General features: G+C 65.5%; 45 protein-coding genes and 4 pseudogenes (2 of these 49 only partly in view). 18 read left to right on the forward strand and 31 right to left on the reverse strand.

Translation table 11 applies throughout. The features are described from left to right. From ACWMMN_RS36730 to soxR, 6 genes are all read right to left on the reverse strand, one after another. Window positions 1-650: the 5' portion of a glycosyltransferase family 4 protein gene (locus ACWMMN_RS36730; RefSeq protein WP_256087553.1), read on the reverse strand. Its footprint begins 589 nt before the window's first position; 650 of the gene's 1239 nt are visible here — the first part of the coding sequence; the start codon lies at window positions 648-650; its stop codon lies off the left edge, out of view. Window positions 651-753: 103 nt separating this feature from the next. Then, window positions 754-2976, reverse strand: a complete 2223-nt coding sequence (locus ACWMMN_RS36735) for a GNVR domain-containing protein (RefSeq protein ID WP_486424253.1) — start codon at window positions 2974-2976, stop codon at window positions 754-756. Beyond that, window positions 2963-3433, reverse strand: coding sequence for an arsenate reductase/protein-tyrosine-phosphatase family protein (locus tag ACWMMN_RS36740; RefSeq protein ID WP_059242265.1), 471 nt, complete (start codon window positions 3431-3433; stop codon window positions 2963-2965). The genes ACWMMN_RS36735 and ACWMMN_RS36740 overlap by 14 nt, the downstream gene beginning before the upstream one ends. 1 nt (window position 3434) lies before the next feature. Next, window positions 3435-5063 (reverse strand): polysaccharide biosynthesis/export family protein, encoded by a 1629-nt coding sequence (locus ACWMMN_RS36745; protein ID WP_486424254.1) that lies wholly within the window; start codon window positions 5061-5063, stop codon window positions 3435-3437. 206 nt (window positions 5064-5269) lie between these two features. Further along, the gene (locus ACWMMN_RS36750; protein ID WP_059242267.1) at window positions 5270-6322 is read right to left on the reverse strand and encodes a sugar transferase; all 1053 of its coding nucleotides are present in this window, start codon (window positions 6320-6322) and stop codon (window positions 5270-5272) included. Window positions 6323-7115: 793 nt separating this feature from the next. Then, a complete protein-coding gene (soxR, locus tag ACWMMN_RS36755) occupies window positions 7116-7589 on the reverse strand; it encodes a redox-sensitive transcriptional activator SoxR (RefSeq protein WP_059242269.1) in 474 nt (157 codons plus the stop codon). Window positions 7590-7695: 106 nt separating this feature from the next. On the opposite strand from soxR, the gene ACWMMN_RS36760 reads away from it, so the two are divergent. Further along, window positions 7696-9135 carry an MFS transporter gene (locus ACWMMN_RS36760; protein WP_174993669.1) on the forward strand — a complete coding sequence of 480 codons (1440 nt, stop codon included), beginning with the start codon at window positions 7696-7698 and terminating at the stop codon, window positions 9133-9135. 69 nt (window positions 9136-9204) lie between these two features. Continuing rightward, window positions 9205-10578, forward strand: a complete 1374-nt coding sequence (locus tag ACWMMN_RS36765) for a DUF6687 family protein (protein WP_486424255.1) — start codon at window positions 9205-9207, stop codon at window positions 10576-10578. A gap of 183 nt (window positions 10579-10761) precedes the next feature. On the opposite strand, the gene ACWMMN_RS36770 is transcribed toward ACWMMN_RS36765, so the two are convergent. Then, complete coding sequence (locus ACWMMN_RS36770) at window positions 10762-11799, reverse strand: LysR family transcriptional regulator (protein WP_342706516.1); 1038 nt, start codon at window positions 11797-11799, stop codon at window positions 10762-10764. A gap of 83 nt (window positions 11800-11882) precedes the next feature. After that, window positions 11883-12626, reverse strand: a complete 744-nt coding sequence (locus ACWMMN_RS36775) for an SDR family oxidoreductase (protein ID WP_486424256.1) — start codon at window positions 12624-12626, stop codon at window positions 11883-11885. Window positions 12627-12820: 194 nt separating this feature from the next. Between ACWMMN_RS36775 and pdxR the strand changes: the two genes are divergently transcribed. The 3 genes from pdxR to ACWMMN_RS36790 all read left to right on the forward strand — a co-directional run bounded on the left by pdxR (window position 12821) and on the right by ACWMMN_RS36790 (window position 15372). Then, window positions 12821-14299: a MocR-like pyridoxine biosynthesis transcription factor PdxR gene (gene pdxR, locus ACWMMN_RS36780; protein WP_174993666.1), complete on the forward strand. Its 1479-nt coding sequence runs from the start codon at window positions 12821-12823 to the stop codon at window positions 14297-14299. Between the two features lie 178 nt (window positions 14300-14477). Next, entirely contained in the window at window positions 14478-14957 is a 480-nt protein-coding gene (locus ACWMMN_RS36785) for a carboxymuconolactone decarboxylase family protein (protein WP_174993665.1), read from the forward strand. A 4-nt stretch (window positions 14958-14961) separates the two neighbouring features. Continuing rightward, entirely contained in the window at window positions 14962-15372 is a 411-nt protein-coding gene (locus ACWMMN_RS36790; protein ID WP_486424257.1) for a cupin domain-containing protein, read from the forward strand. 88 nt (window positions 15373-15460) lie between these two features. On the opposite strand, the gene ACWMMN_RS36795 is transcribed toward ACWMMN_RS36790, so the two are convergent. From ACWMMN_RS36795 to ACWMMN_RS36805, 3 genes are all read right to left on the reverse strand, one after another. Continuing rightward, window positions 15461-17542, reverse strand: a complete 2082-nt coding sequence (locus ACWMMN_RS36795) for a bifunctional diguanylate cyclase/phosphodiesterase (protein ID WP_486424258.1) — start codon at window positions 17540-17542, stop codon at window positions 15461-15463. A 638-nt stretch (window positions 17543-18180) separates the two neighbouring features. Continuing rightward, window positions 18181-19278: an endo alpha-1,4 polygalactosaminidase gene (locus ACWMMN_RS36800; protein ID WP_256087556.1), complete on the reverse strand. Its 1098-nt coding sequence runs from the start codon at window positions 19276-19278 to the stop codon at window positions 18181-18183. Between the two features lie 132 nt (window positions 19279-19410). Then, window positions 19411-20502, reverse strand: a complete 1092-nt coding sequence (locus ACWMMN_RS36805; protein WP_174993685.1) for a glycoside hydrolase family 18 protein — start codon at window positions 20500-20502, stop codon at window positions 19411-19413. 991 nt (window positions 20503-21493) lie between these two features. Here ACWMMN_RS36805 and ACWMMN_RS36810 point away from each other — a divergent pair. Beyond that, window positions 21494-22897: a GGDEF domain-containing protein gene (locus tag ACWMMN_RS36810; protein WP_059242290.1), complete on the forward strand. Its 1404-nt coding sequence runs from the start codon at window positions 21494-21496 to the stop codon at window positions 22895-22897. 414 nt (window positions 22898-23311) lie between these two features. Here the strand turns inward: ACWMMN_RS36810 and ACWMMN_RS36815 are convergent, their stop codons facing one another. From ACWMMN_RS36815 to ACWMMN_RS36835, 5 genes are all read right to left on the reverse strand, one after another. After that, a complete protein-coding gene (locus tag ACWMMN_RS36815; protein WP_226196957.1) occupies window positions 23312-23965 on the reverse strand; it encodes a lytic polysaccharide monooxygenase in 654 nt (217 codons plus the stop codon). A 342-nt stretch (window positions 23966-24307) separates the two neighbouring features. Next, window positions 24308-25444: a Rieske 2Fe-2S domain-containing protein gene (locus tag ACWMMN_RS36820; protein WP_486424259.1), complete on the reverse strand. Its 1137-nt coding sequence runs from the start codon at window positions 25442-25444 to the stop codon at window positions 24308-24310. A 24-nt stretch (window positions 25445-25468) separates the two neighbouring features. Then, the gene (locus ACWMMN_RS36825; RefSeq protein ID WP_174993684.1) at window positions 25469-27169 is read right to left on the reverse strand and encodes an NAD(P)/FAD-dependent oxidoreductase; all 1701 of its coding nucleotides are present in this window, start codon (window positions 27167-27169) and stop codon (window positions 25469-25471) included. Window positions 27170-27227: 58 nt separating this feature from the next. Beyond that, window positions 27228-28313: a monodechloroaminopyrrolnitrin synthase PrnB family protein gene (locus tag ACWMMN_RS36830; protein WP_486424260.1), complete on the reverse strand. Its 1086-nt coding sequence runs from the start codon at window positions 28311-28313 to the stop codon at window positions 27228-27230. Next, window positions 28313-29929 (reverse strand): tryptophan halogenase family protein, encoded by a 1617-nt coding sequence (locus ACWMMN_RS36835; protein ID WP_486424261.1) that lies wholly within the window; start codon window positions 29927-29929, stop codon window positions 28313-28315. Before ACWMMN_RS36835 ends, ACWMMN_RS36830 begins: the two co-directional genes overlap by 1 nt. A 374-nt stretch (window positions 29930-30303) precedes the next feature. On the opposite strand from ACWMMN_RS36835, the gene ACWMMN_RS36840 reads away from it, so the two are divergent. Continuing rightward, window positions 30304-30702: a hypothetical protein gene (locus ACWMMN_RS36840; protein WP_486424262.1), complete on the forward strand. Its 399-nt coding sequence runs from the start codon at window positions 30304-30306 to the stop codon at window positions 30700-30702. A gap of 81 nt (window positions 30703-30783) precedes the next feature. Continuing rightward, window positions 30784-31386: a LysE family translocator gene (locus ACWMMN_RS36845; protein WP_486424263.1), complete on the forward strand. Its 603-nt coding sequence runs from the start codon at window positions 30784-30786 to the stop codon at window positions 31384-31386. On the opposite strand, the pseudogene ACWMMN_RS36850 reads toward ACWMMN_RS36845, so the two are convergent. Both ACWMMN_RS36850 and ACWMMN_RS36855 read right to left on the reverse strand, forming a co-directional pair. Then, a pseudogene (locus tag ACWMMN_RS36850) lies at window positions 31318-32202 on the reverse strand (oxidoreductase). The gene ACWMMN_RS36845 and the pseudogene ACWMMN_RS36850 sit on opposite strands and share 69 nt — an antisense overlap. Before the next feature lie 26 nt (window positions 32203-32228). Further along, window positions 32229-32951, reverse strand: coding sequence for an SDR family oxidoreductase (locus ACWMMN_RS36855; RefSeq protein ID WP_059242298.1), 723 nt, complete (start codon window positions 32949-32951; stop codon window positions 32229-32231). Window positions 32952-33050: 99 nt separating this feature from the next. Between ACWMMN_RS36855 and ACWMMN_RS36860 the strand changes: the two genes are divergently transcribed. From ACWMMN_RS36860 to ACWMMN_RS36870, 3 genes and pseudogenes are all read left to right on the forward strand, one after another. After that, a complete protein-coding gene (locus ACWMMN_RS36860; RefSeq protein WP_059242301.1) occupies window positions 33051-33953 on the forward strand; it encodes a LysR family transcriptional regulator in 903 nt (300 codons plus the stop codon). A 371-nt stretch (window positions 33954-34324) separates the two neighbouring features. Continuing rightward, window positions 34325-34519: a hypothetical protein gene (locus ACWMMN_RS36865; RefSeq protein ID WP_340626181.1), complete on the forward strand. Its 195-nt coding sequence runs from the start codon at window positions 34325-34327 to the stop codon at window positions 34517-34519. Window positions 34520-34648: 129 nt separating this feature from the next. After that, window positions 34649-34924: pseudogene (locus ACWMMN_RS36870) on the forward strand (Rieske 2Fe-2S domain-containing protein); the annotation flags it as partial. A 57-nt stretch (window positions 34925-34981) separates the two neighbouring features. Here ACWMMN_RS36870 and ACWMMN_RS36875 read toward each other — a convergent pair. From ACWMMN_RS36875 to ACWMMN_RS36890, 4 genes are all read right to left on the reverse strand, one after another. After that, window positions 34982-36469, reverse strand: coding sequence for an MFS transporter (locus tag ACWMMN_RS36875; protein WP_340626182.1), 1488 nt, complete (start codon window positions 36467-36469; stop codon window positions 34982-34984). An 83-nt stretch (window positions 36470-36552) separates the two neighbouring features. Continuing rightward, complete coding sequence (locus tag ACWMMN_RS36880; RefSeq protein ID WP_486424264.1) at window positions 36553-37572, reverse strand: cyclase family protein; 1020 nt, start codon at window positions 37570-37572, stop codon at window positions 36553-36555. 86 nt (window positions 37573-37658) lie between these two features. Further along, a complete protein-coding gene (locus ACWMMN_RS36885) occupies window positions 37659-38939 on the reverse strand; it encodes a CaiB/BaiF CoA transferase family protein (protein WP_256087565.1) in 1281 nt (426 codons plus the stop codon). Between the two features lie 70 nt (window positions 38940-39009). Further along, window positions 39010-39774 (reverse strand): IclR family transcriptional regulator, encoded by a 765-nt coding sequence (locus tag ACWMMN_RS36890; protein ID WP_059242310.1) that lies wholly within the window; start codon window positions 39772-39774, stop codon window positions 39010-39012. 231 nt (window positions 39775-40005) lie between these two features. Between ACWMMN_RS36890 and ACWMMN_RS36895 the strand changes: the two genes are divergently transcribed. From ACWMMN_RS36895 to ACWMMN_RS36905, 3 genes are all read left to right on the forward strand, one after another. Further along, the gene (locus ACWMMN_RS36895) at window positions 40006-40908 is read left to right on the forward strand and encodes an HpcH/HpaI aldolase/citrate lyase family protein (protein ID WP_486424265.1); all 903 of its coding nucleotides are present in this window, start codon (window positions 40006-40008) and stop codon (window positions 40906-40908) included. Window positions 40909-41098: 190 nt separating this feature from the next. Beyond that, window positions 41099-42181, forward strand: coding sequence for a porin (locus tag ACWMMN_RS36900; RefSeq protein ID WP_059242314.1), 1083 nt, complete (start codon window positions 41099-41101; stop codon window positions 42179-42181). A 44-nt stretch (window positions 42182-42225) separates the two neighbouring features. Continuing rightward, a complete protein-coding gene (locus ACWMMN_RS36905) occupies window positions 42226-43695 on the forward strand; it encodes an MmgE/PrpD family protein (protein WP_174993650.1) in 1470 nt (489 codons plus the stop codon). Between the two features lie 20 nt (window positions 43696-43715). Here ACWMMN_RS36905 and ACWMMN_RS36910 read toward each other — a convergent pair whose 3' ends face one another. The 9 genes and pseudogenes from ACWMMN_RS36910 to ACWMMN_RS36950 form a co-directional block, all read right to left on the reverse strand. After that, entirely contained in the window at window positions 43716-44645 is a 930-nt protein-coding gene (locus tag ACWMMN_RS36910; protein ID WP_059242531.1) for a LysR family transcriptional regulator, read from the reverse strand. Window positions 44646-44937: 292 nt separating this feature from the next. Continuing rightward, the gene (locus tag ACWMMN_RS36915; RefSeq protein ID WP_059242317.1) at window positions 44938-45957 is read right to left on the reverse strand and encodes a cyclase family protein; all 1020 of its coding nucleotides are present in this window, start codon (window positions 45955-45957) and stop codon (window positions 44938-44940) included. Next, window positions 45954-47435: an MmgE/PrpD family protein gene (locus tag ACWMMN_RS36920; protein ID WP_486424266.1), complete on the reverse strand. Its 1482-nt coding sequence runs from the start codon at window positions 47433-47435 to the stop codon at window positions 45954-45956. The genes ACWMMN_RS36915 and ACWMMN_RS36920 overlap by 4 nt, the downstream gene beginning before the upstream one ends. Next, window positions 47432-48304, reverse strand: a complete 873-nt coding sequence (locus tag ACWMMN_RS36925) for an HpcH/HpaI aldolase/citrate lyase family protein (RefSeq protein ID WP_256087568.1) — start codon at window positions 48302-48304, stop codon at window positions 47432-47434. Before ACWMMN_RS36925 ends, ACWMMN_RS36920 begins: the two co-directional genes overlap by 4 nt. Continuing rightward, a complete protein-coding gene (locus ACWMMN_RS36930) occupies window positions 48301-49539 on the reverse strand; it encodes a CaiB/BaiF CoA transferase family protein (protein ID WP_155627366.1) in 1239 nt (412 codons plus the stop codon). The genes ACWMMN_RS36925 and ACWMMN_RS36930 overlap by 4 nt, the downstream gene beginning before the upstream one ends. Before the next feature lie 102 nt (window positions 49540-49641). Continuing rightward, the gene (locus tag ACWMMN_RS36935; RefSeq protein WP_129518026.1) at window positions 49642-50805 is read right to left on the reverse strand and encodes a zinc-binding dehydrogenase; all 1164 of its coding nucleotides are present in this window, start codon (window positions 50803-50805) and stop codon (window positions 49642-49644) included. A gap of 58 nt (window positions 50806-50863) precedes the next feature. Then, window positions 50864-51451: a hydrolase gene (locus ACWMMN_RS36940; protein WP_048246495.1), complete on the reverse strand. Its 588-nt coding sequence runs from the start codon at window positions 51449-51451 to the stop codon at window positions 50864-50866. Between the two features lie 8 nt (window positions 51452-51459). After that, entirely contained in the window at window positions 51460-52956 is a 1497-nt protein-coding gene (locus ACWMMN_RS36945; protein ID WP_342706034.1) for an MFS transporter, read from the reverse strand. 388 nt (window positions 52957-53344) lie between these two features. Beyond that, window positions 53345-53596: pseudogene (locus ACWMMN_RS36950) on the reverse strand (UTRA domain-containing protein); the annotation flags it as partial. A gap of 128 nt (window positions 53597-53724) precedes the next feature. On the opposite strand from ACWMMN_RS36950, the pseudogene ACWMMN_RS36955 reads away from it, so the two are divergent. The 4 genes and pseudogenes from ACWMMN_RS36955 to ACWMMN_RS36970 form a co-directional block, all read left to right on the forward strand. Continuing rightward, window positions 53725-53958: pseudogene (locus ACWMMN_RS36955) on the forward strand (integrase core domain-containing protein); the annotation flags it as partial. Between the two features lie 254 nt (window positions 53959-54212). Further along, window positions 54213-55907: a 5-guanidino-2-oxopentanoate decarboxylase gene (locus ACWMMN_RS36960; RefSeq protein ID WP_486424267.1), complete on the forward strand. Its 1695-nt coding sequence runs from the start codon at window positions 54213-54215 to the stop codon at window positions 55905-55907. After that, on the forward strand, window positions 55904-57376 hold the full coding sequence (locus ACWMMN_RS36965) for an aldehyde dehydrogenase family protein (RefSeq protein WP_486424268.1): 1473 nt from the start codon (window positions 55904-55906) through the stop codon (window positions 57374-57376). The genes ACWMMN_RS36960 and ACWMMN_RS36965 overlap by 4 nt, the downstream gene beginning before the upstream one ends. 150 nt (window positions 57377-57526) lie before the next feature. Then, window positions 57527-57671: the start of an ABC transporter substrate-binding protein gene (locus ACWMMN_RS36970; RefSeq protein ID WP_059241011.1), read on the forward strand. 953 nt of this gene lie beyond the right edge of the window; the window shows 145 of its 1098 coding nt (coding positions 1-145); the start codon lies at window positions 57527-57529; its stop codon lies off the right edge, out of view.

Here is a 57671-nt window from a genome sequence, read left to right on the forward strand (position 1 = left end):
TGCGTGACCAGCGAAAATCGCCCGATATCGACAGGCGGATAGACGACCGCCGCATCGTAGCCGTACACCTTGCGGATGCGTCTCGCGATGAAGCCGGAGTTCGCCACGAACGCATCGACGCCGTGCGCGGTACGCTGATCCCAGATGCGAATGTAGTGGAGCATCGCGCGCGCGATCCAGCCTTTCAACCCCGTCGACAGGCCCGACTCGTTCAGGTAACGATGTTGCAGATCCCACGCATAGCGTATCGGAGAGTGCACGTAGCTCATGTGCAGCTGATCCGGCCCGGTAATGACTCCCTTCGCGACGGCATGGCTCGATGAAATCACCAGGTCGTAGCCGGACAGGTCGAGCTGCTCGATCGCGAACGGCATCAACGGCAAGTACGCACGATAGGCCGAGCGTGCGCGCGGCAGCCGCTGGATGAACGACGTGGTGGCGACCTTGCCGAGCAGCTTCTCGCGCTCGCTGTCCGGCAGGAAATCGACCACCGTGAACAGGTCCGCCTGCGGCCAGATGTTGAGGATCTCGGCGAGGACTTTCTCGGCGCCCGCATAGGTCGTCAGCCAGTCGTGCACGACGGCGACGCGACTGAAATGCCGCCCCGTCTCGTTATCGGTGTGCCGCGCGTCAGCCTGCGAACGCGTCATGGCGTCACACATTGAAGTTGTATCGTTCATGCAGATCCTCGCCCGATGGTTGTCCGTGGCCGCCCGTCATGTCGGCCGGTCGCCTGTTCCATGCCGACATCCGTCATGCCTTGCCGTAGTACGCGTGACTGTCGCGATTGTGGCGATAGCGCCCGTAGCCGTACGCGTAGCGTCCCGGCCGTACGCTGAGCCCGTTGAAGATCAATCCGTGCGGGGACACGCCCACGTGACGCAGCCGCCGGATCGATTCCTTGATCTCGCCGTGTTTCGTCACCCCCTGACGCACCACCAGGAACGTCACGCCAGCGTGGCCGGCCAGTTGCGCGGCGTCCGGAACCGCAAGAATCGGCGGGCCGTCGCACACGATCACGTCGTAGGTCGCCCCCAGTTCGGACAGAATCGTGCGCAGATCCGAATCGAACAGCGCGTCGCTCGCATTGATCTGCACGCTGCCCGTCGCGATGAAATCGACGCCTTTCAGGATCTCGCGGTGCAATACGTCTTCGACGCGATGCGTGCCCTGCAACAGCTCGACGAGCCCGGCTCCCGGACCGACGGGAACCGTCCGCTGGAGTCCGCTTCGACGCAGGTCGGCATCGACCAGCAGCACGCGCTTTCCGGCCGAGCCCAGCACGGCAGCGAAATTCAGCGAGATGAAGGATTTCCCGACGGAAGACGTCGGGCCGGTGATGAACACCATCCGGTTCGGCACGTCGGTCATCGCGAATTCGAGTGCGGTCCGGAAGCTGCGCAGGCTCTCGAGTGCCGGGTCCATCATCGCGTTGTGGGCGAGAATCAGCTCCCGTGACGGCGTATTCGCGACACGACGCAAACGCGTCAGCGACGCTTCCTGGCGGCTATACGGCACCGTCGCATACACGGGTACGCCGCAGACGTGCTCCACCTCGATCGGGTCGTCGATCGAGTCGAACATGCGGCGGCGGCTGAACGCAACCGTCGCGCCGATCAGCAACCCGAAGACTGCCGACCCGACGATCACGAGCAAGCGCTTCGGCCTGACCGGCTCCTCGGGAACCGCCGCCGTGTCGACCAGCCGCACGTTGCCGACCTTCCCTGCCTTGACGAGACGCAGTTGCTCCTGCGTGTTGAGCAGGTTCGTATACAGCTCGGTTCCGACCTGTACGTCACGTTGCAATCGCAACACGTCCTGCTCGACGGGCGGCAACGCACGCGTACGTTGCTCGATACCCCCAATTTCCGCCTGGGCCGTATCGAGCTGCGCATCGAGCGCACGGATGGCCGGATGTTCCGGCGTGAAGCGCGCCATCAGTTCGTCGCGTTTCTGCTTCAGCGTGGTCAGGCGTGACTGCGCATCGACCGAGCGCTGCAGCAGCGCAGTCGCTTCCTCATCGAGATTCAACGTTCCGTGCTTGGCGCGATACGCGTTGAAGCGATTTTCGGAGAGCTCGAGCTGGCTCCTCAACTCTGGCAACTGTGCATTGAGGAAGCTGATCGATCGCTCGGCTTCCTCGGATTTGCGCCGCTCGTTCTGGTGAACATATTCGCTACCCAGCGTGTTGAGGATCATCGCCGTCTTCACCGGGTCGGACCCATCCAGCGTGACGCCGATCACGTCCGATTGCTTGCCTTTCTCCGCAATGTTCAGGCTCTGCCGGAGATCCTCGATCGTCGACAATGTCGAATACCGGCGCAGCACGAACGTGGCGCCCGGCTTGCCGCGGACCGACGTGACCAGCAGCGAGAGCGGGCCGTCCGGCGTGACCACCTTCAGCGGTACGCCGATCGTGCCGCCCGCGTCGACATCCGGGCCCGACAGACGGTACGTGTTGCCCGGCTGCAGCGCCATGACGAACGTTTCGCCATAGCGCTTGTCGGGCACGTCGAACTGGGCAACCGAGATGCGCTCGGTGCCGGTCACATAGCCGAACGGCAGCGGATCCGACACACGTGTCGCGTGCCGGGACAGCAATGACCCGATCAGCGGCAAGTAGCGCGGATGCGCGTCGATGGCCAGCGACAAGGTGTCGACCACCTTGCTCGCCACCAGACGCGACCTCAGCACCTCGATTTCCGACGATGCCTGGGTCTTGACGTCGAACATCGACGAAATGTCGCCGAGCATGCTCTTTGCCGAATTCGTGTTTTCTTCGACCTGCACCAGGATATCGGCCCGATAGACCGGCACCCCGAGAAACGCATAGGTCGTGCCGATCAACAGCATCAATCCCGTGACGAACGCGATCAGCCGCCGGTTGTCGTAAAGCGCGTCGAGATAACTCGCGACCGTCCCGGGCGGCCCGTCTTCCGGTTCCGCGTAATGCACCGGCGCATCAAGATGGTTCATGGGTCGTTTCCTGCAATGTTTGGGTGTGACGGGTGACACCGGCCAGCAGGCCGGACCAGTGCCTGACGCCCGTCGTCAATCGATCGACCGTCGCCGCGTATGCCGCACTGTCGAGCCGATAGGGATCCGCCACATCCCCGTCCGGCAGCAGACGGCAGACGCGTTCGGAGACGGACGGGTAGCGGTGTACGATGACCTGGCGCTGACGCTCGCTCATCGTCAGCACAAGAGCGGACGACTCGATCATCCAGCGTGCCAGCAGTTGCGAGCGATGCTGGCCGAGGTCGAGGCCGATGCGCTGCATGACGGCGATCGCCGCCGGATCGGCGCCCATTCCGGGCATCGCGTCGACGCCGGCCGACATCACATGCACACCCTCCAGCACGCGTCGAAACAGCGCCTCCGCCATCGGGCTTCGGCACACGTTCGCAGTGCAAACCAGGAGCAGACGGTCCATGTCAGAACGCGATATTGCGGCCGGTCGCGAGCGTCTGCGCGCTAGGCAGGAACATTCCCACCACGCGGCTCCAGCGCACCAGCGACGACGCATCGACGAAGACCACGTCGTCCGGCATCAGGTCGAAATCGTTCGCGAGCGCCATCGCTGCCGGCGATGTCGCATTCAGGTGAAAGACCGTCGGCGTCCCGCCGCGCCGGCTACGCACGACATAGACCTGGCTCGCATCGCCCGAATACGGACTGACGCCGCCCGCATAGCCGAGCGCATCATTCAGCGTCAGGCGGCCGTTGTTGAACGTCGCCGTCATCGTGTGCCCGACCTCGCCGAGCACGAACACCTTGCTGTCGCTCACGGGATAGACGCGGACGAGATCGCCGCTTTGCAGCAGGATCCGGTCGGGGTTGAGTCCCTGCTCGATCATGCGCGGCAGGTTCACGGTCACGGTCGCCTCTCCGCGCGTGACCGCGACGCGCGCGCGATCGCCGTTCGACGTGAATCCCCCTGCGCGATTGATCGCTTCGGGCAACGTCATCGGCAGGTCGTTCATCACCTGAAGGCCGGGAATGCGAACTTCACCGTCGAGATAGATGCGTCGGCTGCGATACGCCTGAATCCGCAAGGTCACCTGCGGATCCCGGATATAACGCGCCAGGTGACGCGCAAGCATGTCGCGCGCCTGCAACTCCGTGAGCCCGCCGACCTTGACGGGGCCGACATACGCGAATTGCACCACCCCGTTGGTGTCGACCGTATAGCCGGAAACGATCGCGTTCGAGCCGGTCGTATCGATGCCGTTCGATGTCGCGACGACGGGCATGTTCAGTTCCGGGTGATCCCACACGACGATGCTGAGGACATCGCCGGGCCCGAGCGTGTACGGTCGCGCCTGCTGGAACAGCGAAAGCACATCCTTCGGGATCGACGGCCCGGCCTGCGCTCGCGTCTGGTCGATCAGCGCTGCATCGATCTCGACGAGCGCACCGGCGGGCGGTGCATCTTCGGTTGCGGTGCCGCCCGTCGTAGCCGCAAGTGACGCCGCATGCATCGCACGGCCACAGGCCCCCGACGGATCCGCGGAGACGTCGGCCGGACACCCGCCGCGAAAAGTCATGCCAGGCGCAAACGCGCAGCCACCGAGCCACGTCAGCGCGAGTGCGACCGACAAGATTCCGCCGCATCGTGCAACCCGGCTGCGTACGTTTCGCGCTTCCTTCGATACGACGGACAGTGCTATCGTTCGAACACCGATCAGAGGGTCAATCATCCTTTTTGGCCTATATGTTGGATGGCGGGTCGAATCGATCCTCCACCGTCTTCTGTCAATCACGCGCATCGCAAAGCAACCGCACGCCCTGGCATATCCGCACTCACCCCGAAACGATCCCGCTTCTTGCCATTTCATGAAAATCCCGCACCTGCTTGCTGTTGCAACGAGCATTTCGCTCAGCGTCACCGCCCTTGCACAGTTCCCTGCATCCACCTCTGCAGCCAAACGCGCGCCCCACGCCGCCCGCATCACGCAGACCGAGGCGATGCTTCCGGTTCCGGCCAGCGCGGCAAGCGCGGCAAGCGACGCCGCATCGTCAGCCAGACCCGCCGCACCGAAGCTGTCGGGTACGACGGGCAAGCATCACGCGCCGCCGACACGTCGCCAGCACCTTGCCCGTTACCGCGACCGGAGCAGCGGCGCAGCAAGCAGCACGGCTGGCGACCCGTACCAGTACGACGGCTGGTCGGCATCTTCGGCTTACGCGAATCCCGCCCCCACTTCGCCGTGACGCCACCGCGTCGCGGGCCGGCCTCGCGACATCGACTCCGCACGACATGCCGCCGTCAGTACGCCCCCTCCCGTCGCATCACGACCTTGACGGTTCGCAGCAAGATGCCGAAGTCGAGCAGGGGCGACCATTGCTTCACGTACGACACGTCGAGCGATACGCGCTGCGCATAGTCGACATTGCTGCGTCCGCTCACTTGCCATAGCCCGGTAATGCCAGGCGTGCTCATGAGGTAGTAGTGCGCGTCGCTGCCATAGCGCGCGAGTTCCTGGTCGACGATGGGGCGCGGGCCCACGAGACTCATTTCACCGCGCAGCACATTCCACAACTGGGGCAATTCGTCGAGGCTGGTCCGTCGCAGGAAATGCCCGACCGGCGTGATGCGCACGTCGTTCTTCAGCTTGAAATCCCTCATCCATTCCGCGCGCGCTTCCGGATCGCGGGCGAGCGTGTCGCGCAACACTTCTTCGGAATTGACGACCATCGTGCGGAATTTCAGGCACCGGAAACGCGTTCCGTCACGGCCGACACGTACGTGACCGAAGATTGCCGGACCGCCATCACGCTTCACCACGATAATTAGTATTACGAATAATGGAGCCAGAATAAAAAGAAGCGGAATCGAAAGCGCGAGATCGAAAACGCGCTTGAACACGAGCCGCATCATTCGAGAAGCCACCACCGGCCCTTGTGCCGCCACACTGCGCGCGCGCCGGCCGAAACGCACGACCAGCTTCAGTACCGCGAGCGCGAGCGTGCGGGCCAGCAGCATCCCGAGCCCGCTGGTAATCGTCCAGTAGACGAACCATAGTCCGCGCACCAGATGCAATCGGTGCAGTACGAAGAGCAATGCATATCCGCCGGCCTGCACGATAAGCCAGGCGACAATCGCTCGACTCATCAGGTTGACCGCCGAGCGTTCGCGAGTGCCGCGATACAGCCCGCATGCCGGAAACACGGACAACGCGAGCGCAACCGCGAAAGCCACGAGCAGGCCATCGAATCCGGCGTGCGACAGACCGTCCGCCGGAAACCCGAAATGCAATGCGCCAAAGGCGCCGACCACGATCAACGCACCGTCGATCACGCGCAAGAAGAACCCGTCCATCATTTACCCCGACATGTACGAAATATCGATTAATTATTTATTTCGCAATACTAATTTTATGACCTGACTGGATTATTCGAATCGAGAAATGGCTACGCTTACGCCCGCATGCCGGCAGATCGGCTCTGCTGGAACCTGCTGGTACGTTCCGTTGCGGCAAGGATGACGTCGCCCCCGGACAGGCCTGAATCGATTGGCCTGCCGGAGCGATCAATGGTGCGAATGTCCGGATTCGACCGCTTCGCCCCCGCGTCGCGTCCGGATTTCGGAATGTGGTTTCGATTCATGTTTGGTCTATCGTCTTGGTATTCGTTACTGCGGCACGCATCGTTTAATGCACAATCCGTGCCACTGTTCCGAATTTTCTTGCTGCAGTGCAGAAAAATTCCAATAAAACAATGACCTATGATTTTTGTTCAAAACGTCTGATTAATTCGAATTCCAATTGGAAAACGTTTGCGACTCGATCATCGTGTCGCCCGTTACGTAACGGCACGCCGTAACGCGCACACGATGGAAATAACACGGGCAATTCGATTCGACGTGTCGCGCGTAGATGAATGAAGGGAATATCTGAGTGCCACCGGAATTCTTCTAATTATTTTTATGCATCGAATCTGGATTCCCGGTTCACCGGTGAACAAAAGGAAACGACCGTGCATTTCCGGTTTCAGCCTGAAATCGAATCGCCGTTATATGACGACCGTCGTGGAGACTTGTGCTGCGCGCATCCGCATCCCGCGTCAGCGTCGGTGGGATGAAATCGATCGTCACGTCCACATGACAGTCCGCGTCACGTCGACCTGCGCTTGCGCCCCGGCTCGTCCTCGAGCAGCACGGCCCCCTGCCCGCGCTCGCTCAATGCATCGCCCGGGTTCCTCAACGGGCAATCCTTCATCGACAGGCATCCGCAGCCGATGCACCCGTCCATCTGGTCGCGCAACTGGGTAAGCTTCCGGATCCGTTCGTTCAACAGGTCGCGCCATCCTGTCGACAGCCGCCGCCAGTCCGCCGCGCTCGGCGCCTTGCCGGACGGCAGCTCGTCCAGCGCGGCCTTGATCCGGTCGAGCGGAATGCCCGCGCGCTGCGCAACCTTGATGACCGCGACCCGTCGCAGCACGTCGCGCGCATAACGACGCTGGTTGCCGTCGCTACGCCAGCCGTGAATCAATCCCTTGGCTTCGTAGAAGTGGATCGACGACACGGCAATACCGCTGCGCCGCGCGACCTCACCGACGGACAACGGCACCTGCATATCGATTTTCATGATCCCCGCCTGTTGACCTCAACAATGGTTGAGGTTTTATAACGGATACCGATGACCCTTTCAAGCATCCGGTCGCCAGGACAGGCGATCACGCATCGGAGAAGACATGAGTATCGACGACGTCACGAACGCGCCGCCTGCATCGGCCGCGCCGTCGACCGCGGGCTGGCGTGCGCTGCTGTCGGGCGCGAACGGCATGCGGTCGCTGGCGCTGGCCGGCGGTGTCGCGCTGCATGCGATCAACATCTACATCGCAACGACCATCCTGCCGTCGGTCGTTCGGGATATCGGCGGGCTCGAATACTACGCGTGGAATACGACGCTGTTCATGGCTGCATCGATCGTCGGCGCGCCGCTGTCTGCCAACGTGCTCGGACGTTTCGGACCGCGCGCCGCCTACCTCATTGCGCTCGTCGTGTTTTGCGCGGGCACGCTCGCGTGCGCGAGCGCGCAGACCATGCCGTGGATGCTCGTCGGCCGTACCGCACAGGGATTCGGCGGCGGGATCCTGTTCGCGCTCAGCTACGCGTTGATCCGGGTCGTGTTCGACGCACGCCTGTGGTCGCGTGCAATGGCGATGGTGTCCGGCATGTGGGGCGTCGCGACGCTTTGCGGGCCGGCAATCGGCGGAATCTTCGCGGAGACGGGGTCCTGGCGGCTCGCGTTCGTCGCATTGCTGCCCGTTGCCGCCGTGCTGGCGCTGATCGTGATCGTCAGGCTGCCCGCATACGAGGCGTCCGGCCAGCCGGCATCGCGGCTCGCGCTCGGCAGGATTCTGCTGCTTGCCGCCTCGGTGCTGGTCGTGTCCGTGGCCAGCCTGTCGACGGCGCGCGCCGCGAACATCGCGGGTGTCGCCGCGGGCCTTGCGATCGCAGCGCTGATCGTGCGCGTCGAGCGCGACGCGACGATCCGGCTGCTGCCGACGGGTGCCTACAGCATCCGCACACCGCTCGGCGCCATCTACGCGTGCATGAGCCTGCTCGTGATCGGGATCACGACGGAGGTGTTCGTTCCGTATTTCCTGCAGGTCATTCACGGCTACCCGCCGCTGATCGCCGGCTATCTGACCGCGCTGATGGCGGCAGGCTGGACGGTCGGCTCGGTCTTCAGCTCGGGGCAACGCGCGCGTACCGCGCAAGCGCTGGTGCGCGGCGGGCCGCTGGTCGTGATGCTGGCGCTCGCCGCACTCGCGTTCGTCGCCCCGCAGCAGCACCCGCCCGGAACCTGGGCCGGGGTGACCATCCTGTGCATCGCGCTCACGGCGGTGGGGGGCGGCATCGGCGTGGGTTGGCCCCACCTGCTCACACGGATTCTGACGCACGCACCGGCCGGGCAGGAAGACCTCGCTTCGACGTCGATCACGACCGTGCAGCTCTATGCGACCGCGATCGGCGCCGCGCTCGGCGGGCTCGTCGCCAATCTCGCCGGTTTCTCGACGCCCGGAGGACTCGCCGGCGCGCAGCAGGCGGCCGCATGGTTGTTCGGCCTGTTCGCGGCCGCGCCCCTGCTGGCCGCCGTCGTCGCTCGCCGCGTGCCTGTCCGGTGATGGCCGGGCCGCTCGCCTGCGCTCCCGGACGCCTTATGACTGACAACCCGACTTGACGGAATCCCTGCCATGACCTCGTTCGTTCCGCTGTACGACGGCGACCACGAAGCGCAATTCGACGACGACGTCGCCGCACATCTCGACGGTTTCGCGTTGCGTCTGCTCGCCGGCCGCGTCATCGCGATCCGCGACAATACGTTCCACGATCTTCAGAACCTGATCGCAGGGCGTGGCGCGATCACGCAAAACGGTGTGCCATTCGACCTGAGGCGCAGCAATCTGCGCACACTGCATTACGATTTCGGCCGGCACGGTGAACTCGAACAGCGCTATGCGGAACGGAACGATGCCGCGTTGCGTGCCGCACTCGCACCGCACCCGGTCCGCCCGCGCGCCCCGATCGACGCCGTGCGGCTGTCGCCGCACGATCGCCTCGCATTCCTGCCGTTCGATCACGCCGACGAAGTGCCGAACATCGCGGCCGACGCGATCCACAACGCGGCGACGCGGCTCACGCTGTCGCACTGGCCATCGAATCGCACGCCGGCACGTTATCGGGCCAACCTTTCGACAGAAAGCGTGCTTCGCTTCGTGACGGAAGGCGCCGTCGATCCGGACGTGCACTGCGTGACGACCGATCACTTCGATCTCGACGGACTCGCGTCGATCTATGCACTCATCGCGCCTGGCCACGCGTTGCGCCATCAGGCGCTGCTGGTCGATGTCGCACGCTTCGGCGACTTCGCGCGCGGTCGCTCGGACGTCGCGCGCCGGCTCGCGTTCGCACTGGACTCGGTTGCCGCGCGCGTTTTGCAGGATGTCCACGGGTTCAGCGATGATAGCGCGCGCATCGCGACGGTGTTTGACACGCTGTTGCCGACCTTGCGTGACTGGCTCGATGCGCCATCGATACCCGACGCCCTGTGGCGCGACGCCGAGCGTCATCATGCCGGCACCGAGGCCCTGCTCGATCACCCGGGTACGCACATCGAACAGCATCCCGAACTCGATCTCGCGGTATTCCGACTGCCTGCGTCGGCCGCGCCTCGCGGGCGCGCATCGCAACGCTACTTCGGGTTGTCGCCGATCGGATTTCACAACCGGACCGCCCTGTCGACGCTCGCGCTCGTCGCGCACGACGATGTCATGATTCATCAGCGTTACGAGGGCTGGGTCGCACGCGTCTCGCAATCGCCGCGCCCCCGGCGCGACCTGTCGATCCTCTTGCGTGCGCTGCAGGCGGCCGAGCGGGGGACATCCCACTGGCAATACGATGGCGTCCAGCACATCATGCCGCGTCTTGGCCGCGCCGGCGAACATGCCGGCGTCCTGCCGGCGGAAACGGTCGTCAACGAGTTGAAGCAGTTGCTGGCGATCGCACCACCGGCGTGGTCGCCCGTGCTCGCGACAGCGCCGGACGCGCAAGCGCTGATGGATGCGTGACCTCGATGGCGCACATACCGATTCCATTTGGATTCCAGCGCATGAGCCGACGTGACGTCGGTCGCTCTCTTACCAGGTCGAATCATCCCGTTCGCATCACAGCGCCTCGATTTTCGTACGCTCAACCGTGACCGACGTCAGGCGGATCGGCCGTGGCCCTGGGCGTTTGTCTTCATCGACGCGTCACGCCGCCAGTCCCGTCGACGACAGATCCGCCGTCTCCGGATTGAACCGGGTCATGCAATTCAGATCGCGCGCGCGAATCTGTTCGGTCATGAAATCGACGAAGATTCGAATGCGCGTCGGAAGATGTTGCCGGCTCAGATAGCAGATGTAATGGCCGCGATCCTCCGGCACGTGCTTCGCCAGCGCGACGACGAGCTCGTTCGACGCGAGGTGATCGCGAATCTGGTAGCCCGCCATCTGTGCGATGCCCGATCCGTTCAGCACCGCACGCAATACCAGATCCGCGTCGTTGAACGTGAGGCGCGACGTCGGCAGGTACTTTTGCACGCGCCCGTCGACATTGAACTCCCATTCGAACAGACGCCCGCTCGCAAACCTGAAATTGATGCATGCGTGCCGGCCGAGGTCCTCGACGCGCTGCGGGAGTCCGTGCTTCGCGACATACGACGGCGCCGCGCAAAGCACCATCTGCATCGGAATCAATTGACGGGCAATGATGCTGGAATCCTCGATGCGCCCGTTGCGAAACGATACGTCGATCCGCTCCGACACCAGGTCAATCGGCCGGTCGTCGAGCAGCAGATCGATGACGATTTCCGGATACGCGTCCGCAAACTTTTCCAGCAGCGGCGCCACGATCTTCCTGCCGAATCCCACTGCCGCGCTGATGCGAATGAGGCCGCGCGGCGGCCCCTGCCGCAACTCCAGCATGTCGTTCATGGCTTCCACGATCTGGGCCACGCCCTGATGGCAGTTCTCGAAAAATCGTTGGCCCTCGCGCGTCAGTTCGGTCGTGCGCGTGGTGCGCTGAAACAGCCGCGTGCTCAGCTGCGCCTCCAGCTTCTGGACATTCCGGCTCACGGCCGGCCGCCCGACGCCGAGCCGTTCGGCAGCCCTGGTGAAGCTTCCCTCGCTCGCCACTGCAACGAATGCAAGGATGCCTGCATAGCTCGCACCGAAGCTCGCCGACAACGCATCGGCGCGACTGGCCAGATCGCGACGAACGCCGTGCTCCGATGTTTCCGACCGATTCATTTCCCGTGCCCCCAGACATGTCGCGCCCCCCGATTGCCCGTCGCCGACCTGCGCCGGCGAACTGCCGCGCGTGCCAATGCGAATCAGCTTCTCGCGAGCCACTGGTCGAGTCCGATGCGGCCGAGTCGTGCAGGCCCGAGCGGGACCAGCGATTCTTCCTCGACGCGGCCGCCGTAGTAGCGGGCGTCACCATCGGTCACCACCGCGCGCGCGTCGCCGGCCGACTTCAAATAGCGTGCGACGATCTCCGCGAACGACGCGCGATCCGGGCCTGCAATCTCGACCGTACCGTTCAGCGGCCCGTCGAGCGCGATCTGCGCGACGAGTGCCGAAACGTCCTCCGCCGCGATCGGCTGGAACAGTCCGTCGCCGACGCGGACGGTGCCGCCTTCGGTGCCGAAATCGGCGATACCGCCGATGAACTCCATGAATTGCGTGGCGCGCACGATCGTGTACGGCACGCCCGCTGCCTCGATCGCCTGCTCCTGCGCCACCTTGGCCGCGAAATAGCCGTTCTCCGGCATCCGGTCGCAGCCGACGATCGACAGCGCGACGTGATGGCGCACGCCCGCTGCCACTTCGGCCTTGCCGAGATTGCGTGCCGACGTGCGGAAGAAGTCCAGCACCGCCTGCGGCTCCCACGACGGCGCATTCGCCACGTCCACGACAACGTCCGCGCCCGTCAATACGCCGGCCAGGCCTTCGCCCGTGACGGTGTTGACGCCGGTACGCGGCGATGCAGCAAGCACCTGATGGCCGGCTTCGCCGAGCAGCGTGACGACCCGCGAGCCGATCAGGCCCGAACCACCGATGACAACGATCTTCATCGCAAAATCTCCTGACGAAAGGATTTGACTGAAACGTGCGGAGTACGTGACGGGCACCGGATCCGGTGAATCCGGCCATGACCGTCGCATCGCGTGGCGCAAGTGTGGAAGAATCATGTCCTATCCAGAAGTGCCAAGAATCGTCGATCAGACTGATCCATGCCGCGTCGGCTCCCCTTACCCACGAGACCGTGATGTCTGCGCAAACGCCCGCCCTGACCATCGAAATCGACCGGCAACGCCAGTTGCCCGTCTATCTGCAGATTTGCGAGCGGTTCAGAACAGCGATCGCCGCGGGTCATCTGCGCCCCGGCGATCGCGTGCCCGCGTTGCGCGGGCTGGCGACGCAACTGAACACGGCGCGCGGCACGGTCGAACAGGCGTACACGATCCTGGTCGACGAGGGATATCTGCAAATGCGCGGCGCGGCCGGCACGTTCGTATCGCCGTCGCTGCCGACGTCGCTGACGCGGTCGGCGCCCGCACGTGCCGACGAGCCGGCACGGCACGACCACCCGCCGCCACGGCGTCCGCAGCCGATCGCCGTCGCGATGAGCGGCGAGCCGCGCCCGTTGCAACCCGGGGTCCCGGCGCTCGACGCATTTCCGCGCAAGGTATGGCATCGGCTCGTGTCGCAGCGCGCGCGTGGCGGCGATCGCGCGCTGCTCGGCTACCCGAATCCGGCCGGCTACCGGCCGCTGCGCGAGCACATCGCCACTTATCTGACGCTGTCGCGGGGCGTCGCCTGCGCGCCGGAGCAGGTGTTCATCACCAGCGGCTACCGCGCAACGCTGGAACTCGTGCTGCGCAGCCTCGCACGGCCGAACGACCGGGTGTGGTTCGAGGATCCCGGCTATCTGCTCGCACGCGGCTTTCTGTCCGAGACCGGCGTGCAGCTCGTCCCGGTGCCGGTGGACACCGACGGCATCGACGTCGCGCGCGGCATGCAACTGGACGCGCACGCACGCTTCGCGCTGGTAACACCGTCGCATCAGAGCCCGCTTGGCCATACGCTGTCGCTTGCCCGGCGCATCGCGCTGCTCGACTGGGCCGAAAAAATGTCGGGCTGGATCGTCGAGGACGACTACGACAGCGAGTTTCGCTATCTTGGCCGCCCGTTGCAGGCCCTGAAGAGCCTCGACCGGCGGGATCACGTGATCTATTGCGGTACCTTCAGCAAGGCGATGTATCCCGGCTTGCGGCTGGCCTACGCGGTCGTGCCGGAGCGCGCGGTGGAACGCGTCGAACGCGTGGCATGCAGCATGAACGCCGGCTCGCCGACGCTGTTGCAGGCGGCCCTGGCGGATTTCATCGAACAGGGGCACTTTGCCCGGCATCTGAAGCGGATGCGCACGCTGTACGGCGAGCGACGCACGCTGATCGTGCACGCCTTGCGACAGGTGTTCGGCGAGCGGCTGATCGTCGAATTGCCGCCCGGCGGCATCCAGTTCGCGGTGCGGTTCACCGAGGGCCCGGACGGACCGGTCGACGACGTCGCCGTTGCTGCCCGCGCCCGCGAAGCGGGACTCGCGGTGTTGCCGCTGTCGATCTGGTACATGAACAGCCACACGCAGCAAACACCGCGCGGCCTCGTCATCGGGTTCGCGAACGTCGCCGATGCGGACGAAGCCCAACGTCACGCACACACGCTGCGTGCGTGCCTGGGCCGTTGACGCGCGGCACGCATCGTGCGCAAGTCCGGATTGGTGCCGAAGCGGCAACAGAGTGCGCACGTTCCCGGCACTACTGACCCGCGAGACCCGCGATTACGATGGTTGCCAGACAGGTCCTGCGATGAATCGCCATGCGCAGGCCCGGTAGTCCCGCTTCCACAGATCAGGAGAACGGATCATGACGCAACGCATCAACTACTTTCAGCAATCGCCTGAACTGACCAAGAAGCTCGTGGAACTCGACGGGTTGCTCCAGAAGACGACGATCGAGACGCCGGTCCGCGAGCTCGTCGAGATTCGGGCGTCGCAACTCAACGGTTGCGCGTTCTGCGTCGACATGCACATCAAGACGGCAAAAATCCACGGCGAGCGCGAACTGCGTCTCCATCACGTGGCGATCTGGCGCGAGTCGACGCTCTTTTCGCCGCGCGAGCGTGCCGCGCTCGAATGGACCGACACACTGACGCAACTCCCGGCGCATGGCGTGCCGGACGATCTCTACGAACGCGTGCGTGCCCACTATTCGGAGAAGGAATTGTCGGATCTCACCTTCCTCGTGGGCGCGATCAACAGCTGGAACCGGCTGAATGTCGCATTCCGCATCGTGCCCGGCTCGTTCGACAAGATGTTCGGGCTCGACAAGGCCGACCTGGAGTGACGACATGAAACGCATCATGCTTGTTCTCGCACCGCTGGCGCTGGCGCTGTCGCTGCTGATGCCAGCCCAGCCGGCAGCGGCCGCACCGCAAGCCAGGGTGACGCAGCTGACCACGGAGCCGTTGCCCGAGTATCCGGGCAATGAGGTCGAAATGATCATGGTCGATTATCCGCCCGGCAGTGTCGACCCCGTTCATCGTCACGACGCGCACGCCTTTGTCTATGTGCTCGACGGCAGCATCGTGATGGGCCTGAACGGCGGGAAGGAGGTCACGCTCCACGCCGGCGACACGTTCCACGAAGGCCCTGAGGACGTGCATACGGTCGGGCGGAACGCCAGCAGCACGAAGCCGGCAAAGTTCGTCGTATTCCTGATCAAGCACAAGGGCGCGCCGGTCCTTACGCCCGTGAAATAGCAGGATCGTCATCGCAGCCTTCGCAGGGCGCCGGACCGCTGGCACCTGCGTACGCTGCGGCAACGCCGGAGCCGCGTGCGTAAAACGCTCAAACGTTCTTGATCGCACTACCTTGCGTGGTGGCGTCGACGAAGTGATCCGCCGGCATCGGACGCCCGAGCAGGAAGCCCTGCAGCGAGTTGCAACCGAGTTTGGTCAGGAACTGCTGCTGCGCGGTCGTTTCAACGCCCTCCGCGACGATCTTCAGGTCGAGTGCCCGGCCAAGCGCGACGATCGCGGAAATGATCGCGGCATCTTCGGTATCGTGTTCGAGATCGCGGATAAATCCCCGGTCGATCTTGAGCTCGCTGGCCGGCAAGCGCTTGAGATAGAGCAGGCTCGAATAACCCGTTCCAAAATCGTCGATGGAAATACGCACGCCCATGTCGTGAAGCTGCTGCAGGATTCTCAAGCTGGCGTCCGCGTCGCGCATCGCGGTGGATTCGGTGATCTCCAGCGTCAGGCAGTGCGGCTCCAGCGCGTGCCGTTCCAATGTGGCCTGCACGACCCGGATCAGGCTCGCGTGACCGAATTGCAACGGTGACAGGTTGACCGCCATCGTCCAGTCGGTCCGGCCTGCATCGCACCACACGCGCATCTGCCGGCAGGCCTCGTCCAGGACCCATTCGCCGATCGGCACGATCAATCCGGTCTTTTCCGCGATCGAGATGAACTGATCGGGTGCGATGAGGCCGCGCGTCGGGTGCATCCATCGCAAGAGCGCCTCGACGCCGATGATCGGCCCGTGGGGCACGTCGAACTTCGGCTGGTAATGCAGGACCAGTTCACGCCGCTCCAGCGCCAAACGGAGTTCCTGCACGATCTTCAAGTGCTCGCGGACATTCGCATTCATCGATGCTTCGAAGAAACAGTACGCGTTCCGGCCGAGCGCCTTCGCGTGATACATCGCGGCATCGGCGTTGGTCATCAGGTCCCGGAAATCGCTGCCGTTGCCGGGATAAAGCGCGATACCGATGCTGGCCGACACGCGCAATTCGTGCTCGGACACGCGGAACGGTTTCCGGATCACCGCCAATACCTTGTCCGCCACGTCGGCCGCGTCCGCGGGCTCGTCCACCGCCACGACCAGCACGAACTCGTCGCCACCCAGACGGGCAATCGTGTCCTGCGAGCGCAGGTTCGCGCCGATGCGCCGCGCCACGTCGACCAGCAACAGATCGCCGACATGATGGCCGTAGGCGTCGTTGACCGCCTTGAATCCATCGAGATCCATGAACATCAGCGCGAAACGCCCCTTCTCGCGGTCGGTGTTCTGGATGGCCTGATCGATCCGGTCTTCGAGCAGCACGCGATTGGGGAGCTTGGTGAGGTTGTCGTGCAGCGCCAGATACGTCAATTCCTGGTTGGCTTCGGCCAGCGACGTCGCCAGTACCGCCGTGCGGGCTTCCAGACGCAGATCGAGGATGGAAACGACCAGCGCGATGGCGAGGATGGCCAACGTGGCAACGACGATGACAAGCGCCAGCCAGCCGGCATCCAGGCGGGAGCCGGCTGCCCCGCAGATGCTGCCTAGCGGGAACCGCGCGGCGGCCATCCCGGTGTAGTGCATGCCGGCGATGGCGGCCCCCATCAAGACGGCGGAGCCCAGATTGAGCAGGCGCACGCGATTCGAGTGGGTCCGCCGAATGAAGACGATCCACAACACGGCGCCCGACGCGACCACGGCAATCGCGACCGACAGGCACACGAGCAACGGATCGTACTGGATGCCCGGCGACATGCGCATGGAGGCCATGCCCGTGTAATGCATACCCGCAACGCCGGCGCCCATCAACATGGCTCCGCCGCCCAGTCGGTGCCACTTCAGCGTGTCCTGGCAGACGAGCCAGAGCGCACACGTGGAGCAGACGATGGCGATCAGCCACGAAAGCACCGTGATGGCCGGATCGTAGCCAATTGGAATCGGCAACGCGAAGGCGAGCATGCCGACGAAATGCATCGACCAGATGCCCGTACCCATCACGCAAGCTCCGCCTACCAGCCACCAGTGTGCGGCGTGCCCTCGAGCGGTTTCGATACGCCCGGCCATGTCCAGCACGGTGTAGGACGCCAGTATGGCGATCAAGAGCGAAAGAAGAACGAGCAACGCGTTATAACTTGTCGGCAGCATTGTTATTTACAGATCGCTTTCAATTCGACGGTGACGAGACCACAGGTTATCCGGTGTCTGCGCAAATTCGCGTGAAGGTTGGGCACAAAAGTAAAGCGGTGCCCGAAGGAATGAACTGGTTGTGCGACCAACCAGACGATTCCAGCGACCACCGCTTGCAGGGCGGATCATAAACGCGGCCTCCCGTTCAGGGAAGAATTTACCGCTGCGGGCCGGCGAAGCGCGCAGCCGGGAAGCGATACGCCCGTGCCTGGATTGGCCCAGGCGGAGATTTTACGGCCATCGGCATGCACGCCATCGGGAGACCGTGCGTCATGCTGGCGTCGGCATCTTCGCGAAGTGGTCGTGGACGATGACGCGCGACCGGCGAAACTCGAGATGCATCGACAGCACTGCCATGCGGTGATGCCCTCCCGCCGGGAGAACACCGCCCATCGCAACGATTCCGGGCAAGGAAGCCCGGCACAAGCAGAACGCCGTGCCGTGTCCGGATGGCGAACCGGGCCCGGAAGCCATTCAGCCTGAATGGCCTGGGCACGCGCGCGGAATCTGTCGCCCAGATTCGCGCGGCTGCGTTCGCGGCTTCGTCACGACTTGCGTGCCGCGGATCGCCCCGACCGTCGCACGCCGCGCGCCGCTCATTCGAACCGGCATGCCGCGCGCGGCAGCGCCGCGAGCGTGTCGCTCGACCATTTCAGAAGGCCGTCGAAGTTGGCGCGGTTGTCCGCCGGACAGAAATCGGCGAGCCTCATGCCGTCCGGGCGCGTGTACTCGACATTGAACACGGCCTTGTTCAGCGCGATGAAGCTCGCGTAGCCGTCGCACTCGTGGAACCTGTTGCACTGCTCGTTGAGCGCCCAGTCGGCGACCTTCGCCATCGCGGTGGCGATCCCCGAACCGTTCTTGAGGCCCATCGACATCCCGCGATCGTGTGCGGCGGCGATCAGTGCCGTGTTGTAACGCAACTGGTCGTCGCGCGTCAGCGGAAAACCCGTTTCCTGCCGATAACTGTCGTCCAGATCCGGTTCGATGCCGTCGCAGCCCTTTTTCTTCGCCCGGTCGAGACGCGCCAGCATCAGGGGCATCAGGATCGCGGTCTGACGGATGTCCAGCCAGCGCTCATGATCCTCGTATCCTTCGACGGGGTTGCCGAGCACGCTGTCGGGAAACTGGTTCGCATCGCTGCGGCCGTCTTCCCGGCCGCCGGTCTCCATGTAGCAGACGACGTAGATGCCCTTCGCCTTCAAGCGCTGGATCGCCGCCGCATCGGTCTGCTCCATGTCGACGTCGAACATCTTGCGGGAATTGTTCACGCGGTCGAGCACGGTCTCGTTGATCGTGTTGCCGTCGATCTGCCATTGCCAGCTCGTGCCGGGCGCGAGCGGCTTCCAGGCCGCGGCCGGCGACACGCGCATCGTGGTCGCCGCGACGGTGGCGCCCGGTGCAGACACGTCCCCATCGCCGCCGCACGCGGCAAGCAGCAGCATCAGCGCAATTGAAGCGAGTGATCTTGCAGACATGGCGAATCCTTTGCTTTCTTGGCGGCTTGTCAGGATGCGAGGGTGCGAGGAACACGCGAGCAACGGAATGCGGGCGATGCATCTGCCGATGCCGCGGTGGTACGGGAATGCGCGAGGCACGTCCGGATGGTAGGCGGGAACGCCGCGCCGATCTGTTCCGATTTGTCGATTTTTGTCGGCGCGGCGGCGGCCACGATCCTGCAGATCAGCTCGCACTTGAGCAGCAGTTGCCGTTCAAGGTAGGCACCCGGCCGTTCCTCCGGTTGCCGGTCGTGGAAACCGGAAACCACGGGAAACTTCGTCGTGATATGGACGGCCCCCGCGGTCTCCTCCCTGGCCAGACTTCATTCATTTTCCGGGCGCCAGGCCGTTGGCAAACCGGTTCGTATAACCGAGCGTACCGACACCGCCGATGGAGTTGCATGTCGACGACGCGGCACCGGGCGGACAATCGACGTCACGGTCGAACGACCAGAAATGGACCCCCACGAGGCCATTCTGTTTCACGAACTGCGCAACGGTGTCTGCATCCGCCGGCGTAAAGGTTTCGCCGGCCACATCGTTGCCGCCGATCATCGGCGTCAGCTCGATCTGGCTGTACGGTACACCCCAGTGATCGTGCAGGTTCATCGCCGCCTGCAGCGCCGACTGCCCCATCTGGCAGGTGCCGTTCGCGACCACGCAGTTCCCCGCCCCGGCCGACCCGTAATCCATCGTCATCAGGTTGATGGTGTAGTTCTTCAGGCCGGATGCCTGGATGGCCTGCATGACCCAGTCGCCATACACGTTGAAGCTGTCGGGTGCGCTGGCGCCCCAGGAGCCGGCCGTGGTCGCTCCCTGCTGGGAAGGCGCCAGTGTCGCCAGCGTAAAGCTGAAGCGCAGGCCGGGATAATTCTGCTGGGCGACTGCCACGCGCTGCACGAGATCGTTGATCACCTGTTGCGTCTGCCCGCCTTCGATATCGAAATCGATCCCGATGAGGTTGCCCGATGCATAACGATTGATGAAGGTCGCCATGCCCGCATCCGTCCCGCACGTGAACATACCGGCCGCACCGCCGGTGGAAATCACGTAGTTCACGTTGGCCGCGGTGAAAAGCGGCACATTGGCGGACGCCATCGCGCCGCCGTCAACGCCCGCCCAGTTCTCGCTGCCGCATTCGCCGGTCGCAAACGCGAGCGTCAGCGTACGCACACCGGCTGGCAGCACCGACAGCACCGGGCTCAATTGACCGGTCACGTTCGACGAGATGACGTTCGTGTTCCAGTTCATCGAAATCGTCGCGTCCTTGTACGGGCTATATACGAATGCCGGCGCCGTACCGGTACCCGCCCCGCCCGCCGTGGCAGCGCCAGTGCCGAAAGACGACCATGCCAGCAGAAGCGCCAGCGCACCCCTCAAGGTCGATCGCTGCATGAATCCGGATTGGTTGCTCTTCATGTTCATGCCCTCATCGCGTTATACGCATTACCGGCACCGGTCTTTCACGCAAACCATGCCGGGGAATATTTCAGGAAGACGCGCTTCGTCCATGCGGGCGTAACGGAAAACCGACACGTGACATGGACGTCAATCACTTGCACCATTGATATGCACTACATAATAAACATCGTGATCAGATCAGCCCCGGGGCTTCCCCATCTGGTGACCAGGTCATACTTTCACCGCCGTGTAACTGCCTGCGGCGCCGCTCGCAATATCGTGGAAGCTTGCTGCACAGGCTGGCATCGCTGCGCCGGACATCGAAAGCAACGCAAATGAAAGCGAAACCGCATGTGCCTTACGGCTGGTTTCATTTCTCGAACCCTGTCTCTCCGTCACTGGTCCATGATTTCCCCCTTTTCGATTGGCAAAGCTCCGCTCAGGTCGAATTCAAAAAATCGACCTTACAAATTGCCATCTGAAGACAAATTTCGATATTGATGCTGTTCTTATATCAACGACGTGAAACGCCCCGACTTTGGTCAATGCCGATGCAGCATGTCATGCCTCACGTTCGCGCAAGATCGGAGGCCTGCAACAACGCGATGCAAGCGGTATCGTCAAGTTGTCACGCCGGCCCGTGATGGCATGCCTTCGGCACAGTGGCGGATACCGATATTTCGGCGGATGATGGAGCGATGACCCAATCCGGCACCCGCATTTCAACTGGTCTGCTACTGGTTATACTACATAATCATCCGGCATCAACCCTGGAATCGATTACTTCAAACAATATCGAAATCCGAAATATTCAATCGATTGCATTGCCATATTGCAATTCTCTTCATTCGACAATTCAAACCGGTATCTCGCAGCCATTTGGCTTATTGTTCAAGTCGACGAGATTCAGGCGATGCGCTCGTGCTTCATCATATTGGCGACCGCCCCGCCATGACGTCATGGTTGCCGTTCCCATCCTTGATTCATTCAACGAAACCGGAGGCAGAACATGACTGTCAATGTTGCCGCCCAAGAATCGACCGGCACCGCCCAACGGGTCACCCGGGTGTACGCCAGACTCCTGCTGGTCGGCTTCGCGCTGACGCCTGCGTATCTGATTGCCTACCTGTACTTCTTCCAGGACCCGTCACTGAAATTCGAGAACCACGCCTTTCACGAACTTGCGATCGCGGCTGCCACGCTTGAAGGCGCATTCGTCACCTATGTCTGCTGGCGGTGCTACAGCCTGTCGGGCGAGCCGTTGCTACGCTGGCTTACGCTGGGTTTTCTGGGCTTCTCCCTCATCTATGCGCTGCATGGCATGTTCACCGGCATGGCGCATCACAACCTCTGGTTGTTTCTGCTGTACGGTCCGGCCTCGCGCCTGACCATGTCGATCTTCGCTTTTGTCGGGCAACTCACTTATGGTCGCAAGGCCGACAGCGCAGCGATCCGCGGCCGGCGCCGCACATGGCTTGCCTGGATCGCCGTGTTCGGACTCGTCGACGTCGCGGTCGCCGCGGTCGCCTACTCGCCGGTGGCCGGCAACCTGTGGGTACGCCTGTCGATGGAGGGGGGCGCACTGCTGTTCTTCAGCGTGAACGTCATCGCGCTGGCCGTGCGCCGCATCCGTTCGCCGTTGATGACGATCTACGGTATTTCGGTGACGTCGTTCGCACTGTCCTCGCTTGCTTTCATCCTCGCGCGGCCGTGGAATCACATGTGGTGGCTGGCGCATGCGATTTTTGCGGCCGGCTTCTTCCTGCTCAGTTTCGGCGTGGTGCAGGCCTTTCACACAACCCGTTCGTTTTCGAAGATCTACAGCCAGGAAGAACTGTTTGCCCGGTTGAGGGAAGCGATGGCAAGGACGGAGCGAGCGCTGCAGGCGCTTCAACGTACCAACGAAAAGCTCGAGCACCTGGCGGCCACGGACCCGCTCACGGGTGCGGCCAACCGGCGGCAATTCATCGAAAGCGTGGAAGCGGAAATCAACCGGGCAAAGCGCAACGGCGCGCCGTTCTCGTTGCTCGCGCTCGACCTCGACCACTTCAAGGCGATCAACGACAGTTACGGGCATCAGACGGGCGATCAGGTATTGCAACGCTTCGTCAACAAATGCGCCGATGCGATCCGGCCGTACGATGGCGTCGCGCGGACGGGCGGAGAGGAATTCATGGTGCTGCTACCGCACGCCGCGCTGGACACCGCTCAATCGATCGGCGAGCGCATCCGCACGGCGATCGCGGGCGAGCCGTTCGAAGCAGGCATCGGCGAACCGATCAAGGTCACCGTAAGCGTCGGCGCCTCCGAATTCGGTCGGGACGGCGAGACGATCGACGCGATCCTTCGCAAGGCGGACGAACGCCTGTACCGCGCGAAGCATCAAGGTCGCAACCAGGTGGTCGCCGGGTAGCCGGTTGCCGTATTCGTATCCGTACTCGCCACCGCGTCCCCGGCAGACGTTCTTGCGCGACCCGCATGGTCACGATGCCAGAACCGGGCCGACCCTGGATTGCGCAAGAGTGCGAATCGCATGCCCCCTTCGCCAGGGAATGCACGGCCGGGTTCGAGAGACACCGCCTCGTCACGTGCCGGCCTGTCCGCGCCCCCGAAAATCCCGGGTTAGTTTCGGCCCCGGGCTTCTCAACCGGACGAAACCGCTTCCGCAGGCCTCGCCCCTGCCTGCCTGTCGACGGATCGTACACCGACATTCTCGATGCCCCGCCAATACGCTGAGAATGACGGGGCGCCCGGGATAATTCCGTTTTCGAACTCAATCGAATCATGACGCCCCGGGCACCGCCGAACGCGTCATGGCGCAGCAAGATCAGAACGGGCTGCGTGTCGTATCGCCATTGGTGAACATCGCGTCGACGACCTGATAAAACGCCATCGCCGTATCCGCCACTTCCCAGACCGCGAGGATCACGTGGTAACCGCTACGCATCGGCAGCCGGCATTGGTGAATGGTCGGTTGCTGGGGCACCAGGTTCGCATTCGGGTCCCAGTATGGCTGGCCGGGATTCTGGATCGTGCAGAAAGGCGTGGCCTCGAACTGCGCGCGCGTCAGCTTTTCCGACGGATTCCAGTCGGCGCGTGTAATGAAGTAGTTCCAACGACGCGTCTTGTGCACGGCGCTGAATTCCCATTTGAAGTTCTGCAACGCGCCCGGACGTAACGGGATCTTCTGCCAGCGGCCGGGCGACTGCTCGTTCAGCACGGGCAGCGGGCCGTTCGTGCTGGCGCCGGCGATTTCGCCGTCCATCGGTGGCGCGGCATTCTTCGCATCGTTCGGCGCGAACGGATCCGACAGGCCGCTTTGCGTTGCAGGGAAGAACTTGCCGTTCTCCATCGCGTTCGCGTGCCACGCGTCGACAGGACAGTCCGGATTCTGGCCTTGCGTGCACAGCACGATGCGCGAAGGCGGTTCGGTCAAACGGCCGTGCGCATGCGCACCGACCGCTGTGACCAGTAGTGCCATGCCAGCCAACGAGCGTGGCATCACGGAAGCAACGTATCTGCGGATGATCTGATTCATGATCCCTCATGGCATTGATGTTGGAATGAAGGTGTGCACATCGAGCCCGCCGCAAGATCCCTGACCGAGATTCCTGTCGGCGCGTCGCCGCGCACACCGATCGGCAAAAGCAGAGGTCGAATGAAACCGCGGTAAGCGACGATGCGCGAGCCCCGCACCTTCCTCGCGACCTTGAAACACGTGTATCGAACTTGAACGCAACCCGGAACTACGCTCCGTCCCATGCAATCCCGGAGGCCCGCTCGAGCCCGGGAAGCGCTGAATCTTGATCGCACGGCGGCCCCGTCAACAATCGCGCTGATGACCGTGACGCCACTCGGCATGTTCGCTAGCGGCTGACGGAACGACGCGGTCGACCCAGCCCCGGTAGAACGCGCGGTACTTGAGCACGAGCTTGTCGTACTTGCTGTACGCGCCGCCGCCATCCGGCTTCATCCCGTTCCAGATCTTGACGTCGTACCCTGCAGCCTGTCTGGTCTGGAGTCCGAACAACACGAAGTCGGTCGCGCGACGCAGCACGCCGCCCACCTTCTTGATCGAGATGAGCATGTGCATGACGTTCTTGCCTTCGCTCACCGGCGTCACACACTGGAGCAGCTTGTATTTGGCGTCTCCGTCCAGGGCGACGGTCATGACGCACCCGCCGGGGTAGCCATCGAAGTGCAGGTTCATCTGCGACATGTTCAGGCCAAGCGCGCGCGACAGCATGCCGAGGGGCCCGAAGTACCGGTCCACGGTGAAGTCGATCCCGGCGCCGAACCACGCACCGGCCCGGGCCAGCGACTCGACCTCCGGCCACTGGCGCCAGTCGTCGAAGCGCTTGAGCTCGAAGGCCGAGATCGGGAGCGCGTGGACAGGGGTCGCGTGCTGCGCGTCGTAGAAGTTCTCGACGATCCGCAAAACCGCCGTCGTCGTCTCGAACGCGAAGTGCAGGTGCATGAAGTCGCCGTTGTCGACGTCGGCCGCGGCGATTTCGGGCAGCGGGTGCAGCGGCTGCGGGGAGCCGTACCAGACCCACACGTAGCCGTATCGTTCGGCCGTGACCAACGTCGGCTGGCGCGCCCCGCGCGGGACGGGCTCCAGCTGGCGCACCGCCGTGCTGTGGCCGGGGATATGGACGCACTGGCCCTGCTCGTCGTACTGCCAGTGGTGAAACGGGCACCGGATGCACCCGTCCTTGACCTGCCCGTCGGCGAGGTTCGCACCAAGGTGCGCGCAGTGGCGGTCCATCACCACGGCCCGCCCCGTCGCACCGCGCCACGCCACACACGGCCGGCCGAAGAGCGTCAACTCCGTCGGCTTGTCCTTGAGGTCGCCCGAGCGCATCGCGACGTACCAGCTCGCGGCCAGGCGCGTGGTCGCGTCGTACCCGCCCGACGGATACTCCCTGGTGCCCGCTTGATCCAATTGAACGTCGTTCATCATATTCGTGCCGGTGTCGGTCGACTACTTCAGCGCCAAGCCGATGCGGGTCGTGACGTACGCCCTGAGCAGCGCGAACATCGGGTTGTAGTCGAAGTACCTTTTCACCTCTGCCGGCGCGCTGGTCTGCGTCCAATGCAGCAACTTCATCGCCGGCAGCAGGCTGTACTTCGAGTTGTTGAGCTGCGGCTTGGCCCCGGTGATGCAGTACCCGAAGCCGAACATCGGTTTGGCGAAGTCGCGTTCGTCGATGAGGGCGTGAATCCGCGCCGCGGCCTCCTCGGCCGGCTTGCGCCCGGCGCTCACGGCCTCGACCTCGGCTTTGGCGTCGTTGAACAACTGGTAGTACCCCTCCATGTCCGCGCACAGGTACCCGAGGTACGGGGGGTTGTCGTCGAGGCGATCGAGGTCGCCCTCGTCACGCGACGCACGGAACCTCGCGTGGGCCTGCACGAGCCGGAACTGCCCGAGGATCGTGCCGACCGCCCACAGCCGGTGGAACGCGTCCCACAGGCGGAAGTCCGTGAACGCCGTGTAGCAGCAGCTGACGAAGTCGTCGTTGTGGTCCAGAAGCTTCTGCTGCAGGCGCTCGATGTACTCGAAGCGCTCGGGGGAAAAGTCGTCGTCGCGCAGCGCCTTGATGAGGCGCGCCGCGAGCGCGTGGATGGTCACCGCGGTGTTCTCGAGCCCCCGGGAGAAGAGCGGGTCGATGAACCCGTTCGCGTGCAGCATCAGGCAGTAGCGGTCACCGACGCAGGCGCTCGACGAGAACTGCAGGCGGTCGGTCTTGACCCAGTCGCGCACCGGCACGGCGTCCCGGAACTGCGCCCCGATGCTCGGGAACCGCGCGAGGAATTCGTCGAATTCCTGCTGAGCGGAGACGTCCGTTTTCGGGTAGACGCGCGGGTCGAGCTGCAGGCCGACGCTCACCAGGTTGTTGGTCGAGCGCGGGTGGTTGTTGAACGGAATCACCCAGAGCCAGCCGCCCGCGAACATGTGGTGCAAGGTCCCCTCGTGCCAGCGCCAGCGCTGCCCCTTGACCTTGAAGATGTCGTCGAACGGCTTGACCCCGAGCATGTGCGTGTAGAGGCTGCGCGAGTGCGTCTTGAAGCGGCACGGCTCTTCGCGGAGCTTGAACTTGGTCGCGAGCGGCGCGCGAGGTCCTCCGCAATCGATCATGTACCGGCCGGTGAACCGTTCGCCCTGGGCGGTGGCCACGCCGACGCCGTCCTTGTCTGCGTGATATTCGGTCACGTTCGTCTTCTGGCGGACCGTGCAGCCGTATTTGATGGCGGCTTGCAGCAGGTAGGCGTCGACGTCTTGCCGGTAATAATGGCTCTCCGGCCCCCACGGCAGCTCGGGAATGACGCACTGCGTAAATTCCTTCGGGTCGTGCTCCTGGCCGGGCTTGTGGAACACGAAGCCGAAGTTGCGCTTGATGCCCGTGCTCGACGCGACGTAACGCTGCGTCGCGTAGAACGACGTGATGCGGTCAAGCTCCGGAATGCCGTAGCGATCGGCGATGATGCGGTTCATCAAGGACGTTTCGGGGATCGACGATTCGCCGATCGTGAACCGCGGGTGCGACGACTCCTCGATGATCAGCACACGAAACCGTTGTTTGGCCAGGATCGCCCCCATCTGGGTGCCGGACATGCCCGAGCCGAGGATGATCACGTCGAAGTGGTTGCTGTCGTGCTCGTTCGCGGTGCTCTTCTGAGTCATGGGGGCAAGCTCTCCTGGTGAGATGGAACACATGGCCGCGCGCGTCAGGTGTCAGGTGTCAGGGCCCGTCGAGCGCAGCACGGAGGCGAGACCGAGCGGCCCGCGTGAGCGTGAGCAGATCGCCGAGCATGCTGGGCGCGTACCCCCCGCTGCCGATTGCAGGTCCGCTTCGCCCGGCTTCGTACGTCCGCTCCGCCAGTTTGAGGTGAGGCGCCCGGAAGTGCAGCAGGACCTCGAAGACCCGCTCTAGGGCCGCCAGCCCTGCCCCGACAGACTCGCCCCGCGCGCGGGCCGCTTGCGCCTCGCCGAGCACGCGGTCGACGAGCGCCGGCTGCCCGGCGAACCGGGCGTAAACCGCCCTGAACGCCGGAAGCACGTAGGGCAGGTAGGTCTCCTTGAATTCTCGATAAGCCGGGTGGTCCGATTGCGAGCCCCACAGGACGTGCTCCAGCACGAAGAGGGGCATTTCGACGGCACCGGGGCCGAGGTAGCTCTGGCCTCCGACTCGAATCGGTTCGTAGAAGGGGCGAAGCTCGTCGTAGAAGACTTGCGGCGAGATGAAGCGGTAAGCGTAAACGATCGATTCGACCATTTTCTGAAGATAGGCCGCCAGCTCGTCGCTCCCTTCCGCGAACGCGGGCGACTGCAACGGCACGTCGGACAGCTCGACGATCAACGCGATGGCCGCCTCGAGAGCCGCCATCGAGATGCGCACGCTCTCGAGCAGGTGCGCTTCGTCGCGCAGCCCGGTATAGCTCCGCTGCGCGTCGGCCGCCGCGGGGTTCCAGACCGTCACATGCAGGAGCGTCTCGCGCGGCGGCAGGTCGGTCGCGCGCGCCAGGTCAAGCAGCACCGGCTCGAGCCCGGGCACCACGTCCACGGGCTCCTGTCCGTGCCGTTTGAGCGACCCCAGGAAGAATCCGATGTCCCGCATCGCGGCGGCGGCTTCGACGAAGCCCCAGCCGGACGGCATCCCATGCGCCGGGAGGAACTCGCGCAACAGACCGACGATGCCGGGCACGTCCTTCTTGAGGTTCAGGCCCGGCAACTGCAGAACGAGCGCCCTCGCCCGCAGCGGATCGCAGGCCGCCACCGTGGCGTGCGTGGCCGCGAATGCGCATGCCCGGCCCAGGGCGCGCTCCACTACAGGATCTCCGGCGTTGCGAGCGCCGGCCCGGGCTGGCTGCGAGACAACCCCGCGTCGCCCTCACGCAGCGACCGCAGGTAGTCGTAGTTCGTCGGCAGGCTCGTCCGCAGACGCTCGGCCTCGCGCCGGATGCGGGCGAACATCGCCTCGGCCTTGTCGATCGACTCCGGCCGGTGCCGCAAGAGCGGCAGCGACCGGTCCGGCAGCATGCCCAAGCCGGCGAAGATGCAGTAGTAGTTTCCGTTCAACCAGAAGTTCTTGAATTCGTAGTCGAACGTTTCGTAGTACGTGGCGTCGTCGAACGACGTGGTGGTCAGCGGCAACCCCGCCTTGTAACGTTCAACCTTCTCCCTGATGGCGTCCGAGAGCCGCAAGTCGTGCCGGTTCGCGAGCCAGAACGGTGTGTCGTCGCGCGACGTGGTGAAATAGTGCGCCTGGACGAAATCCCGGCAGTCGTCGAACATGTAGACGATCTCGGCGTTGAACGCGTCTCTCAACCGCGGATCGAACGAGGCATCGGGGAAGTGCTTCACGAGCTGGTAAAGCGCCGCGTAGATAAAGTAGATCCCCGTCGATTCCAGGGGCTCCAGAAAGCACGACGACAGCCCGATCGCGACGCAGTTGTTGACCCACGCCCGCCCGTTGCGCCCGACCCGGAACTTGATCTGATTGAGCGGCTGCTTGTCCGGGAGGCCCCAGAGGTTGAGGAAGTCGGCAGTGGCCTGGTCGCGCGAGGTGAACTTGCTCGAGAACACGTAGCCGCTGCCGAACCGTCCCAGCATCGGAATCTTCCAGGTCCACCCCGAGTTCATGGCGATCGCGGAGGTGTACGGCTCGATCCCCACGCGCGCGTCGTCGTTGGGCACGGCGCTGGCGACCGCGCTGTCGCACAGCAGGTAGTCGGACATGTCAATGAAGGGCTCCTTCAGGGCCTGGTTGATCAAGAGCCCTCGCATGCCGGAGCAGTCGATGAACAGGTCCGCCTCCAGCGTCCGACCCTCCTTGGTGGACAGGCTGGAGATGTAACCGCGCTCGTTCAGGTGGACCTCCACGACCTCGTCGACCACGCGTTTCACCCCGCGCCCGACGGCCCAGCGCTTCAGGAAATCGGCCACCAGGTGCGCGTCGAAGTGCCACGCGTGGGGCATCTGGCGGGTGCCGTCGGACAGGCACGGTGCCAGCTTGGCGTCGAGCGCCTCGGGCTGCGGATAGCAGGCGTACTCCATCGGCTGCTGGAAGCCGTGTTCGCGCTTGCGCAGCCAGTAGTGGGTAAGCGGCACGCCGTCGCAGTTCGGCACGCTGCCGAACAAATGGTAGAAGTAGTCGTCGCGCGAGGGGTCGGGAGACCTCCTCCAGTTCACGAACTTGATGGCGCTCTTGAACGCGCCGTTCACCTGGGGCATCCACTCCCGCTCCGGTATCCCGAGGAAGTCGAAGAACACCTTCTGCAGATTCGGGATGGTCGCCTCGCCCACGCCGATCCGGGGGATCGCCTCGGACTCGACGAGCGTAATGTTCGCCTGCTGCTGAAGCGCCCGGACGAGGTACGAGGCGGACATCCAGCCCGCGGTGCCACCGCCCACGATGACGATATTCTTGATCGGATTGCTCATGACACGCTTCCCATAGGATTCAAAACCCGAATGGACTTCTGCAACGGTGGCCAATTGATCCGCATCAGAATAAGCCGACGATTATTTAAATCAAACTGACATATTTGACAGTATTTTTATTTTCCGATCACCAGATTTAATTGCACTCCATCGAAATTCCACACCATCAGCGTCGGGGTGAAATAATTTCGAATTGAAGTTTATATTTGTGAACAGCTTGATGATTAGCGCATGATCACTAAACAGTCCCCACTTGGCCCCGCCAGACGAATTCTCAAAAATTCCGAGTCAATAGCAATGACTATTGCATCTTCTCCGATTTTAATTAGATACATAAAAAATCAAACTCCGAGCCCATATCGCGCAACGAGTAAATGGAACAAGTGCCCCCGGTGTTTCAGAATTTCAAACGCGAGAAAGAAGAGTTGCCAGCGACGATCTCCACCACCTATGATTCCCTGACAATATTCCGGGAACCTACTTGGCATGACAATTATGGGTACCGACACCATCGCCTTGCATGCCACGCGAAGTCAAAGAAGAAAGTTTTCTCTTGTGCCGTCGGCGCCGCGCTATCGAATATGGCGATCATCGGACCGGCGGGACTCGGCCCCGGGGGCGGCAATCAAGCCGGCTGGCAGCGGTACGGTGTCAGGATCCCGGCTGGCCGGCTCAACTCTCAAGGACATCAACAGATCAAGCTCGATCGCGCTCTTTCTCGTCGTCGAAAAATCAAGTTATCGCGTGTGCGTCGACATTCCGGCAGCCCATGACAAATTCACTCTTCGTCACTCTCAGCCATAGCGCAATCAATAATTTCACAAAGTAAATCGTTAGAAAGACGAGGTTAGTCGATGTTGACATTGAGTCCCATGCTAAAAATGTCGTTCTACGTCGCCATTGTGCTGCTGGTACCCGGGCCGACAAACACGCTGCTGCTTTCTGCCGGGCTCAAGCTGAATCTTCGTGGTGCGTGCAGGCTGGTCGCGGCGGAGGCGTCAGGCTACGTGATAGCCATTACCGTATGGGGATTCTTTCTCTGGTCTTTGGCGACGCAATATCCATGGATTGTCAGCTGCGTAAAGTTGATCAGCGCCATGTTCATACTCTACCTCGCAGTGAGTATGTGGCTCAAAGGTGCCAACTTTGATGCGACTGACTCACCGCCGCTGGGGTTCCGAGGGCTTTTCTTTGCGACCTTGATGAATCCCAAGGCTTTGTTATTTTCAAGCGCAATTTTCCCGGAGGCGGCATTCAGATCGCTCGATATTTTCTTGTTGTCGACAGGCGTATTTCTGATCACCCTGATTCCGATAGGACTGGTATGGTCCCGGTCGGGGCGGCTGCTGCTCATGAATCGTGCGGAAGGTCGATTGGCTTCTATCGTGTTACGGTGCTCCTCGCTTGTGTTGCTGACGTTCGCAGCAACGCTGGCCAGTTCCGTGCTCAATCGGTGAGGCGGTCATGGCGCGCGCTTTCCTCCTTGCATTGCCTTCGTCAACACGAACACTAAAAATCGCGGCGCGAACCGGTACTCGGTAAAACATCGGCGGCTCGTCGGCGTCGTACGCGCCGATGATCGCGAAAGCCGCGCGCGCCGGGTCACCGGGCGGCTTGCCCGACACCGCGCGTGCCGCCGCGCGGCGCTTTCCCGCCGTTTCCGCGTAGTCGTCGATCCGACTCGCGGCTTCAATCATCGAACGCCCCGCCCAATCGGTGCAAAACGCGCCCGGCTCGACGATCGTCACGCGAATGCCCAGCGTCGCGAGTTCATGAGACAGCGATTCGGACAGGGCCTCGACCGCGAATTTCGTCGCGTGATAGTAGCCAGTCGCGGCAAACGCGACGAGCCCGCCGAGCGACGACATGTTGAAGATGTGGCCGCGGCGCTGCTGCCGCATGCCGGGAAGGATCCGCTGCGTCAGTGCGTTGAGGCCTAACACGTTGACCTCGAACTGCGCGCGGATCTCGCGCTCCTCGCCTTCCTAGATCGCGGCGAGATAGCCGCAGCCGGCGCTGTTGACGAGCACGTCGCTCACGCCGAAACGCGATCGCGCCTGTTCGACGGCGCTTGCGATCGAGGCCGGATCGGTGACGTCGAGCGGCGACGCAAGCGCGCGTTCGCCGTACCGGCCGGTGAGATCGGACAGGCTGTCGGGCCGGCGGGCGGTCACAACCGCACGCCGGCCGCGTTCGAGCACGGCGTCGGCAAGCGCACGGCCGAGGCCGGACGATGCGCCGGAAATGAACCACACGGGCGATTGATCGTTCATCGGTTGCTCCTTGGGGAAACGGTGGTTCAGCTCGTCTGGCCCGTCGGCCGGATCGTGAGTTCGTTCACGCTGACGCTCGCCGGCGACTCGATCACGTGGCGTACCGCGCGCCCGATATCCGCCGGTTGCAGCGCGATCGCACGGTATTCGCGCATGAACGCCTGGGTCTGCGCGTGCGTGATCGTGTCTGCCAGCTCGCTTTCGACGACGCCAGGATTGATGCAGGTAATCCGCAGTGCCGGATGCTCCTGGCGCAGGCCTTCCGTCAACGCGCGCACCGCGAACTTCGTCGCACAGTAGACGGCGGCGGTTGGCACCACCGACAGCGCGCCGATCGACGCGATGTTGATGATCTGCCCGGCGCCACGCGCGTCCATGTGCGGTAGCACGGCCGCGATGTTCCACAGGACGCCCTTGATGTTGACGTCGATCATGCGGTCCCATTCGTCGTGATGGCCGGCCGCGAGCGGCGACAGCGGCATGATGCCCGCGTTGTTCACCAGCACGTCAATCCGCCCCCACGTTTCCAGTGCCGCATCCGCGAACGCCTGCGCCGAACGGCGCTCGGTCACGTCGAGCGCGCAGGTCTCGACTGCCGCGCCCGCCGCGCGAAGGTCGCGCGCGATGGCGTCGAGCCGGTCCGTGCGCCGCGCGCCCAGCACGAGCTTCGCGCCCGGTACGCCCAGTTCGCGCGCGATGCCTTCGCCGATTCCGCTCGACGCGCCGGTGATGAGAATGACTTTGTCCATGACACCTCCCTGTTTCGATGACAGGACGATATCGTTGCTTCTCTGTCGCTTGTAGATGGTGAATACTGGATGGGTTGGTTAGCGTAACTGGACAATGATATGGACCTGAATCTTCTGCCACTGCTCCTCGCCGTCGCGAAAGAACGGAATTTCCGCGCCGCGGCCGACCGGATGGGCGTCACCCGTTCCGCGGTTAGCCAAGGCATCCGGCGGCTCGAAGACACGCTCGGCGTCGCGCTCGTCGTGCGCACCACGCGGTCGGTTCAGTTGACCGACGCGGGCATGCAGCTGGTTCAATCGCTGGAAGGGCCGCTCGTCGACATCGGCAGCGCGCTCGATGCAACGGGCACGACCGACGCGCCGCGCGGCCATCTTCGGCTCACGGCCACGTCGATCGCCGAACCCTTCCTGTCAGGTCCGTTGCTGGCAAGCTTTGCGGAGTGTTATCCCGACATGACCATCGACGTAACCGTGACGGACGAGGAATTCGATATCGTCGAGCGCGGATTCGATGCCGGGATCCGGCTGGGACAGGTAATCGAGAAGGACATGATTGCCGTGCCGCTGGGCGGCGAGCAACGCGAACGGGCGGCGGCCTCTCCCGGTTACGTCGAGAAGCACGGCGCGCCCCGTCACCCCGACGAGCTCGTCCGGCACCGCTGTATCGGCTGGCGGCTGGCGCCGGAGTTGGCGCCTTACCGCTGGGAGTTCGTGGAAGACGGCCGCCCTTTCGACGTCGCGGTCGAACCACAACTGACGACGAACGACCTGCGCCTGATGCTGCGTCTCGCGCTGGCGGGCGGCGGCATCACGTTCGCCCCCGAGGACTGCCTGCGCGCGCATTTCGACGACGGCTCGCTCGTGCCGTTGCTGGAGGCGTTCCTGCCGCCGTTTCCCGGCTTCTTTCTCTACTTTCCGCAGCGGCGCAACATGGTGCCGAAGCTGCGGGCGTTGATCGATCATGTGCGGAAATGGCAAGCACCATTCGGCGCTTGCGATTGACGCATGCCGCCCCACGCGAAGACGATGATGTGCAACCGCCGGACCGGCCCCGGATCGACATACTCCCCCGTTGGCCGGCAATTCAGCGCTTCGTAGACGTAGGCAAAAATAAAGTAGTCGCCGCGCGTGGCGTCGCGAAGACCGTGTCAACTCCCCGCGATGGTGTTGCAGCGCCCAGCCGCAGTGGTCACGTGTTGTGCGCCCCCCCGAGTTTGAATTGGCAATCGTGCCGTAGTGGTAAGGTTCCTTTCATGCCGTTCGCCGATGTCTGTGTAAGACAATTCCGAACGTTGGGGCGATCCGATGACCAACAACGCCTATACGACAATGATTCTGGCATCCAGGAAGCGTGGAACCCCGCGGAATTATCAATGCTCGTCAGCCGACATACCGGCAGTCGCCCGTTGGAATCGAAAAAATTTCCGTTGTATTTACGTCAACTTGCATTCATCACGGCGATCATGACCCGCCGTGTCGCGCGCCGATCGAGCGGCTTCTGCCCGAAGGCCGCCACCGTAATCGCTGACGGCGCAGCAACGAGCGCATTGCAAGTTTTCCATTCATGACGCGCTAATCGAAAACCAGCCCCCGTAGCCTGATCAGGCCGATTTCGGTCGATGATCAAAAGGCGAGCGCCCCCCAACCGGTCGCCCGTCCCCGCCTCACGCCGCAGTTGCTTGCGCCCACGGTGGCGTGTGACGCCGGTGAGCGACGGCAAGAACGTCATGCACATGCTCATCTCGATCAAGAAGGTTGGCGGCGTACTGCACCGCGCGATCGACTTCGTGTTGTTCGGACTCCGGACCAGACAGGCCGTCGGGTACGACGTCAAGATCTGGAACGGGATGAAGCCGGACGGCGGCGGCGCGTACAGCAAGTACGACAAGCTCGTGCTCAAGTACCGCGCGTTCTACCGCGGCTGGGTCGACCGCGTCGCCGACGCGACCGCTCGACCGCGCCGCCGCGAGTGAGCGGCGATGCGTGAGTCGGCGGCCGAGACAGCGTGATGAAACCTGCCGCCGGCGCCATTACACCGCCCGATCCCCGGCGCCCTTACGCGGCCCATCGACACGCCGAGTCGGCAAAACAGCGAGCCCGCGCACCGCCGCCCCGCTCTCGCCCCCCTCCCCGCCGCGGCCCGTGATCTCGTCCAGCGCCCGGTTGTTGGTATACGGCCCGAACACACCGATCGACACCATCACGATCACCATGCTGCCGCCGATCAGCACGAACACGGCCGACACCCCGGCGCGTTCGAGCAGCAGCGCGATGATGAAACTGCTCGCGATTCCCGTCAGGCGGCCGATCGAATGCACGAAGCCGAGCGCGCGCCCGCGGATCTCGGTCGGAAACACTTCCGACTGGTACGCGGTGCCGTTGCTCGCGAGCACCGTATTGGACAGCGTGACGAGCAGCCCGAACGCGATCACGAACGGCGCCTGCGCCGACATCGCGAACGCGGTGCCGAACAGCGCGACGCCGAACGCCGACGCGACGATCAGCCACTTGCGCTCGATCCGGTCGGCGAGCAGGCCCGCCACGAACGGCGACACCGGATACGCGAACGCGATCACGAACGCATACCAGAGGCTCTTCGTGACGCTCGCGCCCTGCGCGGCCAGCAGCGTCGGCAGCCACTGGCTGAAGCCGAAGAAGCCGATGCTCAGGAATGCGTTGAACGCGATCAGCATCGCCGTGCGGCCGCGATGTTGCGCGTCCCACATCGACGGCGCGCGCTGCGGGGCCGGCGCAGTTGCGGCCGGCGCCGGGACCGCGGGCAGCGGCTGGCCGGATTCCCGCTCGACCGCCTGCTCGAGACGCTGCAGCACGGCTTCGGCCTCGGCCTCGCGGCCGTTGCGGGCGAGCCAGCGCGGCGACTCCGGCAGCCGCGACTGCAGCCACCAGACGACGACCGCGCCGCTGCCGCCGAGCAGCACGACCCAGCGCCATCCGGAGATCCCGAGCGGATCGTGCGGCACCCATAACCACGACACCAGCGCGAGCACGGGCATCGCGAGATAACCGACCGCGAAGCACAGCGCGAACGCGCGGCCGCGTACCGCCTTCGGCACCAGCTCGGTCAGGAACGCGCCGATCGTGATCAGCTCCGCGCCGATGCCGCAACCCGCGATGAAGCGGCACACGAGGATGCCGAGCGCATGCGTCTGCACGCACATCGCAAGGCTCGCCGCCGTGTAGAGCAGCAGCGCGCCGGTGAACAACGCGCGCCGCCCGAAGCGGTCCGCGAGGCGCGACACGAACATCTCGCCGACGAACAGCCCGGCAAACGTCGCCGCGCCAAGCGCGCCCTGGTCCGACATGCCGAGCACGCCGTGCGAGCCCGCATGAAAGATGCCGTCGCGGATCAGCCCCGGCGGCAGGTAGGTCATCTGGAACAGGTCGTAGACCTCGAAAAAACCGCCGACGCTCAGGAACAGCACGAGCGTCCAGATGCTGGCCGTCGCGGGCAGGCGGTCGATGCGCGCGGCAATCGACGCCGCATGGGAATGGGACATGGCGACTCCTCGATGATCCGCCCGCGCGGCCGGCGCGAAGCGGCGGGCAAGGCGCCGGCGCAGCGTGCGCGCGGCGCCGGCGTTCAGACGGTGGCGACCGGGTTGACCGGCGCCCCGACGAGCCCGCGCAGGTACAGCGGCGGCGCGGTCAGCAGGAAGCGATTGCGCCGGTGCGCGCGCAACCATTCGGCAAGCGGCGTCAGGTGCCATAGCTCGCCGAGATGAATGCCGAGCTTGAACAGGCACAGCTCGTGCAGCGGCATCAGCGCGCCGGGCCGCTCGCGCGCCGATGCATTGCGCGGTCGCTCCTCGACCGCGTGGTTGTCCGCCGCGAGTGCCGCGAGCCCCGATGCGGCGATCCATTCGAGCAGACGCGGGTCGTTGCCGTCGAGCACGCAGCACAGGTCCGGCGCGCCGGGCTCGCCACGCGCGTCGGCGTCGAGCAGACGATCGGCGAAACCCGTGTGCACGCACACGATGTCGCCGCGCTCGACGACCACGTCGTCCGCGCGCAGCACCGCCATCCATTCCGCGTAGCCGATCTTGCGCCGCTCGTCGCCGAAGTGGCGGCGCAGGTCGACCAGCACGCCGCGCCCCTGCACGCCGGTTTGTGCCATCACCTCGATGCCGAGCGCACCCGCACCGCCGCGCGGCGCGCCCGCTTCGGGCACGTGGATGTGCTCGTCCATCCGGTAGCCGTTGTAGAACACGCGGGCTGGCTCGCCGTCACCCGCCGGATCGAACAGTGAGCCGACGTGCGACAGCGCATCCCATTGCGTCGAGAACTGCGAGTGCATGCAGAACGAGTCGTCGCAGACCACGTCGGTTGCGTTCGCAACCTGTTCGTCGGCCCGATAGCCGAAGTACGGCTTGTCGCCGAGCAGCGCCGGCATGATCGCCGGCGGCCGGCGCCGTGCGTTCAGACCGCCGCCGCGCGGCACGTCGAGCGGCAGGCTCAGAGAAAACACGCGGCCTTCGCGCACCTCCGCGACGCCGCGCAGCACCGCGTCGGCCGTCAGCCAGTTCAAGCGCCCTTTCTGATCGTCCGGGCCGAAATCGCCCCAGTTCGAGCCGGGCGGCCGATGGGTCCAGCGTGGTTTCATGGTGTCTCCTCCATGCCATATCCAGGGTGTGGCGGCAGGCGCGCACGGCCGTCCTTCGCGGCCGTGTCGCGCCCGAGGTTTCGCGGCTAGCGCGTGCGGATCACGCCCAGCCCGGCGAGCCGCTCGTATTCGTGTTCGCCGAGTAGCGGCAGCAGGATCTCGCGATTGTTCTCGCCGAGCGCGGGCGCCGGCCGGCGGAACGTGCCCGGCGTGGCCGACAGGCGCGGCGTGATGTTGTGCATCGGCAGGCTGCCGACGTCGTCGTCCGGCAGCTCGACGAGCGCCTCGCGTTCGATCACATAGTGATCCTGAACGATCTGCGCGATGTCCTGGATCGGCCCGACCGTCACGCCCGCTTCTTCGAAAAACGCGAGATTGGCGTCGAGATCGCGCGCGGCGATGAATTCGCCGACGATCGCATCGAGCGCCTCCGCGTGCTGCACGCGCTGCACGTTGGTCGCATAGCGTGGATCGTCGATCAGCTCCGCGCGGCCGATTGCGCGGAACAGCCGCTCGGCCATCGCCTGCGTCGAGCTCGACAGACACAGCCACTTGCCGTCGCGGGTGCGATACGCGTTGCGTGGCGCGGTGTTCGACGAGCGGCTGCCGGTGCGCGCCTTGATCTCGCCCGTCATCACGTAGTTCGCGGCGGCCGGCCCGAGGATCGACAGCAGCGGCTCGAACAGCGACACGTCGATCACCTGCCCCGCCGCGCCGTGCGCGTCGCGCGCATGCAGCGCGACCAGCACGGCGAGCGCGCCGGACAGCCCGGCCGTCATGTCGCCGAGGAACATCGGCGGCAGCACCGGCTCGCGATCGGCGAAGCCGTTGATCGCCGCGAACCCCGCGTACCCTTCCGCGAGCGTGCCGAAGCCCGGCTTGTGGCGATACGGCCCCGTCTGCCCCCAGCCGGAGATCCGTGCGATCACCAGTTCCGGCCGGATCGCGAGCAGGTCATCCGGGCCGAGCCCCATCTTCTCGGCGACGCCGGGCTTGAAGCTCTCGACGAACACGTCCGCGTCGCGCACCAGCCGGCGGACGATGTCGATCCCCTCGGGCGTGCGCAGGTCGACGCACACGCTGCGCTTGTTGCGCCCGTACACCTTCCAGTTCGTGCTGATCCCGCCCGCGCCGACCGCGCGCAGCGTATCGCCGCGCTCGCTCTCGACCTTCACGACGTCCGCGCCGAAATCGGCGAGCTGCACGCTCAGCATGTTGCCCGCCATCAGGCGCGACAGGTCGACGACGCGCACGCCCGCAAGCGGCCCCTGCGCGCTGGCGTCGAACGGTTTCGGACGGATCGGGCCGGTGGACGCGCGACGGCGCGCGCCGGCCGCGTGCGCGGCCTGCGTGTCGGGAACGAACATGCTTGTCTCCTGGTTGGTGTGTGCGTCGTTCGATACGGACTTCGAAGTGCGCGCTCAACCGCGCGCGGCGCTACTCGAGCAGCGCGCCGAGCTGGTCGGCCGCGCGGAACGCCGCGCCCGCGGCGGGCAGATCGCCGCCCAGCGCATGCGTCAGCTCGGCGGCGGCCGCCTGCACACGCGGCAGGTAGTCGGCCAGCACCTTCTTGTTGAAGCGATAGCGCGGCACGCCGAGCGAGATCGCGCCGCTCAGCACGCGACCAACGCCGAACGCCGGGCACGCGATCGCCGCGCTTTCCGGGTCGCGCTCGGCGATCGATACCGCGTAACCCTGCTCGGCCGTCTTCTCGTACTCACCGCCGCGCGTGCCGCTGAACGCGAGCAGCACGCGCCCGGCCGCGCCGACGTCGAGCGGGAAGCGGTCGCCCTCGCGCAGATGCGTGCGCACCGAGCGCTGCGCCTGGATGCGGAACAGGCACACGCGCTGGTCGCCTTCGCGCACGTAGAACGCGGCGGTCTCGCCGGTTTCCGCCGACAGCGTCGACAGGATCGGCATCACGTACTCGCGCAGCTGGAACGACTCGCGATACATCATCCCCAGCTGGAACACGGCGGGCCCCAGCACGTAGCGCCCGTCCGGCAGGCGCTTGATGAAGCGGAACTGCTCGAGCGACTCGAACATCCGCAACAGCGTGCTCATGTTGAGCCCCGTCTCCTCGCTGACCTGCGCGAGCATCAGCCCGCCGGGCGCGTTGCCGAACGCCAGCAGCGCAGTCAGCGCGCGGTTGACCGCGGCCACGCCGCCTTCTGCCGGATTGCTTGTCTCCACCTTGCTCATGTCCACCTCGTGCGATGCCGGGCATCCGTGCCGCGCCGTGTTGGCCGGCACTCAAAAAATGAAAGTCACTTTCATTATACGCATATCATCGATGGCATCAACATGAATCCGCACGGCTTCGTTCGCTCATCGTCGCGCAATCTCCTTTGAAACTAGGCGTTAACGATAATCTTGACGAATGCCATCATCCATCACAAAAATGAAAGTGACTTTCATTTTTAGAGATCGACGATGGATTCTTCGGATCAACCTGCCTGGCGCTCGCTGCTGTACGTCCCCGCCCACATCCCCCGTTTCGTCGCATCGGCCACCGTGAGCGACGCCGACGCGCTGATCCTCGATCTCGAGGACAGCGTCCCGGCCGCGTGCAAGGCGGCCGCCCGCGACGGGCTGGCCGACGCCGTGCCTGCGTTGCGCACGCCCGGCCGCGATGTGCTGGTGCGCGCCAACGGCCCGCTCGACCTGCTGGTGCCCGACCTGCGCGCGGCCGTCCGGGCCGGCGTGGACGGCGTTGTGCTGCCGAAGGTGCGCGGCAGCTCGCACGTCGAGGCGATCGACGAGCTGCTGGCCGCGCTCGAAGAGGAAACCGGCGCCCCGCCCGGCGGCACGCGGATCGTCGCGATCGTCGAAACGCCGCGCGCGTTCCAGGCCATGGACCGGATCGCGCGGGCGTCGCCGCGCGTCATCGCGATGATGTTGGGCGGCGGCGACTTCGCGCTGAACTGCGAAAGCGGCGCGAGCGCCGACGTGCTGCGCGTGCCGAAGCAGTTGCTGATCATCGCCGCGCGCGCGGCCGGCATCCTGCCGCTCGGCCTCGTCGGCGGCCTCGACGAGCTGCGCGATCTCGACGCGTTCGAGCGCATCGCGCGCATGTCCGCGGAACTCGGTTATGCGGGCGCGACCTGCATCCATCCGCTGCAGGTCGGTGCGCTCAACCGCGCGTTCCGGCCCGACGACGACGCGGTGCGCGACGCGAACGCGGTGCTGGCCGCCTACGACGACGCGCGCGCGAACGGGCGCGGCGCGCTGCGCGTCGACGGCAGGATGGTCGACGCGCCCGGCGTCGCCCGCGCGAAGCGCGTGCTCGCGCGTCACGCAGCCGTGCAGGCGCGTACCGGCGGCACGCCCCGGTGATGCACGTGCCGCCCTTCATAGCCGCGCTTCGTCCCGGTGCATGCGCAGGTCGCGCGATGCGCGCGTGCGTCGCGCCACGACGCCACCCGTTCGCCGCGCGGCCCGGATAGCGTCGCCCCGCAGCACCGTCGCGCCGCTCGACCGGCGCGACGCCGCAATCCAATAAATAAACCCACGAAGGAGACAAGCCATGGGCAAGCGGATGTCCGCACTGTGCGGACTGGGCCTCGTATCGGCCAGCGCCTGCGCGCAGAACACGATCACGCTGTACGGCGTGGCCGACGTCTATACAGAATTCCTCACCCACCAGGCCGCGCCCGGCAATAACGCGTCGGCATCGCTCGTGCGGATGGCGTCGGGCGGCAAGAGCGGCTCGCGCTGGGGCCTGAAGGGCGTCGAGGAACTCGGCGGCGGCTGGCAGGCCGCGTTCCGGCTCGAAAGCGGCATCAACCTGAACAACGGCACCGGCACCGGCGCGGGCGGCTTCGACCGCTCCGCGTGGGTCGGGCTGCAGCACGAGCGCTGGGGCGCGCTGCGGCTCGGCCACCAGTACACGACGCTGTTCGACGTCATGGAGCACTATTCGCCGACGGGCGCGTACTCGACGCTGTACGAGCCGGCCGGCGCGATCGTCGGTGTCAACTTCCGCGAGAACAACGTCGCCAAGTACCTCGCGAAGATCGGCGCGCTGACGCTCGAAATGCACTATTCGTTCGGCGGCACGCCCGGCGCGTTCCAGTCGAACGCCGCCTACGGCGCCGGCTTCGACTATGCCGGCGGCGCATTCTCGGTCGCCGCCGCGTTCGACAACGTCAACACGCCGCAGCCGGGCGGTTTCGCGCATTTCCGCCGCTACGCCGCCGCCGCGATCGCGTCGATCGACCGCGTGCAACTGCTGGCCGGCGTCACGCACGGACAGAGCGGCGTCGCCGCGCCATCGGTCGTGACGAGCTACACGTTCTGGTGGGCCGGCGTGCGCTACGCGATCACCCCTTTCCTGCAGGCCATCGGCGCGTTCTATTACGAGGACATCCGCGCGCAGAATCCGCCGAACGCGCAGACGCCCGCACCGCACCCGGCGAACCCGCAGCAGGTCACGCTGCAGTTGAACTACTTCCTGTCGAAGGCCGTCACGGTGTACCTGGCAGGCGGCTACGCGCGCCGCGCCGCGCTCGATTTCGACAACTACAACTACAACTTTCTCCACTACACGCTGGCCGGCGACCGCGCCAGCAGCGCGGGCGCGGCACTCGGCCTGCGCAAGCTGTTCTGAGCCCGCCTCTCCCCCCGTTTCAGGAACCTCCGGAGCCACGCACCATGAACCGCCGCCACTTCCTTTCCACGCTGACCGGCACGGCGCTCGCGCTGCCGTTCGCCCACGCCCGCGCCGGCGCGCTGCCGGCCGCCGGCGTCACCACCGGCCGCCCCGATCTCGCGCAGCAGCTCGCCGACTACGCGGCCGGGCTGCAGTATCGCGACCTCGACGACGCGACGGTCGAGACGATCAAGGCGCACCTGATCGACGCGCTCGGCTGCGCGATCGCCGCTCACGACGAACGCCCGGTGCGGATCGCGCGCGATGTGGCGCTTGCGTCGCCGGGCGGCGTGTCGACCATCGTCGGCACCCGCGAGCGCACGAGCCCCGATCTCGCCGCGTTCGCGACCGGCACCGCGCTGCGCTACTACGATTTCAACGACGCCTACGCCGGCAAGGAGACCGGCCATCCAAGCGACAACATGTCCGCGTGCCTCGCCGTCGCCGAAGCGCAGCATGCGAACGGCCGCGACCTGATCCTGTCGATCGCGATCGCGTACGAGATCGCGTGCCGGCTGATGGACGCCGCCGCGATCAGCCCGCGCGGCTGGGACCACACGTGTTACAGCCTGCCCGCCGTCGCGCTCGCCGCGGGCAAGCTGATGCGCATGCCCGCGCCGCAGCTGGTGCAGGCGGTGAACCTGTCGATCAACAGCCATCTCGCGCTGAACCAGACACGCGTCCAGCAGTTGTCGAACTGGAAGGCGCTCGCCGATGCGGACGCCGCGCGCAACGCGGTGTTCTCGACGCAGCTCGCGCGCGCCGGGCTGACCGGCCCCGCGCCGATCTTCGAAGGCATGGCGGGATTCTTTCCGCAGGTGTCCGGCCCGTTCGCGGTCGATACACGTGAATTCGGCGGGCGCGGCGGCGCGTTCCGGATCGGCAAATGCTTCGTGAAGTTCTATCCCGCCCAGGGGCTCACGCAAACGGCGATTCCGGCCGCAGTCGACGTCGCCGCGCAGGTCGGCGACCTGCGCCGCATCCAGCGCATCGAGATCGACACGACCGAGGTCGGCTACGTGACGGCCGGCCGCGACCGCGAAAAATGGGCGCCATCGACCCACGAGACCGCCGATCACAGCCTGCCGTACATCGTCGCGCGCGCGATGCTCGACGGCGACATCACGACCGAGAGCTACCGGCACGACGCGCTGCAGGATCCGGCGCTGCGCGCGCTGATCGAGCGGATCACGGTGCGCGAGGACCCGTCGCTGACCGCGCGTTATCCGGCGCAGGCACCGAATCGCGTGACGGCCGTGTGCGAAGACGGCACGACCTGCACGAAGCAGGTGGACGACCTGCCCGGCTCGCCGACGCGGCCGATGCGGCGCGACGACTACGTCGCGAAGTTCACGAAGAACTGCCGGCGGCACTGGAACCCGGCACAGATCCACGCGGCGCTCGACTACCTGTGGCGGCTCGACGAGCAGCCCGACGTCGCGTCGCTGCCGCCGCTGCTCGTCGTCGGCTGACCGGCGTGCTCGGCCTACGCCTAAGCCTCCGCCGCGACGACGTGCCGCTCGAGCGCTTCCGCGACCTCGACGATGCGGCCGCGCAGCCACGCGTGCGCGTTGCTGCCGTCGTAGCGGCGGTGCCAGTACAGCGACCACGCGACGGGCTCCATCGCGAGCGGCAGTTCGCGGATCACGAGCCGCGCATCGTCGAGGCTCAGCGCGTGCCGCTCCGACATGATCACCGCGTACGGCAGCGCATCCAGCATGTTCGGCACGACGAGCCAGTGCGGCACGTTGAGCGCGATACGCCGCGTGCAGTTCATGGTCGCGAGCAGGTTGTCGATCAGGCTGTGGTCGACCGGGTTGATCGTCACGTTGAGGAAGTCGAGCGCGAGGAATCGTTCGAGCGTCAGCGGCGCGGCCGCGTCCGGATGGCTGCAACTCATCACGCAGACCATCCGGTCATGAAATACGATGCGCGACGACAGCGTGCCCGAATGTTCGAGGCCGGCGCTGATCGCCAGGTCGAGCAGCCCCGATTCGAGCGCGTCGGCGGTCCGGGTGGCACTCATATGCACGACGTCCATGCCGATATTCGGGCTGGTCAATCGCATGCAGCGCAGCAGGGCCGGAAGCAAAAGCAATTCGGTGAGATCCGACATGCGCACCGTAAAATGGCGCTCGGACGTAAATGGATTGAATTGATAATCCGATTCAAATAATTCCTCGATTTGTTGCATGATTTGTCGAATCGGCATGGCCAGCGCCTGCGCGCGCGGCGTCAACTCCATGCCGACCGCCGTGCGCGCGAGGATCTCGTCCTTGAACAGGAATCGCAGCCGCGCCAGCGCGTTGCTGACGGCCGGCTGCGTGAGGCCGACCTTCTGGCCGGCCCGTGTGACCTGCTTCTCCGTCAATAGCGCATCGAGTATGACCAGCAGGTTCAGATCGATCGAACGTAGATTCATGTTTGCGACCATCCACTAAACAGGTTAATCACCGCCTCCGATTACGATTGCGAAATTCTGCAATCGGAGCAATCCCCAGATATTTAGTGCAATGCACAAGAATAGTCCAATCTTGACGTATCTATATTTTTAGGTATCGGACGATATTGGTTAAGTTTTCAAATTAATGGGTCCGTTTCACGTCGATTCTTCTGAATACCGTGCCAATCGGCCATTTAATTCGCGATTTTCGCAACCCTGTCGCGTTGCAAAAAAATGCGGGCGGCCGCCGCCACAGCCGCCGCCCGCAGGCTCAAACGGTCGCGACAGGATTCGCCGGCGCGCCGACCAGGCCGCGGATATGCAACGGCGGCGCGGTCAGCAGAAACCGGTTCCGACGATGCGCATGCAACCAGTTCGCGAGCGGCGTCAGGTGCCACAGCTCGCCGAGGTGAATGCCGAGCTTGAACAGGCACAGCTCGTGCAGCGGCATCAGTGCGCCCGGCTGCGGGAGCGGCTGCGCATGCTGCGGACGTTCCTCGATCGCATGGTTGTCGGCCACGAGCGCGGCCAGCCCCGATTCGTCGATCCATTGCAGCAGCCGCGCATCGCTGCTGTCCAGCACGCACGCGCTCGCGACCGTCGCCGGCGATCCGCCGTCGTCGTTCAGCAGCAGATCGGCGAAGCCGGTGTGAATGCAGACGATGTCGCCGCGCTCGACCTGCACGCGGTCCGCCTCCATCACCTGCATCAACTGCGCGAAGCCGACCTTGGTGCGCGCATCGCCGAAATGACGCCGCAGGTCGATCAGCACGCCGCGCCCCTGCACGCCCGTCTGCGCCATCACCTCGATGCCGAGCGCGCGCGCGCCGCCCGTCGCGTCGCCTTCCTGCGGCACCCGCAGATGTTCGCCCATCCGGAAACCGTTGTAGAACACGATTTCGGGCACGCCGTCGTCGTCCGCGTCGAACACGCCGCCCACGTGCGACAGGCCGTCCCATTGCGTCGAGAACTGCGAGTGCATGCAGAACGAGTCGTCGCAGACCACGTCGGTTGCGTTCGCAACCTGTTCGTCGGCCCGATAGCCGAAGTACGGCTTGTCGCCGAGCAGCGCCGGCATGATCGCCGGCGGCCGGCGCCGCGCGTTCAACCCGCCGCCGCGCGGCACGTCGAGCGGCAGGCTCAGCGAGAACGACAGTCCTTCCCGGACTTCGGCAACGCCCTGCCGTACCTTGTCGGGCGTCAGCCAGTTCAGCCGCCCCTTCTGATCGTCGGGACCGAAGTCGCCCCAGTTCGAGCCGGGCGGCCGCTTTTTCCAGCGCGGTGCATTCAAGATCGGTGTCCTCCTTCAGTACCTGACGTCAGCGCCGCAAGCAGGTCGAGCGGCGCATCGTCGGCGAGCGCCTGCACCGCGTCGCGCAGCGCGAGCGCGCGCTCCATGCCGAGCGCCGAACTCGCCGCCAGCACGAATTTCGCGGTGAGCTCCTGTTCGGTCAGCGGCCGCGAATTCGTGCCCTTGCTCGACTCGATCCGCGCCTCGCGCACCTGCCCGTCGCGCAGCTCGACGCGCAGCACGGCCGGCAGGAAGTTCGGAAAGCGCGTGTCGCACCACGGATCGGCCACGCAGCGCACCTTCGCGGCCAGCGCGCGCCGTGCGGGTTGCTGCGCAAGCGCATCGTCGAAATCGTCGAACCAGACGCCGAGCCCGCCGCCGCCGAGCAGCGCCGCCGCGACTGTGTACGGCCCCGAGAACGCCGCCGCATAACCGGTCGGCGGATTCGCCTTCAGCTCGGCCGGCTCGCCGATCGTGCGCAGCGTCGACGTCGCGACCCGCAGCTCGGCCGACACCACGTCGTCCGCCGTCACGCCTTGCGCCTTCAGCTGCAGCGCCGCGTCGATGCCCGGATGCGTGAAGTGGTTGCACGGATAGGGCTTGAAGATGATCCGGCTCGTCTCCCATTCGTCGCCGAGGCCGCGCAGCACCGCGTCGACGTCGGCGAGGTCGCCGCACCACGCGTGGAAGAAACCGAAGCGGCCTTCGAGCGCGGTCGGCGGCGCGGTTACGCCCGCGCCCGCCAGTTCCGCCGCGCTCACGCCCGCGTGCGCCGCCCAGCCGCAGTGGATCCGCTTCACCGAGCCGCCGGTGCGGTTCGCTTCGAGCAGGCCCGCGCCCATGCTCGCGGCAATGCCGAGCGCCGCCGCGATCTGCGCGGCGTCGAGCCCGAACAGCATCGCCGCGGCCGCCGCCGCGCCGACCGTGCCGCAGATCGACGTCGCGTGCTGGCCGCGCTCGAAGAACACCGAATTGCCGAGCTGCTCGTTGTAAGCGGCGACACCGAGCCGGATGCACACCTCGGTGCCGACCGTGATCGCATCGAGCAGCGCCGCACCCGACGCGCCGCTCGCCTGCGCGGCGGCGAGCGCGGCCGGAATCACGGACGCGCTCGGATGCAGCACCGAGCGCATGTGCGAATCGTCGAAATCCATCGCATGCGCGAGCGTGCCGTTGACGAGCGCGGCGCTCGCGGCCGGCAGCCGGTCGGGCGCGCCGATCACGCTCGCCGGGCCGGTGCCGCCCCAGCGCCGCGCGACCTGCAGCACCGACTGCGCGACCGGTTCGTCGTGCGCGATCAGGCTGTTGCCGACCACGTCCAGCACGCGCGCGGCGGCCTCGACGCGCAGCCTGCGTTCCAGCCCTTCGGCGCGCACCTCCGCCGCAAAGCGGCCGAGCGCGCCGACGATGCCGTCGGGCGGCAAGGGCCGGTTCGTCGCGGCCGCTGCCGGAGCGGAAAGCGTTTCGGGTGTGCTCATGCCAGTGCTCCACTGAGTCGAAGATTGTTCGCGAGCGCGAGCGTCACGTGTGCGTTGGCGATCAGCGGCGGCGCGACCACGCGGCCGTCCGGCAGCACGAACACCGACGACGCCGAGGCCTTGCCGGCCGCCGCATCGACCGCTTCGAGCACGCGCTCGGCCGCGCGGATCTCGTCCTCCGACGGCGTGAACACCTCGTTGATCACCGCGAGCTGCGACGGATGGATCGCGAAGCGGCCGAGGAACCCCATCGATTTCGCGCGCAGCGTCGATTCCTTCAGTCCGTCGAGATCGGGCAGCGTGTGATAGACCGTCTGGATCGGCCCGTTCAGCCCCGCCGCGCGCGACACGACCACGCAGCGCGCACGGCACACCTCGAGCGTGAAGTTGTCGACGCCGATCTGCAGGTCCGCGCGCAGGTCGCTCTCGCCGAGCCCGATCCGTTCGAGCCGCGGCGACGCGGTCGCGAGCTGGTAAGCCGTCTCGACGCCGTACGCCGACTCGATCAGGATCTGGATGCCAGCCTCGCAGCCGAGCGCGTCGAGCCAGCCCGCGACCTCCTGGATATGCTGCGGCAGGTCGCATTTCGGCAGGCGCAGCGCCTGCAGCGCCGGCTGCGCGATCGCCTCGACGTCGTCGCGGCACCACGGGCTGCCGATCGGGTTGATCCGCACGTAGGTCGGCTTCGGCGGGCCTTCCGCGAGAATCGCGGCGGCCGCCTGGCGTGCCTCGGCCTTGTGGCTGGCCGGCACGGCATCCTCGAGGTCGAGCACGATGGCATCGGCTTCGCTTGCATACGCCTTTTCCACCACCTGCGCCTTGTGCGCGGGCACGTAAAGGTAACTGCGGTAAGTTGCGCTGGTTTTCATATCACGCCTCGTTCGGTCAAATCGGCGATCTCGCGCCGCTCCAGTCCCAATGCGCCGAATACTTCGTCGTTGTGCGTGCCGCGCGCAGGTCCTCCCCAGCGGATCGCGCCGGGCGTGTCGGACAGCCGGAACGGCACGTTGTGCGTGCGGAACGCGCCAAGCTCCGCGTCGGGCACCGACACGACCGAGCCGAGCGCCGCGTACTGCGGATCGCGCAGCACGTCGGCGACGTCGTAGATCGGCGCGACCGCCGCCTGCGCGCGCTCGAATTCGGCGATCACCTCGTCGCGCGTGCGCTGCCCGATCCAGCCGCCGACCGCCGCATCCAGCTCGTCCGCATGCTTCGCGCGCTCGGCGCCGTTCGCGAACCACGGTTCGTCGATCAGGTCCGCGCGGCCGACGAGGCGCATCACGCGCTCGGCGATGCTGTGCGCAGACGTCGACAGCGCGACCCACTTGCCGTCCGACGTGCGGTAGACACCGCGCGGCGAATTGTTCGGTGAACGATTGCCTGTACGCTCGGGCACCCGGCCCGTCTGGTCGTAGCTCGCGACTTGCGCGCCCATCGCGGCAAGCATCGTCTCGATGATCGCGAGATCGACGACCTGGCCGCGCCCGGTCTGCTCGCGCGCCTTCAGCGCGGTCATGATCGCGAACGCGGCGGTCAGCCCCGCGACCGTGTCGGCAAGCGGAAACGACGGCAGGAGCGGCGGCCCGTCCGCCTCGCCGGTGATCGACGCGAGCCCGCTCATCGCCTCGGCCAGCGTACCGAAGCCCGGCCGGCTCGCATACGGGCCGAACTGGCCGAAGCCCGTTACCCGCACGAGCACGAGCCGCGGGTTGATCGCGGACAGCACGTCGTAACCGAGCCCCCAGCGCTCAAGCGTGCCGGGCCGGAAATTCTCGACGACCACGTCCGCCTGCGCCACCAGTTCGCGGAAGATCCGCTGGCCGTCGGCCGTGCCGAGATTCAGCGTGACCGCCCGCTTGTTGCGCGCGAGCACCTTCCACCACAACGGCACGTCGTCGCGACGCGCGCCGTACTTGCGCGCCGGATCGCCGTCCGGATGCTCGACCTTGATCACGTCGGCGCCGTAGTCCGCGAGCATCGTCGCCGAGAGCGGGCCCGCGAACAGCGTCGCGGCGTCGATCACGCGAATGCCGTCGAGGGGCGCCCGTTTGGAGGTGTCCGACGCCGCGCCGGCGTCGACGTCCCCGATTTCCACAGTGGCCATGCCGTTCTCCAGTCAAATGGATTGCACGGCGCGCCGCGCGCCGGCATCGTCTGCATGACTAATCAACATGCAAAGATGCGGGCGCGGCGCGCGACCTGTCGCTCAGACGGCGTTGATCCGGTAGATCGGGAAATACGTCTGGATCTTCCCGTTCAGGTAGTCGGACGCGAGCTTCGGCACTTCGTCGAAATCGAAGATCTCGGTCGGCTCCTCGCCGATCCAGCCGCTCGTTTCCTGGAAGTCGCGGATCGTGATGCTGTCGTCGTAGCGCCACGCGTGCGTGTGGATGTGCAGGCGGCGGTTGATGCATTCCGTCGCGCGCAGGTTCCACAGGCGCATCCCGGTCTTCCAGCCGACCGTCGTGACGATGCCGGTGCGGCCGACCACGCGCATCGTCGAGCGATACAGCGCGCCGCCGAGGTTGTCGAGGAAGATCGCGACGCCGCGGCCGCCGCTCAGTTCCGCGATCGTCTCCGCGAACACGCGCTCCGACTCGCGATAGCTCGCCTGATACTCGGGATCGGTCTTGTAGCGCTCGTCGTCATACGCGAGATTCGGGAACTTGCGGCGATCGACCGGCGTGATGCCGAGCTTCGCGAGCTCCTCGAGGCGCCGGTCGTTGCTCGCCGTCATCGCGACGCGAAAGCCTTCTCGCTTCGCGAGCTGCAGTTCGGCGAGCGTCGTGCCGCCGCCCCAGCCGAATACCAGGTAGTCGGCCGGATCGACGTCCGGCAACTGCGAGCGCCAGCACGCCGACGCCACCTTCCAGTTGTCCCACGCGGTGAAGTAGCGGCCGTACGTCGCCCATTGCAGCAGCGAATGCCGGCTGTCCGTCGGCACCGCCACGAGGTTGTCGGCGCGCATCTTGGTCCGCTGCGCCATCACGCCGATCGTGCCCGGTGCGTCGTACGCGTAGACGAGTTCGGCGAACCCGTATTCGTCGCGCTTGCCGAACGGCATCACCATGCAGATCTCGCCTTCCTTCAGCGTCTTCACGCCGCGGCCGCGCTCGACGATGCGCACCAGCGCACCGTTGCCGAGCACGATCTTGTCCTCGCGGCGCTGCCGGCAGATGTCGACCGGATTGCGCGACAGCGCGTGGTCGAGGTTCGCTTCCCACGATCCGTACAGCGGCTCGACCAGCACCTCGTCGGCTTCCAGATCGGAGAATTCGAAGGTTTCGCGACGCAGCTCGCCCGCCACGGGCGCCTGCTTCTTGCTCGGTTCCGGTCCTGCGTAAAGAACCCATGCATCGGTCTTGATCATCGTCATGCCTCGTTAAATGGCTCTGTATGAATGGTGCACGCCGAACACGCCGCTTCGTTCAGCGCGAAAACGCCTGCTCCAGTGCCGCCTCCACGTCGGCCGTCGCGGCGACCTGCCCGAGCTTCGGGAAGATCTGCGTCAGCGCGAAGGTCTGCGCGTCGGTGGACGACGTGCTGACCGCGTCGCTGACGACGACGACGTTGTAGTTGTTCTCGTATGCCTGGCGCGCCGTCGATTCGACGCCGATGTTGGTTGCGATCCCGGTCAGCACGATGTCCGTGATGCCGCGCCGGCGCAGCTGCACGTCGAGGTCGGTGCCGGTGAACGCGCCCCACTGGTGCTTCGTCACGACGATGTCGGACGGCGCCACGCCGAGCGCCGGCGCGAACGCGCTCCATTCGGGATCGAGATTCGGCGGCGCCGACGGCGCATCCGTCTTGACCTTCAGCGCCACGCCGCCGTCCGGCTGGTAGCTCGTGTGCACGTAGATGACGGGAAGCTGCAGCGCGCGGAACGCGGTCGCGAGCTCGACCGTTTTCGCCACGACCTGCGCACCGGTGTACGGCACGACCGGCAGCGACACGATGCCGTTCTGCAGATCGATGGCGACCAGGGCAACCGTGCGATTGAGCGTCGGAATGGACATGTAACACCTCACTTCTGTTGGGAGATGGAAGAAGCGGCGGCATCCAGGTGCCGGCTCGATGCCGCGTTGAGCAGCAGCAGCACGCTGATGACCGCCAGGACAATGGCCAGCTCGCGCAGGCCGCGATCGCTCGCCGGATGGCCGAGCGCCAGCCCGACGAGCGCAAACGACAGGCTGCCGCCGACATACTGCGCGGTGCGGTACAGCCCCGAGGCCGTGCCGATCCGGTCGTGCGGCGCGCTCTGGTAGAGCGCCGCCTGGTTGCCGAGATTGTTGAAGCCGTTCGGTACGCCGAACACGATCGACAGCAGCACGATCGACCAGACCGGCATCGCGCTGGTGAGGAGACTCATCACGACGCTGCCGACGCACAGCATCGCGGAGCCGATGATCAGCACCGGCCGCGAGCCGTGACGGTGCGCGAGGCGGGTCGCGAACATCGTCGCCACGGTGCCGATCCCGGCGACCGGCAGCATCACGAGGCCGGCATCGGCGGCGGACAGGTGCTTGGCTTCCTGCAGCCACATCGGCAGCGCATAGAAGATCGCGTAGAACACCGCGTAGGTGCCGACGCAGCGCAGGTACGTGCTCGTGAGTGCACGGTTGTCGCTCAGCATGCGGATGTCGATCAGCGGCGTCGCGGCCCGCCGCTCGCGCCCGACGAGCATCGGGCACAGAACCAGCGTCGCAACCAGCAGCAGCCAGTCGGGCTCGTGCGTTACCGATTGCAGGAACAGCAGCAGGCTCGCGAGCGTCAGGACGAACAGCGCGACGCCCGGCAGATCCAGCTCCTTCAGCGTGCCCCGCAGCGTGCGGCGTTCCTGCGCGCCGCGCGGGACGACGTCGGCCGGAATCCACAGCCACGCCAGCACGAAGGCCAGCAGCACGATCGGCACGTTGATCCAGAAGATCGCGCGCCAGCCGGCGAACTGCACGAGCGCGCCGCCAAGCGGCGGCCCGAACGCGACGGCCACCTGTGCCGCGACCGAGATCGCGCCGAGGCCGCCCGTCGGCGTCGCGCCGTTCGCGTGTCGCTGCGACCAGGCGCGGATCATCGCCATGCCGGCCGGATACGCGGCGGACGTGCCGATGCCGAGCGCGACGCGCGATGCGATCAGCCACTCGAGCGACGGCGCGAACGGCGCGAGCGCGGACGCGATCAATACGATCGCGAGGCCGATGCAGAAGATCCGCTTCGCACCGAACCGGTCGGCGAGCCGCCCCATCGTCGGCTGGCCGACCGCCGTCGCGAGATAAAGGCCCGACACGAGCCACATCGTGTCGATGCGTTCATGTCCCTGCGGGTTGAACGCCTGCTGGATGCTGACGAGCGCGACCGCGATCATCGACGAGTTCAGCGCGTTGAGCAGCGTCCCGAGCACAATCGGACCCACCAGCCGGGTCGGCAGGCGCAGGCCCGCCGCGCGTGCATTTCCGCCGCCTGCCGGCGGGACGCCGGGGCGCGAGGGTGACGCTTCCGCTGGTCGATCGGGAGTCGTTTTCATGGCATCGTCAAGGAGTGGATTCGCTTCGTTCGAGCAAATTCGAACGTGCGTTCACCTTACCGGGACGATTGCCGTGAATGAAATGGATTGTTGCGATGCACAGATTCGTCGCTTGAATGCAGATCGCGAGCCGGATGTGCAAAAGCGGCCACGGCAGGTCGGGAATAACGACGGCAAACTCGCCGTACCCCTTGTCGGACGGCCTTATCCCGGGAGCGCGACGAATCTTGCCGGGTGCATACGAAATGATTTGCCCCGGCGTACCCCCACCGGCTGATGACCGTTTTATGCGGCAGTGCGGCGAGAATTCAGAGCAGTCGCTCTAGACCGGCACGATGAAACGCATATCGCTACGTGGGGTTGAGCCGCCGGGCGGCAACCTGCAGGCTCACACCTTCCCCGCCAGATGAAACCGCGATGCCGGATGCCACAAGCGCACCGACGTCGCTACATGCTCGCCGACCCACGTGGGGCGCCTCAATAACAGACACGGCTCGCAGATTTCCATCACGAGGCGCCGGCGCACCTGCGCGTCGGGCTTCTGCGCGTAGATCCGGAACTCCGCGCGCTGGATCGGCTCAAGCCGCACCATGTAGTGATTCGGCGTCTCGACCGTGAAGTCCTGTTCCAGATACGCGGGATGACCTGATGCGTTTCTTGTAGCCATTTGGCAAGTGAGTTCTCTTTTATCCTGGAAGCAAGGAGAACTCGATGAAGAAGCGATTTACCGACGAGCAGATCATCCGCATCTTGCGAGAGGCCGAGAGGCCAGGCAGTCCGTGGCAAAACGGGTTCGTCGAGAGCTTCAACGGCAAACTGCGTGACGAATTGCTGAACCGGGAATGGTTCCGCAGCCGCGCCGAAGCCAAGGTGCTCATCGAACGCTGGCGACCGCTCTACAACGAGCGTCGACCCCATAGCGCACATCGCTATCAACCTCCCGCCACGGTCCGTCGAGCCTGGCTGGATTCCGATAATATCGACGCGAGACTCACCGCCTGATTGGCTACAAAATTCCGCCGCAGGTCAAATCCACGCTGGGGCGCACACGCTGCTGACGTAAGCCGGTTCAGTGATTTCTTCGCGGGAATACTTTCCCGCGGTTTGGCGATGTGTCGTCTCCGCCATGCACGGCGCTCATGCCGCGCATGAAAACTAATCGATTGTTGGCGCCCCGGATCGACGCCGACAATCCGCTTCATGCCCCTCGCTTGCGGTACGGGCCACTCACCCTCCCAACCGACACCCCACGATCCATGAACCATCCTGCCACCGTCTCCTGCATCGCCGAGGCCCGTACGGCCACGGCGGCACCGTTCACTGCCCACCCCCGCACCTGTGGCGAAGCGCTCGTCGACCTGCTCGAGCGCCAGGGCGTCGAATGCGTGTTCGGCATTCCCGGCGTGCATACCGTCGAGCTCTATCGCGGCCTGGCCGAGTCGTCGATACGCCATGTAACGCCGCGCCACGAACAGGGGGCCGGCTTCATGGCCGACGGCTACGCACGCGTCACGGGCCGGCCGGGCGTCTGCTTCATCATCACGGGGCCGGGCATGACCAATATCGCGACCGCGATGGCACAGGCCTACGCGGATTCGATTCCGATGCTGGTGATCTCGAGCGTCAACGCACGGCGCGAACTCGGCAGCGGCGACGGCCGCCTGCACGAACTGCCATCGCAGCGCGACGTGTTTGCGGGACTCACCGCGTTCTCGCACACGCTGCTCGACGCGGCCGACCTGCCGCAGGTGCTCGCGCGCGCATTCGCGGTTTTCGAAAGCGCGCGGCCGCGGCCCGTGCATATCGAAATTCCGCTCGACGTGATCGTGATGCCGGCACCGGCGCTGCCCGCCGCGCCGCTCGCGCTGCCCGCGCGACCCGCGCCGGATGCGAATGCGCTCGGGGCGGCCGCCGACCTGCTCGCGCACGCACGCCGGCCGCTGATCCTCGCGGGCGGCGGCGCCATCCGCGCAGCGGCGGAACTGCGCGAACTCGCCGAACGCCTGCACGCGCCGGTCGCGCTGACGATCAACGCAAAGGGGTTGCTGCCGGCCGGCCACCCGTTGCTGATCGGCTCCACCCAGTCGCTGCCGGCCACCCGCGCGGCGATCCGTGATGCCGACGTGGTGCTCGCCGTCGGCACCGAGCTTGGCGAAACCGATTACGACGTCACGTTCGACGGCGGCTTCGCGATCGACGGCCGGTTGATCCGCATCGACATCGACGCGCAACAGCTGATGCGCAACGCACGCGCGGAAATCGCCATCGCCGGCGATTCCCGGCTGGCGCTCGGCGCGCTGTCGACCCGACTGCACGAACGGCCGGCGCCGACACCCGAGGCCGGCTGGGGCGCGCCTCGAGTGGCCGCTGTGCGCGCCGCGATCGCATCCGGCCACGACGGCCCCGCGCGCGCGCAGGCGCGGCTGATCGACACGATCGTCGCGGCGCTGCCCGGCGCGATCGTCGCGGGCGATTCGACGAGCCCCGTCTACGTCGGCAATTTCACGCACGATGCACCGGCGCCACGCAGCTGGTTCAACTCGTCGACCGGCTACGGCACGCTCGGCTACGGGCTGCCCGCCGCGATCGGCGCCAAGCTTGCCGCGCCTGCGCGGCCGGTCGTATGCCTGATCGGTGACGGCGGCCTGCAGTTCACGCTGCCGGAGCTCGCGAGCGCGGTCGAGGCACGCGTGCCGGTGATCGTGATCGTCTGGAACAACCGCGGCTACGGAGAGATCCGCAAATACATGGTCGCGCGCGACATCACGCCGGTCGGCGTCGATCCCTATACGCCCGATTTCCAGGCACTCGCACGCGGTTTCGGCTGCGCGGCGCAAGTAGCCGCGACGCCCGACGCGCTGTCCATGGCGCTGCGCGACGCCGCAGCACGCGCGATTCCGACCGTGATCGAAATCGACGAGGCAACCTGGTTCGGTCAGGTGCAGCAATGAGCACGACGCCCGATCTCGCGATCGATCCGCCTCTGCACACGCACCATTTCATCGACGGTACGTGGCGCACGAGCTTCAGCGGCGCGACGCTGCCCGTCGTCGATCCGTCGACGGAAGCGGTCCTCGCCGACGTTAGCGCGGGCGGCGAGGCAGACGTCGAGCGTGCCGTGCAAGCCGCATCGCGCGCGTTTTCCGGCTGGAAACGCACAACCGGCGCCATGCGCGCGGCCCTGCTCCGCGCGATCGCACGCGGTGTCGAAGCGCGCCGCGTGCGGCTCGCGACACTGCAGTCGCTCAACAACGGCAAGCCATTCGCCGAAGCCGAGATCGACGTCGCGGACGTGATCGCCACCTTCGACTACTACGCAGGCCTCGCGGACCGCCTCGACATGGACGGCGAAACCGAGGTGTCGCTGCCCGGCGGCGACCATCGTGCGTGGATCCGGCGTGAACCCGCCGGCGTCGCCGCGCTGATCGTGCCGTGGAATTTCCCGATGGTGACGACCGCGTGGAAGCTCGCGCCCGCGCTCGCGGCCGGTTGCACCGTCGTGCTGAAGCCGTCCGAGATCACGCCGCTGCCCGAACTCGAACTCGCCGCGATCGTCGCCGAGGCGGGCCTGCCGCCCGGCGTGCTGAACGTCGTGACGGGCACCGGCCACGATGTCGGCGCGCGGCTGTGTGCGCATCCGCTCGTCGCGAAGGTGTCGTTTACCGGCAGCACGGCGGTCGGCGCACAGGTCATGAAGACGGCCGCCGACACGATCAAGGGCGTCGGCCTCGAACTCGGCGGCAAGTCGTCGATCGTCGTGTTCGACGATGCCGATCTCGATCATGCGGTCGAACTGATCGCGGGCGGCGGCCTCTTCAACGCCGGGCAGATGTGTTCGGCAACCTCGCGCGTGCTCGTCGCCGCCCCGCTCGCCCGCGAGCTGATCGCGCGCCTCGCGCGGCGGATCGACGCGACCGTCGTCGGCCCGCCGTTCTCGCCCGGCGTGCAGATGGGCCCGCTGACGAACCGCGCGCAATACGAACGCGTGAAGCGCCACATCGCGCAAGGCCGGGCCGACGGCGCGCGGCTCGTGACGGGCGGCGACGTGCTCGACGGCCCCGGCTACTTCATCCGACCCGCGCTGTTCGCCGACGTGCCGGCCGACAGCACGCTCTGGTATGAGGAAATCTTCGGCCCGGTGCTGTGCGTACGCGCGTTCGACACCGAAGACGACGCGATCGCGGCCGCCAACGATACCGAGTACGGGCTCGTCGCCACCGTCGTCACGCGCGACACGGAACGCGGCAAGCGGGTCGCCGACGCGCTCGAGGCAGGCGTCGTGTGGATCAACACGCCGCAGCTGATCTATCCGCAAACCTCATGGGGCGGCTACAAGCGCAGCAGCATCGGACGCGAGCTCGGTCCGTTCGGGCTGGCCGCGTTCCAGGAGATCAAGCAGGTCATGTTGCCGGCCCGCTGAAGCCACGCGGCCCATGCGTTTATGTCATGCCGCGCATGCGGATATTTCGTTTGTTGCGGAAATTTGACCTCCCTACAGTTCATCCACACCCCGCGCCGCCGTTCGGCGAGCGGCATCGAACCACACGGCATCGTTCATCAGGAGACGGCCATGCAACACTTCAAGGCGGGCAGAAGGCAGGTGATCAAAACCCTCGGCACGGCACTCGCCGCATCCGCCCTTCCGATGCCATTCATCAGTACTGCGAAGGCACAGTCGAGCAGCTTCGCCGGCAAGACGCTGCGCCTGCTCACCT

It is taken from the genome of Burkholderia cepacia complex sp. TUM26381, assembly GCF_057439935.1.

What these genes read in the sequence shown, in the direction of transcription:
- ACWMMN_RS36735 (WP_486424253.1), bottom strand. Translation starts at nt 2,976, where the DNA reads ATGAACCATCTTGATGCGCCGGTGCATTACGCGGAACCGGAAGACGGG.
- ACWMMN_RS36740 (WP_059242265.1), bottom strand. Translation starts at nt 3,433, where the DNA reads ATGGACCGTCTGCTCCTGGTTTGCACTGCGAACGTGTGCCGAAGCCCG.
- ACWMMN_RS36750 (WP_059242267.1), bottom strand. Translation starts at nt 6,322, where the DNA reads ATGGACGGGTTCTTCTTGCGCGTGATCGACGGTGCGTTGATCGTGGTC.
- soxR (WP_059242269.1), bottom strand. Translation starts at nt 7,589, where the DNA reads ATGAAAATCGATATGCAGGTGCCGTTGTCCGTCGGTGAGGTCGCGCGG.
- ACWMMN_RS36760 (WP_174993669.1), top strand. Translation starts at nt 7,696, where the DNA reads ATGAGTATCGACGACGTCACGAACGCGCCGCCTGCATCGGCCGCGCCG.
- ACWMMN_RS36765 (WP_486424255.1), top strand. Translation starts at nt 9,205, where the DNA reads ATGACCTCGTTCGTTCCGCTGTACGACGGCGACCACGAAGCGCAATTC.
- ACWMMN_RS36770 (WP_342706516.1), bottom strand. Translation starts at nt 11,799, where the DNA reads ATGAATCGGTCGGAAACATCGGAGCACGGCGTTCGTCGCGATCTGGCC.
- ACWMMN_RS36775 (WP_486424256.1), bottom strand. Translation starts at nt 12,626, where the DNA reads ATGAAGATCGTTGTCATCGGTGGTTCGGGCCTGATCGGCTCGCGGGTC.
- pdxR (WP_174993666.1), top strand. Translation starts at nt 12,821, where the DNA reads ATGTCTGCGCAAACGCCCGCCCTGACCATCGAAATCGACCGGCAACGC.
- ACWMMN_RS36785 (WP_174993665.1), top strand. Translation starts at nt 14,478, where the DNA reads ATGACGCAACGCATCAACTACTTTCAGCAATCGCCTGAACTGACCAAG.
- ACWMMN_RS36790 (WP_486424257.1), top strand. Translation starts at nt 14,962, where the DNA reads ATGAAACGCATCATGCTTGTTCTCGCACCGCTGGCGCTGGCGCTGTCG.
- ACWMMN_RS36795 (WP_486424258.1), bottom strand. Translation starts at nt 17,542, where the DNA reads ATGCTGCCGACAAGTTATAACGCGTTGCTCGTTCTTCTTTCGCTCTTG.
- ACWMMN_RS36805 (WP_174993685.1), bottom strand. Translation starts at nt 20,502, where the DNA reads ATGAAGAGCAACCAATCCGGATTCATGCAGCGATCGACCTTGAGGGGT.
- ACWMMN_RS36810 (WP_059242290.1), top strand. Translation starts at nt 21,494, where the DNA reads ATGACTGTCAATGTTGCCGCCCAAGAATCGACCGGCACCGCCCAACGG.
- ACWMMN_RS36815 (WP_226196957.1), bottom strand. Translation starts at nt 23,965, where the DNA reads ATGGCACTACTGGTCACAGCGGTCGGTGCGCATGCGCACGGCCGTTTG.
- ACWMMN_RS36820 (WP_486424259.1), bottom strand. Translation starts at nt 25,444, where the DNA reads ATGAACGACGTTCAATTGGATCAAGCGGGCACCAGGGAGTATCCGTCG.
- ACWMMN_RS36825 (WP_174993684.1), bottom strand. Translation starts at nt 27,169, where the DNA reads ATGACTCAGAAGAGCACCGCGAACGAGCACGACAGCAACCACTTCGAC.
- ACWMMN_RS36835 (WP_486424261.1), bottom strand. Translation starts at nt 29,929, where the DNA reads ATGAGCAATCCGATCAAGAATATCGTCATCGTGGGCGGTGGCACCGCG.
- ACWMMN_RS36840 (WP_486424262.1), top strand. Translation starts at nt 30,304, where the DNA reads ATGGAACAAGTGCCCCCGGTGTTTCAGAATTTCAAACGCGAGAAAGAA.
- ACWMMN_RS36845 (WP_486424263.1), top strand. Translation starts at nt 30,784, where the DNA reads ATGTTGACATTGAGTCCCATGCTAAAAATGTCGTTCTACGTCGCCATT.
- ACWMMN_RS36855 (WP_059242298.1), bottom strand. Translation starts at nt 32,951, where the DNA reads ATGGACAAAGTCATTCTCATCACCGGCGCGTCGAGCGGAATCGGCGAA.
- ACWMMN_RS36860 (WP_059242301.1), top strand. Translation starts at nt 33,051, where the DNA reads ATGGACCTGAATCTTCTGCCACTGCTCCTCGCCGTCGCGAAAGAACGG.
- ACWMMN_RS36865 (WP_340626181.1), top strand. Translation starts at nt 34,325, where the DNA reads ATGCTCGTCAGCCGACATACCGGCAGTCGCCCGTTGGAATCGAAAAAA.
- ACWMMN_RS36875 (WP_340626182.1), bottom strand. Translation starts at nt 36,469, where the DNA reads ATGTCCCATTCCCATGCGGCGTCGATTGCCGCGCGCATCGACCGCCTG.
- ACWMMN_RS36880 (WP_486424264.1), bottom strand. Translation starts at nt 37,572, where the DNA reads ATGAAACCACGCTGGACCCATCGGCCGCCCGGCTCGAACTGGGGCGAT.
- ACWMMN_RS36885 (WP_256087565.1), bottom strand. Translation starts at nt 38,939, where the DNA reads ATGTTCGTTCCCGACACGCAGGCCGCGCACGCGGCCGGCGCGCGCCGT.
- ACWMMN_RS36890 (WP_059242310.1), bottom strand. Translation starts at nt 39,774, where the DNA reads ATGAGCAAGGTGGAGACAAGCAATCCGGCAGAAGGCGGCGTGGCCGCG.
- ACWMMN_RS36895 (WP_486424265.1), top strand. Translation starts at nt 40,006, where the DNA reads ATGGATTCTTCGGATCAACCTGCCTGGCGCTCGCTGCTGTACGTCCCC.
- ACWMMN_RS36900 (WP_059242314.1), top strand. Translation starts at nt 41,099, where the DNA reads ATGGGCAAGCGGATGTCCGCACTGTGCGGACTGGGCCTCGTATCGGCC.
- ACWMMN_RS36905 (WP_174993650.1), top strand. Translation starts at nt 42,226, where the DNA reads ATGAACCGCCGCCACTTCCTTTCCACGCTGACCGGCACGGCGCTCGCG.
- ACWMMN_RS36910 (WP_059242531.1), bottom strand. Translation starts at nt 44,645, where the DNA reads ATGAATCTACGTTCGATCGATCTGAACCTGCTGGTCATACTCGATGCG.
- ACWMMN_RS36920 (WP_486424266.1), bottom strand. Translation starts at nt 47,435, where the DNA reads ATGAGCACACCCGAAACGCTTTCCGCTCCGGCAGCGGCCGCGACGAAC.
- ACWMMN_RS36925 (WP_256087568.1), bottom strand. Translation starts at nt 48,304, where the DNA reads ATGAAAACCAGCGCAACTTACCGCAGTTACCTTTACGTGCCCGCGCAC.
- ACWMMN_RS36930 (WP_155627366.1), bottom strand. Translation starts at nt 49,539, where the DNA reads ATGGCCACTGTGGAAATCGGGGACGTCGACGCCGGCGCGGCGTCGGAC.
- ACWMMN_RS36935 (WP_129518026.1), bottom strand. Translation starts at nt 50,805, where the DNA reads ATGATCAAGACCGATGCATGGGTTCTTTACGCAGGACCGGAACCGAGC.
- ACWMMN_RS36940 (WP_048246495.1), bottom strand. Translation starts at nt 51,451, where the DNA reads ATGTCCATTCCGACGCTCAATCGCACGGTTGCCCTGGTCGCCATCGAT.
- ACWMMN_RS36945 (WP_342706034.1), bottom strand. Translation starts at nt 52,956, where the DNA reads ATGAAAACGACTCCCGATCGACCAGCGGAAGCGTCACCCTCGCGCCCC.
- ACWMMN_RS36960 (WP_486424267.1), top strand. Translation starts at nt 54,213, where the DNA reads ATGAACCATCCTGCCACCGTCTCCTGCATCGCCGAGGCCCGTACGGCC.
- ACWMMN_RS36965 (WP_486424268.1), top strand. Translation starts at nt 55,904, where the DNA reads ATGAGCACGACGCCCGATCTCGCGATCGATCCGCCTCTGCACACGCAC.